The organism is Fervidicoccaceae archaeon (genome assembly GCA_038734945.1).
Taxonomy (GTDB): Archaea; Thermoproteota; Thermoprotei_A; order Sulfolobales; family Fervidicoccaceae; genus ARK-14.
The window spans coordinates 403700-461370 of the sequence record JAVYOA010000009.1 but is presented as its reverse complement, the minus strand read 5'-3'; the positions used below and the strand labels follow the sequence as shown (position 1 = coordinate 461370).

General features: G+C 41.0%; 57 protein-coding genes (1 of these 57 cut by a window edge). 29 read left to right on the top strand and 28 right to left on the bottom strand.

What is annotated here, in order from left to right:
• The 5 genes from QXR92_06790 to QXR92_06770 form a co-directional block, all read right to left on the bottom strand.
• Window positions 1–476, bottom strand: the 5' end (the start) of a protein-coding gene (locus QXR92_06790; protein MEM0319705.1) for an ABC transporter ATP-binding protein. 676 nt of this gene lie to the left of the window's left edge; the window shows 476 of its 1152 coding nt (coding positions 1–476); it begins with the start codon at window positions 474–476; its stop codon lies beyond the left edge, outside the window.
• 2 nt (window positions 477–478) lie between these two features.
• Window positions 479–1462, bottom strand: a complete 984-nt coding sequence (locus tag QXR92_06785) for an ABC transporter ATP-binding protein (protein MEM0319704.1) — start codon at window positions 1460–1462, stop codon at window positions 479–481.
• Between the two features lie 5 nt (window positions 1463–1467).
• A complete protein-coding gene (locus QXR92_06780) occupies window positions 1468–2940 on the bottom strand; it encodes an ABC transporter permease (protein MEM0319703.1) in 1473 nt (490 codons plus the stop codon).
• A 19-nt stretch (window positions 2941–2959) separates the two neighbouring features.
• Window positions 2960–4069: an ABC transporter permease gene (locus QXR92_06775; protein MEM0319702.1), complete on the bottom strand. Its 1110-nt coding sequence runs from the start codon at window positions 4067–4069 to the stop codon at window positions 2960–2962.
• Between the two features lie 142 nt (window positions 4070–4211).
• Window positions 4212–6908, bottom strand: a complete 2697-nt coding sequence (locus QXR92_06770; GenBank protein MEM0319701.1) for an ABC transporter substrate-binding protein — start codon at window positions 6906–6908, stop codon at window positions 4212–4214.
• Window positions 6909–7087: 179 nt separating this feature from the next.
• On the opposite strand from QXR92_06770, the gene QXR92_06765 reads away from it, so the two are divergent.
• The 5 genes from QXR92_06765 to QXR92_06745 all read left to right on the top strand — a co-directional run bounded on the left by QXR92_06765 (window position 7088) and on the right by QXR92_06745 (window position 11529).
• The gene (locus QXR92_06765; GenBank protein ID MEM0319700.1) at window positions 7088–7558 is read left to right on the top strand and encodes a methyltransferase domain-containing protein; all 471 of its coding nucleotides are present in this window, start codon (window positions 7088–7090) and stop codon (window positions 7556–7558) included.
• Window positions 7539–8579, top strand: a complete 1041-nt coding sequence (locus tag QXR92_06760) for a radical SAM protein (protein ID MEM0319699.1) — start codon at window positions 7539–7541, stop codon at window positions 8577–8579. Before QXR92_06765 ends, QXR92_06760 begins: the two co-directional genes overlap by 20 nt.
• 431 nt (window positions 8580–9010) lie before the next feature.
• A complete protein-coding gene (locus tag QXR92_06755) occupies window positions 9011–9772 on the top strand; it encodes a metallophosphoesterase (protein ID MEM0319698.1) in 762 nt (253 codons plus the stop codon).
• Window positions 9759–10910 (top strand): glycosyltransferase family 2 protein, encoded by a 1152-nt coding sequence (locus tag QXR92_06750; GenBank protein MEM0319697.1) that lies wholly within the window; start codon window positions 9759–9761, stop codon window positions 10908–10910. Before QXR92_06755 ends, QXR92_06750 begins: the two co-directional genes overlap by 14 nt.
• Before the next feature lie 16 nt (window positions 10911–10926).
• The gene (locus QXR92_06745; protein MEM0319696.1) at window positions 10927–11529 is read left to right on the top strand and encodes a uracil-DNA glycosylase; all 603 of its coding nucleotides are present in this window, start codon (window positions 10927–10929) and stop codon (window positions 11527–11529) included.
• Here the strand turns inward: QXR92_06745 and QXR92_06740 are convergent.
• Window positions 11500–13293 (bottom strand): S16 family serine protease, encoded by a 1794-nt coding sequence (locus QXR92_06740; protein ID MEM0319695.1) that lies wholly within the window; start codon window positions 13291–13293, stop codon window positions 11500–11502. The genes QXR92_06745 and QXR92_06740 overlap by 30 nt on opposite strands.
• 162 nt (window positions 13294–13455) lie before the next feature.
• Between QXR92_06740 and QXR92_06735 the strand changes: the two genes are divergently transcribed.
• Window positions 13456–13917 (top strand): hypothetical protein, encoded by a 462-nt coding sequence (locus QXR92_06735; protein MEM0319694.1) that lies wholly within the window; start codon window positions 13456–13458, stop codon window positions 13915–13917.
• A 30-nt stretch (window positions 13918–13947) separates the two neighbouring features.
• On the opposite strand, the gene QXR92_06730 is transcribed toward QXR92_06735, so the two are convergent.
• Window positions 13948–15762: an ATP-dependent DNA ligase gene (locus QXR92_06730; GenBank protein ID MEM0319693.1), complete on the bottom strand. Its 1815-nt coding sequence runs from the start codon at window positions 15760–15762 to the stop codon at window positions 13948–13950.
• A gap of 137 nt (window positions 15763–15899) precedes the next feature.
• Here QXR92_06730 and QXR92_06725 point away from each other — a divergent pair, with 137 nt between their 5' ends.
• Both QXR92_06725 and amrA read left to right on the top strand, forming a co-directional pair.
• Complete coding sequence (locus QXR92_06725) at window positions 15900–16373, top strand: Mut7-C RNAse domain-containing protein (protein ID MEM0319692.1); 474 nt, start codon at window positions 15900–15902, stop codon at window positions 16371–16373.
• Entirely contained in the window at window positions 16360–16983 is a 624-nt protein-coding gene (gene amrA, locus QXR92_06720; protein ID MEM0319691.1) for an AmmeMemoRadiSam system protein A, read from the top strand. Before QXR92_06725 ends, amrA begins: the two co-directional genes overlap by 14 nt.
• A gap of 100 nt (window positions 16984–17083) precedes the next feature.
• Here amrA and QXR92_06715 read toward each other — a convergent pair whose 3' ends face one another.
• The 7 genes from QXR92_06715 to QXR92_06685 form a co-directional block, all read right to left on the bottom strand.
• Window positions 17084–17902: a CBS domain-containing protein gene (locus QXR92_06715; GenBank protein MEM0319690.1), complete on the bottom strand. Its 819-nt coding sequence runs from the start codon at window positions 17900–17902 to the stop codon at window positions 17084–17086.
• Between the two features lie 11 nt (window positions 17903–17913).
• Complete coding sequence (locus QXR92_06710) at window positions 17914–18756, bottom strand: CBS domain-containing protein (GenBank protein ID MEM0319689.1); 843 nt, start codon at window positions 18754–18756, stop codon at window positions 17914–17916.
• 29 nt (window positions 18757–18785) lie between these two features.
• On the bottom strand, window positions 18786–19706 hold the full coding sequence (locus QXR92_06705; GenBank protein ID MEM0319688.1) for a CBS domain-containing protein: 921 nt from the start codon (window positions 19704–19706) through the stop codon (window positions 18786–18788).
• Window positions 19707–19716: 10 nt separating this feature from the next.
• Entirely contained in the window at window positions 19717–20520 is an 804-nt protein-coding gene (locus tag QXR92_06700) for a CBS domain-containing protein (protein ID MEM0319687.1), read from the bottom strand.
• A 127-nt stretch (window positions 20521–20647) separates the two neighbouring features.
• Window positions 20648–21088: a CBS domain-containing protein gene (locus QXR92_06695; protein MEM0319686.1), complete on the bottom strand. Its 441-nt coding sequence runs from the start codon at window positions 21086–21088 to the stop codon at window positions 20648–20650.
• 49 nt (window positions 21089–21137) lie between these two features.
• A complete protein-coding gene (gene rqcH / locus QXR92_06690; protein MEM0319685.1) occupies window positions 21138–23039 on the bottom strand; it encodes a ribosome rescue protein RqcH in 1902 nt (633 codons plus the stop codon).
• Complete coding sequence (locus QXR92_06685) at window positions 23002–23592, bottom strand: class I SAM-dependent methyltransferase (GenBank protein MEM0319684.1); 591 nt, start codon at window positions 23590–23592, stop codon at window positions 23002–23004. The genes rqcH and QXR92_06685 overlap by 38 nt, the downstream gene beginning before the upstream one ends.
• Before the next feature lie 127 nt (window positions 23593–23719).
• On the opposite strand from QXR92_06685, the gene QXR92_06680 reads away from it, so the two are divergent.
• The 3 genes from QXR92_06680 (at window position 23720) to QXR92_06670 (ending at window position 26589) form a co-directional block, all read left to right on the top strand.
• Complete coding sequence (locus QXR92_06680; GenBank protein MEM0319683.1) at window positions 23720–24595, top strand: hypothetical protein; 876 nt, start codon at window positions 23720–23722, stop codon at window positions 24593–24595.
• Window positions 24596–24971: 376 nt separating this feature from the next.
• Window positions 24972–25220, top strand: coding sequence for a U6 snRNA-associated Sm-like protein LSm6 (locus QXR92_06675; protein ID MEM0319682.1), 249 nt, complete (start codon window positions 24972–24974; stop codon window positions 25218–25220).
• A gap of 154 nt (window positions 25221–25374) precedes the next feature.
• Window positions 25375–26589 carry a methionine adenosyltransferase gene (locus QXR92_06670; protein ID MEM0319681.1) on the top strand — a complete coding sequence of 405 codons (1215 nt, stop codon included), beginning with the start codon at window positions 25375–25377 and terminating at the stop codon, window positions 26587–26589.
• 2 nt (window positions 26590–26591) lie between these two features.
• Here QXR92_06670 and QXR92_06665 read toward each other — a convergent pair whose 3' ends face one another.
• Both QXR92_06665 and QXR92_06660 read right to left on the bottom strand, forming a co-directional pair.
• Window positions 26592–28622: a DUF460 domain-containing protein gene (locus tag QXR92_06665; GenBank protein MEM0319680.1), complete on the bottom strand. Its 2031-nt coding sequence runs from the start codon at window positions 28620–28622 to the stop codon at window positions 26592–26594.
• Window positions 28623–28642: 20 nt separating this feature from the next.
• A complete protein-coding gene (locus tag QXR92_06660; GenBank protein MEM0319679.1) occupies window positions 28643–29554 on the bottom strand; it encodes an RIO1 family regulatory kinase/ATPase in 912 nt (303 codons plus the stop codon).
• A gap of 389 nt (window positions 29555–29943) precedes the next feature.
• Between QXR92_06660 and QXR92_06655 the strand changes: the two genes are divergently transcribed.
• The gene (locus tag QXR92_06655; protein MEM0319678.1) at window positions 29944–30282 is read left to right on the top strand and encodes an ArsR family transcriptional regulator; all 339 of its coding nucleotides are present in this window, start codon (window positions 29944–29946) and stop codon (window positions 30280–30282) included.
• A gap of 27 nt (window positions 30283–30309) precedes the next feature.
• On the opposite strand, the gene QXR92_06650 is transcribed toward QXR92_06655, so the two are convergent.
• Complete coding sequence (locus QXR92_06650) at window positions 30310–30807, bottom strand: AAA-associated domain-containing protein (protein MEM0319677.1); 498 nt, start codon at window positions 30805–30807, stop codon at window positions 30310–30312.
• Between the two features lie 75 nt (window positions 30808–30882).
• Here QXR92_06650 and QXR92_06645 point away from each other — a divergent pair, with 75 nt between their 5' ends.
• Both QXR92_06645 and QXR92_06640 read left to right on the top strand, forming a co-directional pair.
• Complete coding sequence (locus tag QXR92_06645) at window positions 30883–32430, top strand: ABC transporter permease subunit (protein MEM0319676.1); 1548 nt, start codon at window positions 30883–30885, stop codon at window positions 32428–32430.
• Between the two features lie 12 nt (window positions 32431–32442).
• Window positions 32443–33183 (top strand): ABC transporter ATP-binding protein, encoded by a 741-nt coding sequence (locus tag QXR92_06640; GenBank protein ID MEM0319675.1) that lies wholly within the window; start codon window positions 32443–32445, stop codon window positions 33181–33183.
• 331 nt (window positions 33184–33514) lie between these two features.
• On the opposite strand, the gene QXR92_06635 is transcribed toward QXR92_06640, so the two are convergent.
• The 3 genes from QXR92_06635 to QXR92_06625 form a co-directional block, all read right to left on the bottom strand.
• Complete coding sequence (locus QXR92_06635) at window positions 33515–34117, bottom strand: TATA-box-binding protein (protein ID MEM0319674.1); 603 nt, start codon at window positions 34115–34117, stop codon at window positions 33515–33517.
• A gap of 126 nt (window positions 34118–34243) precedes the next feature.
• Window positions 34244–35848 carry a CTP synthase gene (locus tag QXR92_06630; GenBank protein MEM0319673.1) on the bottom strand — a complete coding sequence of 535 codons (1605 nt, stop codon included), beginning with the start codon at window positions 35846–35848 and terminating at the stop codon, window positions 34244–34246.
• A 78-nt stretch (window positions 35849–35926) separates the two neighbouring features.
• A complete protein-coding gene (locus QXR92_06625; GenBank protein ID MEM0319672.1) occupies window positions 35927–36373 on the bottom strand; it encodes a signal peptidase I in 447 nt (148 codons plus the stop codon).
• Between the two features lie 104 nt (window positions 36374–36477).
• On the opposite strand from QXR92_06625, the gene gcvPA reads away from it, so the two are divergent.
• From gcvPA to QXR92_06595, 6 genes are read left to right on the top strand one after another with little or no spacing between them, the layout of a single operon-like run.
• Window positions 36478–37854 carry an aminomethyl-transferring glycine dehydrogenase subunit GcvPA gene (gene gcvPA / locus QXR92_06620; protein ID MEM0319671.1) on the top strand — a complete coding sequence of 459 codons (1377 nt, stop codon included), beginning with the start codon at window positions 36478–36480 and terminating at the stop codon, window positions 37852–37854.
• Window positions 37844–39322, top strand: a complete 1479-nt coding sequence (gene gcvPB / locus QXR92_06615; GenBank protein MEM0319670.1) for an aminomethyl-transferring glycine dehydrogenase subunit GcvPB — start codon at window positions 37844–37846, stop codon at window positions 39320–39322. The genes gcvPA and gcvPB overlap by 11 nt, the downstream gene beginning before the upstream one ends.
• Window positions 39300–40052, top strand: a complete 753-nt coding sequence (locus QXR92_06610; GenBank protein ID MEM0319669.1) for a hypothetical protein — start codon at window positions 39300–39302, stop codon at window positions 40050–40052. Before gcvPB ends, QXR92_06610 begins: the two co-directional genes overlap by 23 nt.
• The gene (locus QXR92_06605) at window positions 40036–40449 is read left to right on the top strand and encodes a 6-carboxytetrahydropterin synthase (GenBank protein ID MEM0319668.1); all 414 of its coding nucleotides are present in this window, start codon (window positions 40036–40038) and stop codon (window positions 40447–40449) included. The genes QXR92_06610 and QXR92_06605 overlap by 17 nt, the downstream gene beginning before the upstream one ends.
• On the top strand, window positions 40439–41293 hold the full coding sequence (locus QXR92_06600) for a GTP cyclohydrolase, FolE2/MptA family (GenBank protein ID MEM0319667.1): 855 nt from the start codon (window positions 40439–40441) through the stop codon (window positions 41291–41293). Before QXR92_06605 ends, QXR92_06600 begins: the two co-directional genes overlap by 11 nt.
• Window positions 41250–42422: a DUF1464 family protein gene (locus QXR92_06595; protein ID MEM0319666.1), complete on the top strand. Its 1173-nt coding sequence runs from the start codon at window positions 41250–41252 to the stop codon at window positions 42420–42422. Before QXR92_06600 ends, QXR92_06595 begins: the two co-directional genes overlap by 44 nt.
• A 254-nt stretch (window positions 42423–42676) precedes the next feature.
• Here the strand turns inward: QXR92_06595 and QXR92_06590 are convergent, their stop codons facing one another.
• The 4 genes from QXR92_06590 to gcvT all read right to left on the bottom strand — a co-directional run bounded on the left by QXR92_06590 (window position 42677) and on the right by gcvT (window position 46754).
• Entirely contained in the window at window positions 42677–43813 is a 1137-nt protein-coding gene (locus QXR92_06590; GenBank protein MEM0319665.1) for an AAA family ATPase, read from the bottom strand.
• Window positions 43814–43825: 12 nt separating this feature from the next.
• The gene (locus QXR92_06585) at window positions 43826–44737 is read right to left on the bottom strand and encodes a hypothetical protein (GenBank protein MEM0319664.1); all 912 of its coding nucleotides are present in this window, start codon (window positions 44735–44737) and stop codon (window positions 43826–43828) included.
• A 73-nt stretch (window positions 44738–44810) separates the two neighbouring features.
• On the bottom strand, window positions 44811–45545 hold the full coding sequence (locus tag QXR92_06580) for a CdvA-like protein (protein MEM0319663.1): 735 nt from the start codon (window positions 45543–45545) through the stop codon (window positions 44811–44813).
• A 93-nt stretch (window positions 45546–45638) separates the two neighbouring features.
• Entirely contained in the window at window positions 45639–46754 is a 1116-nt protein-coding gene (gcvT, locus tag QXR92_06575) for a glycine cleavage system aminomethyltransferase GcvT (GenBank protein ID MEM0319662.1), read from the bottom strand.
• A 130-nt stretch (window positions 46755–46884) separates the two neighbouring features.
• Here gcvT and gcvH point away from each other — a divergent pair, with 130 nt between their 5' ends.
• From gcvH to QXR92_06535, 8 genes are all read left to right on the top strand, one after another.
• Entirely contained in the window at window positions 46885–47304 is a 420-nt protein-coding gene (gene gcvH, locus QXR92_06570; GenBank protein MEM0319661.1) for a glycine cleavage system protein GcvH, read from the top strand.
• Window positions 47305–47323: 19 nt separating this feature from the next.
• A complete protein-coding gene (locus QXR92_06565) occupies window positions 47324–48103 on the top strand; it encodes a PAC2 family protein (protein ID MEM0319660.1) in 780 nt (259 codons plus the stop codon).
• Window positions 48104–48114: 11 nt separating this feature from the next.
• Window positions 48115–48540: an Hsp20/alpha crystallin family protein gene (locus QXR92_06560; protein MEM0319659.1), complete on the top strand. Its 426-nt coding sequence runs from the start codon at window positions 48115–48117 to the stop codon at window positions 48538–48540.
• Window positions 48541–48574: 34 nt separating this feature from the next.
• Window positions 48575–49015: a hypothetical protein gene (locus QXR92_06555; GenBank protein ID MEM0319658.1), complete on the top strand. Its 441-nt coding sequence runs from the start codon at window positions 48575–48577 to the stop codon at window positions 49013–49015.
• A gap of 86 nt (window positions 49016–49101) precedes the next feature.
• The gene (locus QXR92_06550) at window positions 49102–50133 is read left to right on the top strand and encodes a DUF354 domain-containing protein (protein MEM0319657.1); all 1032 of its coding nucleotides are present in this window, start codon (window positions 49102–49104) and stop codon (window positions 50131–50133) included.
• Complete coding sequence (locus QXR92_06545; protein MEM0319656.1) at window positions 50130–50975, top strand: sugar phosphate isomerase/epimerase; 846 nt, start codon at window positions 50130–50132, stop codon at window positions 50973–50975. The genes QXR92_06550 and QXR92_06545 overlap by 4 nt, the downstream gene beginning before the upstream one ends.
• A 155-nt stretch (window positions 50976–51130) precedes the next feature.
• Window positions 51131–51748 (top strand): ribonuclease HII, encoded by a 618-nt coding sequence (gene rnhB / locus QXR92_06540; GenBank protein MEM0319655.1) that lies wholly within the window; start codon window positions 51131–51133, stop codon window positions 51746–51748.
• Window positions 51706–52926 (top strand): TGS domain-containing protein, encoded by a 1221-nt coding sequence (locus tag QXR92_06535; protein ID MEM0319654.1) that lies wholly within the window; start codon window positions 51706–51708, stop codon window positions 52924–52926. Before rnhB ends, QXR92_06535 begins: the two co-directional genes overlap by 43 nt.
• Before the next feature lie 29 nt (window positions 52927–52955).
• Here QXR92_06535 and QXR92_06530 read toward each other — a convergent pair whose 3' ends face one another.
• Window positions 52956–53351, bottom strand: coding sequence for a Trm112 family protein (locus tag QXR92_06530; GenBank protein ID MEM0319653.1), 396 nt, complete (start codon window positions 53349–53351; stop codon window positions 52956–52958).
• A gap of 2 nt (window positions 53352–53353) precedes the next feature.
• Window positions 53354–54718: a phosphoglucosamine mutase gene (gene glmM / locus QXR92_06525; protein MEM0319652.1), complete on the bottom strand. Its 1365-nt coding sequence runs from the start codon at window positions 54716–54718 to the stop codon at window positions 53354–53356.
• A 97-nt stretch (window positions 54719–54815) separates the two neighbouring features.
• Here glmM and QXR92_06520 point away from each other — a divergent pair, with 97 nt between their 5' ends.
• Window positions 54816–55481, top strand: coding sequence for an orotidine 5'-phosphate decarboxylase / HUMPS family protein (locus tag QXR92_06520; protein ID MEM0319651.1), 666 nt, complete (start codon window positions 54816–54818; stop codon window positions 55479–55481).
• A gap of 104 nt (window positions 55482–55585) precedes the next feature.
• Here the strand turns inward: QXR92_06520 and QXR92_06515 are convergent, their stop codons facing one another.
• Both QXR92_06515 and QXR92_06510 read right to left on the bottom strand, forming a co-directional pair.
• A complete protein-coding gene (locus tag QXR92_06515) occupies window positions 55586–56638 on the bottom strand; it encodes a branched-chain amino acid ABC transporter permease (protein ID MEM0319650.1) in 1053 nt (350 codons plus the stop codon).
• A gap of 5 nt (window positions 56639–56643) precedes the next feature.
• A complete protein-coding gene (locus QXR92_06510; protein MEM0319649.1) occupies window positions 56644–57564 on the bottom strand; it encodes a branched-chain amino acid ABC transporter permease in 921 nt (306 codons plus the stop codon).
• Window positions 57565–57671: the final 107 nt, after the last annotated feature.

Sequence of the window (57671 nt, the reverse complement as noted above, 5' to 3'; positions counted from 1 at the left end):
ATATTAAGAGGCTCAGAGAGTATGTCAATAATTTTATATCTTGGGTTAAGGCTACCATACGGATCTTGATATACAATTTGTATATCTTTTCTAACTGGCTTCATCTTCTTCGCTGGTATGGAGTATATGTCAACATAATCCTTACCATCTACGTCTACTCCCATTTTTCTCAGGGATTCAATTGTTTCGCTTCTAGCTCTAAATAGAGCCATCCCTGCAGTGATGGGAACTAGGCGCAGCAGTGACTTCCCAGTTGTGGTTTTCCCGCATCCACTCTCTCCAGCCAAGCAGAAAGTTTCCCTCTCCTTTATGAAGAAAGAAACAGAATCCACTGCTCTTACATATCTTTGAGGCATCCTCCTTATTATGTCTGTAATTCCTCTTCTTATTGGGAACCATACTTTCAGATCTTCAACCATCAGAAGATAGTCCTTCTTGTTCTCAAATACTTCTTCTATCATCTTTCTCTCGGCCATCGTTAATTACCCCCCATCTTTCTTCCTTTCTCATATAACCAGCATCTAACGAAGTGATTCTTTTCAACTTCTATATAGTCAGGCTCCTCTTTTCTGCATATATCCATTACATATTGACATCTTGGATTGAACTTGCATCCAGGGGGAACATTTATCAGATTGGGAGGCTCTCCTGGAATATATTGAAGTTTTTCGATGGGTCCTCTAAGTCTTGGAATACTCCTTATGAGAGCCATCGTGTACGGGTGATAGGGTCTATTGAAGACTATATCTGATGGCCCATACTCAACAATTCTTCCAGCATACATTATGGCTACTTTGTCCGCCATTTCAGCAATTACACTCATATCATGAGTTATTAATATAAAGCTCAACTTTTTCTCCTGCTTAAGTTTTTTCATCAAATTCAGAATCTGAGATTGAATTACAACGTCCAGAGCTGTTGTTGGCTCATCAGCTATAACTACAGTAGGCTCAAGTGCTAAGGCCATAGCAATCACTGCTCTTTGCTTCATCCCACCACTTAGCTCATGCGGGTAGCGCTTTGCAATTTCCGGATTGAGGCCAACCATTTTCAGAAGATCTGTGACCTTTTCCATTGCCTCTTTCTTACTGTAGTTTCTATGATAAATGAAGGGCTCAGCCAATTGATAGCCAACTGTGTAGACTGGATTGAGAGAGTTTATTGCCCCCTGGAATACCATGCTGATTTTTTCCCAAAGAATTTTCCTTCTTCTCTCTGCTTCTGAAAGGCTGAGAACATCGATTCCCTCGATTTTGACAGATCCCTCAACTACTTTTCCAGGAGGGGGAACGAGACCCATGATGCTCCATGCGAGAGTGGATTTTCCGCAACCGCTTTCCCCAGCTATGCCCAAAATCTCCTCCTTCTCCAATTTCAAGTTTGCCTTTTCAACAGCTTTCACAGTCCCTCTGAAGGTTAAATAGCTCGTGCTGAGATTATTGACTTCTAGAACAGTCGGCACATTCTTCACCTCCTCAACTTTGGATTAAGTATTAGATCCAGTGCCTGCCCAATGAATATGAATGTCATGCCCACAACTGTTATCATGAGACCAGGCGGCAGAACCCACCACCAATATCCATTTATAGTAGCTCCAGCAATTTCAGCTTCATTCAAAATCCTCCCCCAAGTAACAATGCTTGGGTCACCTAGGCCGAGAAAGCTGAGGCTTGCTTCAGTTAGTATAGCTCCTGGCACGCTTAGAGCAATGCTGGCAAATAAATATGGTAGAACCTGGGGAAATATGTATCTGAGCAGAATTCTGGAAGATGTAGCACCAAGAGCCTTTGCGGCCTCTACATAGGTCTCCTCCTTAATCTGGAGGGCCATGCTTCTTGTTACTATAGCTGTAGAAGGCCATCCAAAGATAATCAGCATGCTTATCACATTCCATATAGATGGCCTAAATATTATCGCTAATAAAATTAGGATTGGAAGTATAGGTATAGAGTAAAATATCTGAGCAGTTCTGAGCATTACTTCATCGGTTTTTCCTCCGAAATATCCTCCTATTACGCCATAGATTCCTCCTAAAAGAACTGATACAACGCTCACACTGAATCCTATTATTAATGCCCATCTAATTCCATAGAGGAGACCCATCCATAGGTCTCTGCCAGCATTGTCAGTGCCAAAAATTCCGTAGCAACCACCTAGGGCAGTAAAGGACTTTAGACTTGCAGTCATGTTTGGATCCTTGCTGTATAACATTACTGTTAAGTTATAGGTACCGCTGAGATAAGTGAAGTTTGTGCTTTTCAGCAAATTTGGAGAGAGAACAGCATGTATTACATTAAAAGCCACACTGGGTAGCCTAAAGAGGTCTTGAGGCTGAACAGTTATATTGTTAGCCTGCAGCCATGGACCTATATATTGATTTACTGTAAGCATATTGTTAGTATATGTCGATAGAGGAATCCTCAATGTTCCTGTGTACTTGTTAGGATCAACCCCGAAAATGTTCATGACTGAAGTATATTCTCCTTCAGCAGGGTTTCCTGTGAGAAAGAGGGTTGTGTTATCGGGTCTATGCAACTCTATTAAAATGTAAGTTGGCTTCGAATACGAGGCATTAAAATTCAGTATTATCTCCTTTGGAGGAACATTTTCCAATGTGTATAGAAAAGAGTATGAAATGAACGTGAAATTGTCGAACTCTCCTCTCTCTATTCCCAAATCGCTGGAAGGCTCGTTGCCATGTATAGATACAGTTTTAAAGACGTTGCTCACTGCCCAGCAGGGAGGAACTGCTTTGGGATTGTCCTGCCAGTACTGCAGGTTGTTCCAATTTTTGATATCCTCCATGTTTCCTATATAAGGGAAGAAAACAGCAAGCAAAATGAACAATGTCATGAGAGAAAGTCCCACAATACCTACTCTTGACCTTTTCATATCATTGAGAAATCTTCTGAAACCAGAAGCTGTTGTTCTTCTACTCATGCCCTTCTTCCCCCACCAATCAGAATATCTGTTGTCCACCAGACGTCTTTATTCTTGGATCAAGGAACACGTATAGGATATTGAGAATGATGACTGCTATAATGAACAGGAGAACTGTTATGTAAACGTTTCCTGCTATTAGCATGGGCTCGCTGTTGGAAATAGCTATCCAAAATAACATTCCCATGCCAGGCCAACCGAATACTGTTTCGGTAATTATTGCTCCTCCTAAGCTCACTATTATGTTGAGCACTGCTGTTGTTACTATTGGAGGACTCGCTGCTCTCAAGACATGCCCAAATAGCACTTTTCTCTCTGAGAGTCCCTTTGCTCTTGCAGTCATCACGAAGTCTTCTGCCATTTTTCCTATGACAACGTTTCTCACTATATAGGCCCATCCTCCGATGCTGACCAATACTACCGTTATGAGAGGAAGAGCCATATAGTAGAGCCAGGTCTTCAGATATTCGAGTACATAAGTAATCGTTGTTATTGAACCCGCTTTATAAGCATTAGATAACTGCTGTATAGCAAAGTAGACTGGAAGGCTCTGAGTTGGGAACCAGTGATGCCAGAAAGCGAAAATAAGAAGCAACATCATTCCTACCCACCACATGGGAAGGCTCGATGAGAGGATTGCGAAGAATGAAACGAGGCTGTCAACTATCCCATGGGGCCTTTGAGCAGCATAGAGACCAAGCGCCAGCCCTATTAATGTTGATATTAATGTAGCAGTTAGGAACAAAATGATAGTGTTTTTGAGGGCAAATAGAACCTGGGACTGTATTGAAAAGGATCCCCCCATGTAGATTTGCCTTGAATTCCCCAGATTGAGTGTTAGCACATTCAGCATCATGTGGTATACTCTGGATACTGGATTACCAACCAATCCAAAGCGAACCATCAAAGATTCTTGGTACATGTCAAGCAGTTGCTGTCTCTGCTCCGGAGAAATTGTTGGATTCCTTGCAAGCTGCCGAGCATAGTCTTGAACCATCTCTATTACAACTCCCTGAAGCACAGTTTGGCTATAGAAGACAAGTAGTGCTGAAATTATGGCAACTATTATAATTAGAGCTGCTACATTGCTTGCAATTTGGACAGCAATTGTTCTTCCGAGGCCAGGCATTTCCTTCAACCGCCTTTATTTTTTCTTAAGAGAAAATCATACTAGTTATATATAAAGCTTTTTTCTAAAATCTAATTTACATATTAACTTTAAGAAAAATTTGATTAAAAAAAGATATTTTTATGTTTTGTTAAACATTAAGTTATTTCTTTCTCATGAATGAATACGCTAAAGCAGCTATTATTATTATGATGACTATGACCAGACCTGCCAATTCAGCTGTTGACATTCCACTAGGTGCGGCAGTTGTTGTAGTAGTTGTTGTAGTAGTTGGGGTTGTTGTTGGTGGTGTTGTTGTTGGAGTTGTTGTGGTTGGTATCGGTGTGGTAGTCGTTGTTGTTGGAGGTGGTGGTGTTGTAGTAGTTGTAGTAGCACCTATTACATAGGCGGTATTGAGAGCCCATATGCTTCCAAGTCCTGTCTGCACACCATACATGGGAATAGCTACTTTAGCACCGTTTACCATGTAGTACTGTAGACCCTGAGTCAAGAATACTCTTAGGGACTGCTGCATCCCCATCATGTCCAATGTTATAATATCATTGATCAGCTTGTCAACTTGCTGCGGCGGATATATGCCGAAAGCTAGGCTCTGCCCAAGCCCATATATTGTCTGATTCCAAAGATACCACTGTTTTGGATTTGCTGGAGTTGGCTGGAAGCCGTATGTGAATGGCGCATACATCTGGGCGACATCATATCTTGAAAAGTATATTGGCTCATCATAGTTAGCTACCCATCCTTCCGTGTAGATTGTCCACGGATGAGATCCAAAGCTGAATGATGCCAAGTCGGTACCATAGACATTTGTATTGGCGGTCTTTCTCTGTATGTATTCTTCGTTCACTTTTATGTGGAAGTATTGCTGTATCCATGTAGTGACCTGGTCACCAATGGCTTTTCTGAATGGATCGTCTCCTCTCACTTCAAAGTATATCGTTACAGTTTTCTGTGTTCCATCAGGAAGAATCAAAGTTAGCCAAGGTGTATTAGTGGAGTCAGGTATGTATTTCAGAGAGAAGCCATATTTATTCAGTGTTTGGTTTGCTGAAGCTATTGATTGATTATATAGCGCAACAGCTGCATTTATGTCTCCACTTGGATATAGGCCTACCATTTGCTCATATTTACTTATGTTGAAAGCCTTGTAAGCAGGGGAGCCTGGAACAATGGCACTGAGCATTGGAACAGCGCTTCCCTGGTAGATGTTCTGTACTAGGGAGTTCCTGTTAATTAGCAGGTTCAATGCAAATCTAACTCCTTCTATTCCCATTGGATTGAACTGGAAGTGCGGATCTTTCATTACTGTGAGGTTGAGCAGATTGAATGGAACCCAATCAGGATGTCCGTACTTGGAGAGGTCAATTCCCAGGACAGTGCTAGGATCATATAGCACAAGTCCAGGAAGCACTGTGCCGTTTAGGGAGAAGCCCTTCAATGGAATTGTACCAGGAGCTGTTGGATCATATACGTTGCTAACTGGATTAATTCCCAAATCGTTGTATGTTGTTGTTGTTGGTATTAATGTTACTGTGGGAGGAACTGTACCTATCTTATTGATAGGCTCGCTATAGAAGAATATATCAGCCGTTCCACTCTTCACTGCCTGAATTGCAGCATCCTCAGTTGTCATTGATTCTACAAATATTTGGTCTAACTGGGGAACAACTAAATTCTTGTAATGGTACTTTATTTTAGAGAGTCCAAGGAATGTTCTGCTCTTAAGAACCATTGTATTTGATTGAGCATTGTACTGATCAACATAGAACGGACCATTGCTAACCACTGCATTTCCATGAGCGTTTATCCAAGCAACAAGAGCACTTGTTCTCTTTTGCAGATCATTTCCATAGTTGTAACCATATTTTGAGAGGCCATTGAAGTAGTAAACGAGAGATGGAGTTAGTGCCTGGGCAGCAGCCTTTATCTCTGGAGCATTAACCAACATATCGATTCCAGTCATTGTTCCTCTGGAGGTTGTAGTGCTCTGCCACCATAGGTTTGTGCTGTTCATAACAGCATACTCCATTGCTGCAAGCAAATCGTAGGGAACTCCTGGATATGGAATTACGCTGTAAGCTATTAGAGATGGATCAACATCAACATAGTTTGTGTACACCGCTATAGCAGTATCATTAATAATTTGAACTCCTTCATACATTCCTATTACGGGACCATACTGAGATGAGAATGTCTCATCGTAATATTGATCTGTTTGGTTTGTCAAGATACTTGTATCAGTGGACCATCTCCACATGAAAGCCAACCATGCTAGCACGTCAGCGACGCTGAAGTTTATACCATCATGCCATGGAACCTGATCGAAGTTGAAGATAATTTCTACAGGTGCTTTGCCATTGTTGTCGATGTAGTTGGATACTGTTTGGAGGAATCCTGGAGGAGCTCCACCGCTAGATTTGATGAGAGACACATATGTTTGGTTTGCAGCAGCCTGGCTTATTGGAACCCACTGGAGTGTAAATGGATCGAAGACAAGTGCTGTGCTTGGAACAGGCAAGTATGGAACTACGGCGCCTGTTTGCGGATTTACTGTGTAGTTACCAATGTACTGATATGTAGCAGTTGTTTCCACAGGCATCCCAGTGTCAGGTGCTGGATAGAGGCCCCACTCTCTCACATGTATCCATAGCTGATAGCTGTAGATATCCGTGAATCCCAGAACAGGGTTCCATGGACTCATAAAGAGTCCTCCGGTGGAGCTGAACTCAACTAGTGTTATTGAATTCTGTGTCTGTGCATTAGATGTTATCACTGGAGCAATTATTCCAGCCAGTAGAAGTATTACAGTGACCATAGGTAAAATTTTCAATTTTTTCATTCATCACACCCTATTACTGTTCGAATTTATTTATTTCGTTTTATATTACCCCTCGCATATATATATAAATTTAACTTAGGGGTGAGGGAAGTATTGATAAGCCAATAACAATTTGGCCAACACAGAGAAAAGTAGATGCACCGTGGATACCTTCTCCTGTAAAAATTATATATAATGCTTTGCTTTTAGCTAGAGCGAGTGAGGGGAGCAAATTCGCAGATATAGGATGTGGGGATGGAAGAGCATCCATAATAGCATCAAAGCACTTTGGAAGCAAGTCTGCTTGCATAGAGGTTCGGGAGGAGCTATGTATGCTCTCATATGCCAATGCTGTTTATAACGGTGTGGCAGACAAGCTAACGATTGCTTGTCAAGATGCGCGAGAAATTGAGTATAATGATTATGATATTTTGTACATATATATGTTTCCTTCTTTTCTCGAAGAGATCTCAAAGAAGCTAGATGAGGAGCTAAGAGAAGGGGCAAGAGTTCTCACGCTGGACTTTCCCATAAAGGGATGGCATCCCATCCTAATGAGAAGAGTTGTTGATGACAGTGGAATCGAGAGATCGATATTTCTATATGTAGTAGGAATTTCTAATCCAGCTTCATGGAGGATGAGAGCTTTCAATGGTTATCCAGAAATCTAGTTTTGGAATTGAAAAAGTTGGAAAAGTTATTAAGATAAATAGGCCTTTTCCATTGATTGGCACTATTGCGTTTGGCCTCATTGACAGAGGATATAATAACTTACAGATAAGAGTTACATCGCTTTGTTCCCTTTCATGTATCTTCTGCAGCGTTGGATCAGGTCCATATTCTCAGAGAAGAGCTGAGTACATGCTCACTGATCCCGAGTGGCTTTCAGAGTGGGTCAAATATGCTATTTCTTTCAAGGGAAATGTTCATGTTTTGTTTGACGGAATAGGGGATCCCATTGTACATAAAGATCTCCCTAAATTCGTTCAAGAAGTTAGTTTAGTAAGGGGAGTCATAGACATAGCAGTTGAGACTAGGCTTTTTCCTGCTAGCAAGAAGCTAGTGGAAGAGCTCTGGAGCTCTGGCGCAAGAAGATTGAATGTTAGCCTAGATACGCTGAATGAAGAAAGGGGGAAGTTTCTGGCAGGAAATACAGGCTATTCTGTTAACAAAGTTGTTGAGTTGATATTATATGCAAGGAAGAATCTTGGAATGGATGTCCACATTGCTCCTGTTTGGATCCCCGGGCTAAATGATAGAGATATTGAGGAGATAGTAGAATTTGCTATTAAAAACGATCTAAGCAGTAAGGTACCTCCATTGGGAATACAAAAATATGTAGCACATAAGCATGGGAGAAAGCCCTTTGGAGTGATGGAGATGGGATGGGATGAGTTCGAGGAAAAGCTGAAATTACTGGAAGAAAAATATAAAATAAAGCTTCTTCTTTCTCCGGACGATTACGGTCTAAAAGTATCTCAGAGAATCCCACCTGTATATAAAAAAGGAGATATATTGAAGCTCTCAGTTGTTGCCGAGGGATTGCTCAGCAATGAGTTTCTGGCGGTATCTCAGAATAGAGATAGAGCCTTCACCTTGATCAGCAGGAGAGCTTCTCTCTCTGTTGGAGATGTGGTAGTTTCAAGAATAATACATGATAAAGATGGCATATTGATTGCTGTGCCTGTCTAGCTTTCACAAGAAATTCCTCAGCTTGTAGCATTCATGGTTACTTGAAAGTTCTAATCAACTCAGAGTGAGACTAGGGGCATCATCCCAGATGGTCAAGGGCTGCCCACCTCATCATCGTCAATTCTTTTATATTCTAATGAGTCTTTTATATCATTCCAAAGAAGAAAAGGATATTTCTAATTTTTCTATTGTTTTAGAAAAAATAAAGCTTTCTTGCTTTTAACGTGAAGCAGAGATTTTAATTACCAGAATGAAGAAAGGAGCGTAGATCTCCAGGAAGTTAAAGGATAGCATTTCTAGCAAAGAAGAAAAGACTCCTTTCGATTAATTTATTCAGAATCAAGATAATTATCTTAATTTTCATATAGTATTTAGTGGAAAAGTTGATCTACTCCATAAAGGAGAGTAAGCGATTGGGAGATAGATGATTGATGATTGAGATCGGAGAGTTGATATTGATCCCAGGGTTGCCAGCAGCAATTCATAGGGAGAGCAGGACGGCTATCATTGCTGATCTCCATCTAGGATTTGAAGGTGAAGTAGCTCAATCGGGAGTCTTTCTCCCTAGGCTACAATTGAAAAAAAGCATAGCTCTGATTGAAGAGCTAAAAGAGAGGAAAGTGAGTAGGCTCGTAATTGATGGGGATATAAAAAATAGCTTCAGTAAGCTAACTATACAGGAAAGAGAAGAAATCATTAAGTTCCTCGGGAGAGCAAGGGAGCTGTTTGAAGATGTAGTTCTAGTGAGAGGAAATCATGACAACTACCTCTCAATAATAACTGAGAAGATGGATGTGATGCTAGTACCGCATATGAAAATTTCGGATGGTGTTTTTGTTGTTCATGGTCACAGAGAATCCCTTGAAGCTTTAAAGTTTCGACAAATAGTCATAGGACATGAGCATCCTTCTCTCAGCATAAAAGATGAGATAGGCTCTGTTATCAAGCTACCTTGTTTTCTGAGGATCCCTCTAAAGAGAAGGAGGGGGAAAGAAATACTGGTTCTGCCTGCTTCGGGATACTATCAGGCAGGAAATCCTGTTACCCTGGATCAAAATTCTTACCTTTCTCCATTGATTAGAAAATATGGTGACATAAAAAGAGCAATTCCAGTAGTGCTGGATATTGAGGGGAATGGGCTTCTAGAATTTCCTCCTCTCGGGGCTATGGAAAAGCTGATTGGAGAAGGATGAAGGCGTGATTGAAATGAATGGGAGTTCAGCAAAAATCAGCATTGTTATTCCAACCTACAATGAAGCGGGAAACATGTTGCCCCTTCTTTCCCGAATAAAGCAGGCTCTAGGAGAAGAAAACTATGAGGTCATAATTGTTGATGACAACAGCCCAGATGGAACCGCAAATAGAGCCATTGAGGCTAGCAGTGAGCTCAATATGAGTGACAGAGTAAAAGTAATTGTTAGAGAAAAGGAAAGGGGGCTATCGACTGCTGTGATAAGGGGGATTGAGAGCTCTTCTGGTGACATTGTAGTGGTGATGGATGCAGATCTCCAGCATCCCCCGGAGGATATTAAGAGAATAATACATCCAATAGTGAGCGGGAAAGCCGAGGTTTCTATTGGAGTAAGGAAGGGGAAAGGCTATAGAGGACTATCGTTTTTCAGAAAAATTATTTCTAGAGGAGCTTCCCTAGTTTCAAAGCTGCTACTCCCTCAAACTAGGAATATAACCGACCCCATGTCTGGTTTTTTTGCTTTTAGAAGAGATGTGTTTCTGAGAACAAAAGGATCTCTCAATCCTAGGGGATTCAAGATTATGCTTGAGCTCATAGTGAAAGGAAAGGTGCCAGCCAACAAAATTGCTGAGGTTGAATATACTTTTGAAAAAAGACAATGGGGGAAAAGCAAGCTAAACAGCAGAGAGATGCTGAATTTTGTCTGGCATCTTCTAGTGCTGAATGAGTTCAGAATTTTGAAATTCATGCTAGTTGGAGTCTCAGGGATCTTTGTAAATGAGGGGGTTCTATGGCTCGCTTACTACAGGGAGAAGATCCTTCTGGAGATTTCGGCGGCACTTGGAATTGAAAGCAGCATAATAAGCAACTTCATTTTGAACTCCTTACTTACTTTCGGCAAGAGAAAGGGGGGGTCTATTGCTGAAAAGCTAGCAAAGTATCATATTTCCACTGCTTTAGGAGTTTCCATAAATTACTTCACCCTTCTTCTCCTGACGAGGCTGTTTGGAATAGAGCCGCTGCTATCGAATCTAATTGGAATAATATTTGGATTTCTAGCAAACTATGCGCTAAGTGAGCACTTTGTATGGAAGGAGACATTCTCTCCTGATAGAGCTATCAATTCAAAGGAAAACTAGAAGGGGATGAAATGTTGTGGATAGTCTAGAGTCAATCAGAAGAGAGGTTATTGAATGTAAAAAGTGTCCTCTCAGTCAATACAGAAAGAGGGCGGTTCCTGGATTTGGAAACGAGAAGAGCAGAATAATGCTTGTAGGTGAAGCTCCTGGAAGAGAGGAGGATGAAAGAGGTCTGCCCTTTGTTGGGAGGGCAGGAAAGCTTCTGGACGAAATTCTAGGAAATTTTGGAATTGATAGAAACATGGTCTATATAACAAATGTTGTTAAATGCAGACCTCCTAATAACAGGAGACCTAAGAGGGAGGAGGTGCTGGCATGTGTGAACTATCTAGTGAGAGAGATCCAGCTCATAAACCCGAAAGTCATTGTAGCACTAGGAGCCACATCATCTAACTACTTGTTCAATGAGTCTTTCCCAAGCTCTTGGAAAGGAAAGAGCAAGAAGGTTTCCAGTATAAGAGGAAATATAGGAAGCCTCAATATTGGGGGAAAGAGCTTCAAGGTATTAGCAACCTTTCACCCGGCTTCCGTTCTGAGAAATCCTAAGCTGAGGGAGAAACTGGAGGAGGATCTCAGGAAGGCTACAGAGCTATGGGCTTCTCCTGATGGCTCTGTATGAAACTATTGCTAGTAGCGAAGAAAGTATTCCAGCAAGAGCCCATGCTATTAATACTGAGGCGATTGTTCCCTCGAGGGGAAAAACAGTTCTTATGATTGGTTGGGATGCAGGTACATGTTCATGCAGCGAGATAAAGAGGAGAGGTATAGTCCACGAGATCGCCGAATCAATTAACATTAGCCTGCTATCATCATTCAAATTGCCATAGGCTGAGTATTCCATATAAGCGGGTGTTACTGCTGTTATCAATCCATTTCTCAAGATATTTGAAAAAAGAATGCTATAAACTAGGTTAGCTTCATTGATATAGTATTGGAGGGATTTCTCGCTTTGAATATTTGTTGATAATATAAAGGACGATATTTCGGCTGTGAGTTCCGAATAGAGAGCATATTTTAAAAATAACTTTGATGGTTGATTTATTGAAGAAGCCTGGGCAAACATTGAGTTCAGATCTTGAAAGTATGATGCATAGTATTGAAATCCCATATCGCTTGCTAGAGAGCTGGCATATGAGAGTGCTGCCTTTGCTATCTTTTCATAGTCATTGAGACCACCAATAAGCTGAGCAGGACTTAGGCTTGGATAGTTGCTCCAATCGATCTTTGAAAGCTCTATCCAAGTTCTTGCTGCTTCAATCCTCCCGTTTGAATTTGCTGCTGCATCTATAGCATCTGAAAGATTTGAAGCCGCTAATCCTTGGGAAACATATGATTCTGCGAGCCAGAGTCTGGATTCTGCTGTGGCCAGCGTTTCAAGCAGAGGAATAGGTATGCTGCCCTTCTCAATAGCCGTTTGCTCTATGCTTCCGAGCTCAGCTTTCAGAGCTTGTATAGTTGTATTCAAATTACTCAAATACTGCCTGGCAGACTCAAGCGAGGTTGTATTGGATTGAAGAGCAGCCCGCAGAGAAGAGACGTAAAGAGAAACAGCGAGACTAGCAGCTGTATAGTTTTTCCCAGTGGATATTGAGGCAATAATGCTATTGGCATCGCTTGAATTCCTAACAAGGGGGTTTAAAAGCTCTGATTTCTCTAAATATTTCATAGCAACCTCTCCCATGACATCCGAGATTTGGGGGGGATAGGTAAAAATTCCCTGAAAGGATGTTGTATTGATTATGCCATATCCCATGAGCTGGGAATAGAGTGAGATTATTCCTGAAGCTGGAAGAATCTTTATGTTACTGCAATTGCTATTTATTTGATCAATAGAGCTGAGATAGTTTGACGTTGGGAGGATGAATTCCCTGGCACCTGATGAGCAGGCAGCAGCGAGCTTCTCGGCAACACCCCCAATAATTATTGACATCCCATCGAGACTGACTGCTCCTGTAACGACGGCTGATCCCAGCATCGGGGGGGATGGCCTCCCGCTCGAGAGAACATAGAATGCCTCAGCTATAGCTAGGCTGGCACTGGGTCCTTCTATGCCAGAGAGATCCGATTCAAAAACCAATTCGCCATCATAGCTCAGGGGATCCCTGTTGGAAAGTAGAAGGGCGGAGTAAAAAGCTACTATTGAGGAATACAGCGTGTCGTTACCAACACTTGGAACTCCTCTTAAAAATAAGCTCCCGCTTCCATTAGAGTTCATGGAAATGCCAATTTTTATTATAGCTCCTCCTGAATTTGTAACAGCAGGAACATAAACATTTATGCTCTCTTTTTCTCCAGCAGCATTCAGAGCAGGTGATAGAGAGAGCACAAGCAATATGATTATAGATATAGCCTTAGTATATCCTTTCAGCGAAGTTCTAAGCAATACCTAATCTTCCCCTCCATTTACTTTAATCTAAATCATTCATGCATCGAATGTCATTCAAATTTAACAGGAACGAAGGTTTATAGTCTTTCTTGAATTCATGATATAACAATTGCTATTTTTACATGCACTCTTCAAGAAAAATGTGGAGGTTATGAGGAATTGAACAGAGAAAAATTGATTGAGCTGAAGAAGTTCCTCGAGGAAGAAATAAAGAAAAGGAAGAGTGAGATTGAGCACCTGGAGCTTCTATTGGCATTTGTTGAGGGGAGCCTCGGAAATCTGAAAAACGAGGAGAAAGGAGGAAAGGATGAAAATGTGTTAGAGGTTAAATCAGGAAAGGAGACAATTGCTCTCATAGTTAGAGCACCAACTAATATAAGAGCCAAGCTTCTCTTTGAAGTGAGGAGGGATCCTGAGCTTCTAAGCAGCATAAGGAGAGAAATAGGAATTATAGATGAGGGGGCAAAGGTTTCAATAATGGAGGACAAAGATTATGTTAAAGAGATATCAGTGGAGTCAAAGTCCATGTCCTCAGTTGTGATGAGCGGCATAACTGAGGCACTTAGGCTGCTAATAACAGATATATATAGAGAAAATATGAAGAAAAGAGGAGAGCAATAAATTGAGCAGTACGCAATATTCATTTTCAAGTCATTGTTGAGTTTCTTGCACTTCAGCTGGTTCTTCGATTTTCTTAAGCTGCATGTTGTACATTTCAATGAGCTCCTTGCATGTTGTAGCATCTTCAGGACCCTTATCTGTGCGCCATGAGATGAATCGGGGAAACCTTATGCTGATACCAGTCCCTGGAGAGAGAATATCTCTTGCGCATGAATGGAGAGGGCTAAGGGTCAGCTCTGCTCCAATAACTTCAACTACCTTCACAGGCTTAACCCAGACATCAGGTTCAATATCGCTTATTACTCTTGGATCCCTGTGATCTATCTGAAGGCTCTTCAGCTCAGAAGTCATCCTGTCTAGCTCTTCATCTGTGAAGCCTGTGCCAACCTTGCATACAGTTCTGAATACGTCCTCCTCTTCATCGTACCCTGCCAGAAGGAGAGTGCTCAGCTTTCCGGCCCTCTTACCTTTCCCATAAAATGCTCCTACAACTACAAGATCAACGGAATCAGTCATTTCACTTTTATAGTCTCTCTTGTATTTTATCCAAAGCCATCCTCTGTTTCCTGCTTGATAGATGCTTTTCTCGCTTATTGATTTCACCATTACACCTTCAGCCCCATTGCTTATAGCTTCGAGGAAGAATCTCTCGAGTTCATCGGAATTGCTCGCGACGATGTACTTGGCTATCTCTACCCCCTCATTCGGCTTGATGATTTTCTCCAGTGCCTCTCTCCGTTTTGGAAGTATCTCATTGGTGAGATCCCTTCCATCCAGGTAGAGGACATCGAAGAGAAATACCTTCACTGGGACCTCCTTCATTGCCCTATGTATGTCGTGCTTTCTCTTTCTTGTCATCAATATCTGAAAGGGTCTCATTTCTCCAGTCTCTGGATCAAATGGTACAATTTCTCCCTCGACTATAGCTTCTTCAGCACTGATAGCATCGCGAATAGAATCTATTACATCGGGATACTGATGGGTAATATTTTCCAGCCTTCTAGAAAATATCAGAACGTTGCTCCTGCTGTAATGTATTTGAGCTCTCTCACCATCATATTTATATTCCACATAGGCTTTTCCACCTACTTTTTCAATCATTTCTTTCGGATCTCTGTGACGCTCAGCAAGCATTGGTCTTATTGGTATTCCAAATGTAGGTGTAATTTTTGTGAGAAAGTCGAGTCCTTTCATAGCTAGCTGCTCTGCTATATCCCCTAGATCAGCTCTCAGGTTGTAGGCCCTCTCTATGAGCTGCCTCGAAGCTTTAGTGCCCCCATAAGCAATAGCGAGGGCATCCATTATTGTAGCATCTCCTATGTTTATTCTCAATCTTCCTTCAACAAATCTGACTATGAATTTCGCTTCAATGGGCTCTGCCTCTTTTATGAGAGCCGAAAGTATTCTTAGCTTGAGATCCCTGCTTCCTTCCCCTTCAGCAGTAGCAATTTTCGAGAGTGATTCATAAACCCTGCTTACGCTCAGCTTACTTTTCTCGGATCCTCCAATGAACTGAATGAGCCCCCTTGGCTGCTGAGCCTTAGTTTTCTTCAGCTGCTCTGCTACTTTTCCAAGATCTCCTGCTTCTTTGAAGAGCTTCTCCACCTCTTCCTCTCTCGTGTTGGTGGCCATGCTGAGAGCTTTTATCAGAAGCTTTTCGGCAACTCCCAGCTCAGGAAGTCCCTTCCAATCTGGCCAGAGTCTTCCTTGGATCAAGTATACAACTTTTCTTATTTCCTCCTTCGGAGTTTGCTTGAATAAATCCACAAGAGCATTGGTTAGCGCTATTCTCGAAGATATTCTCTCCAGCTCATCAAAAGTTCTTGCTAGAATTTCAAATTCCATGAAGTTTCCCCAATGAAATTTATTATTTCCTTCACCTATTTATTCAATACTGATGATGATAACCGGCAAGCTTGAGACCTCTGGTTGATGATATATCAGAGTTAAGCTGAACTAACTTTCAGAATGGTTTGAGATCAATGCAAGAAAGCAAAGGCGTGAAGTTTGGAGTAGATGCGATGCTAGGAAAGCTGGCGAGATTTCTCAGGCTTCTTGGCTATGATACTCTCTACTGGAGAGATTCCGACGATGAGAAAATATTAGAATCTTCATTGAAGGAGAGAAGAATTATCATATCAAGGGATAAAAATCTTTGCAAGAAAGCAATTGATTTGGGGATCTCAGTTGTTTGCTTTTCCTCTTCTCTATCATTAGAGAAGTATCTGTCCTGCCTAAAGGAAGCGGGCCTAATAGACTTGGAGTTCACTCCAGAAAAATCGAGGTGTCCTCTCTGTAATGGAGAGCTCTATCCTACTGCTCAACCTTTTTTGTCATATAAGGGAAGGAGAAAAACATATTATGTATGCAAGGAATGCGGAATGATTTATTGGGTAGGAAGGCACTTCCATTCAATAATGAAAACGTTGGGTGATGCGAAAAATGAAACCTGTTGAGCCTGAAGAGCTAACTCTTGAAGATGGAATATATCTTGTGAAAAAGGCTAGAGAAAGCGTGGAGAAGAGCTTTAGAGGGGAGAAGGCAGATATTTCAGACAGCCCAGAAAAGCTCAAAAGGCCCGGGATTCCATTCGTTACAATTTACTTAATGAAGAGAGGGAGGAAGGAGCTCAGGGGATGCATAGGCTACGTATCTCCTATAATGCCCCTCATAGAAGCAACAGTTGAGGTAGCCAGAGAGGCAGCTTTCAATGATCCAAGATTTCCTCCTCTTTCCCTAAGAGAATATCCAATTACTATATTCGAAGTTTCTGTTCTCTCGGAATTAAAACCAATGCCTAAAAAAGCTGATGAAAGATTAAGGTGGATAAAGATCGGAAAGATGGGATTGATGGCAAAGAAAGGCTATCTCTCAGGACTCCTGCTCCCTCAGGTGGCTGTTGAGGAAGGATGGGATGAGAGGACATTTCTCGAGGGAACTTGCTTAAAGGCAGGACTGAGTGAAGACTGTTGGAAAGATGAGGAGACTGATTTTTACTATTTCACGTCGAGGATATTCGAGGAAGAGGAGAGCTTTGGCAAAATTGTAGAGAAGGAGCTCACTTGAAAAGATATTTTCTGAATGCTTGAGCTGATGCATCTAGTGAGACAGATTTGGGGTTGGTGAAAAATATTTTTGAAAAGCACGCTACTTCTGAGACCTTCAACTACCTAGCTCTAGCATGAATGTAGGATATCAGAGAATCTGCTGTTATGATTCCCAGAATCGAATCCTTTTTAGCTACTATCACTCCAGGCTTTCTGTTCTCAAGCATGAGCTTAGCTGCTACGCTGACTGGCTCTTCTGGGGAAACAACTAATGGCTGTCTGTACATCACGTCTTCAACGAATATCTCTCTTCTTGCTTTCTTTCTACTGGATTCGCTAATTTTCTCGTGATAGAGGAAGAGAGCATCAGCTATTTCGCTCACTGTAACCATTCCAATCAGTCTGTTGTTAGAATCAAGAACTGGCGCTATAACAATCTTGTTATTCAGAAACTCCTCTCTGAGCTTCACCAGCCTATCTCCAGATCGTGAAATCTTTTGAGCTGGCTCAAGAACTTCTCTTGATGAAATGCTTGGCAGTGATAGAAATATTCTCGCCACATCAATCTTGTGAAGGAGGGCTTTGACTTCTTCTCCTGCCACTACTGGAAGAGAGCCAATTCCTCTTTCAGACATCGATTCTACTGCTTCGATCATGCTTGCATTTATTTGAATGGAGAAAACTGGATGCGCCATAAAGCTGGAAACGTGGAGCTTTGAAGCTGTTGACAGTCTTGTCCTTTCTACCATGAGCTTTCCAAGCACATCTCTCTTTGTCATTATCCCTACGAGAGTCTTTTCATCCGTAACTAGTACCCTGTCTGTTCTATATTTCTCCATTAGCTTAAAAGCATGAGAGAGTGTTCCGTCTTTATCTATAAGAGGGAAGTCCTTCTGCGCGAACTCTATAACCGATTTAGATAGCATTTCCCTAATCACGATGAGCACCTCTACATCTTGGAAAGAGCTGTTGTAATTTCATGTTTAGTAAGTATTCCCAAGACCTTTCCCTCTCCAGAAAGCACTGGCAGGCAACCTATCCCTTTTCTTATCATAACAGAAGCAGCCTCAGCTGAATCTTCTTCTGGTGATGCTGTTATTACATTAGTTTCCATTATGTCTGAGGCAAGCGGAATCAAGTAGTATCTTACCCCACCTGTTCTACCTTTCTCCAGAAATTTATCTCTCTTTATGTACTTCTCTGTTGATAGTAAAAAGGAAGCATCAATGAATATTAGGTCCCTCTTTGCTATGACACCAGCAAGCTTATCGCCATCCATAACGAGGACTTTGAAATATGGCTTCTCCTCAATTTTCTCCATCACTGTCGTAATGGGGGAGAATGGAGATACTGTGGGGGGAGAGGGGTCCATTAGATCAGAAACCTTCATTCTGGAAGAGTAGTTTTCAGCATATGCCCTTACCAAGTCGGTTCTCTTAATTATTCCTGCAAGCTTGCCGTTATTATCTAGAACAGGTAGCGTGCTGATCTGATTTTTCACCATTATTCTTGCTGCATCTATAATTGAATATGTCATTTTTACAGTAATGGGATTCTCAGTCATTATTTCCCTCACAATAATTTCGTTCCAGGGTCTTCTTGCTAGCTCCGGTTTACCCATTGTTCTCAAGAAGTCAGTTGTTGTGATAACTCCAACAGGAACTTCACCTTCCACTACAATCAAGCTGCTGATTCCCCTTTTTAGCATGAGGTTTCTTGCATATGAGAGGGTGTCTGAGGGAGAGATAACTATGACTGGTGAGGACATGTAGTCCATTATTTTTGGAGGCACCTTATATCACCCAGATTGAATTAGTTATTCTATTTGAGGGGTAAAGCCAATGCGTAAAAAACATCATGTTCTGTTATCATTCCAAAATCCTCTGAATCTTTTACCACTACTGCCGAGCTCACCTGATAATTCAGCATTTCTCTAGCAGCCTCGCCAACATCGAGAGAATGTGGGATGCGTGTTATAGAGTAGGAGGCAAGATCCTTCACTTGAGCCGAGTTTGCTTCAGTGAGATAGCCCTTCTTGACCCAATTGTAGACTTCGCTGGTGGCAAAAAAGTCTATGAGTCTTTTTATGCTTATGCTTCCAACAATCTGATCTGCTTCATTCCTCACGAATATTTGCCTGAGACCCAGAGAGACCATTTTTTTCATTGCTTCCAGTATTGGTTCATAGGTTCCAACCGATATTATTTGTGATGAGATTTCTTCGGCAGTGACTCCAGTTCTCTTCTCAACGAGCAGCTTCACAACATCGTGCTCTGAAATGATGCCATAGATTTTTCCATCTCTATTTAAAATAGGAATTATTGATATGTTGTTCTCCATCATTTTTGTCACAACATCGCTTAGCCTTGAAGTAGTATAAGCGAATACAGCCTGCTTGCTCATTATGCTTTTTACTGGCTCATCAATTGCTCTGTAGAATATCCCTTCATATCTGTTTATGGCAAGATTGTAGAGATCGCCACCCCCTAAATAGTCAATTAAGTTTTCAGCGAGCAAAATACCCTCATATGCTTCACCCTTGCTTACTATGAGGCTTCTAACTCTGTTGAGATGCATTCTCTCAAGGGCCTCTTTAACAGGAGAGGACTGTGATATTGTTATTACTGGCCTTTTTGCCAGCCTTTCCATATCCCCCTCTACTCTGTATATTCTGCTGGAAAACCCAGGCTGGCCATCGCTTCTCAGCCATCTGTGCCAATCATATTTGCGTGAGTAGGACATTGGAGCTCACCTAGAGCTGGAAACTCAAAATTGCCTTCACGGCATCTTCTCTATCAATTACTCCTACTAGTTTCTTGCCTTCCGATACATATACTCTTCCAATATCCTTTTTCAGCATTAGGGAAACAGCCTCTGATAGCGGAGAATCTGGTGGTAATGCTATAGGAGGTGTGGTCATGGCCTCTCGAACGAGTACTTTCTTTGGAGGTGATGGAGACTCGAGCACGGGGCGGGTGTATCCCTTCCTCAATAGATCATGCTGTGTGATCGCCCCTACCAGCTCTCCTTTCCTGTTTAATACTGGAAAACCAGCATACTGATGCTTGAGCATCAAATACCAGACTCTCGATATTAACTCGTCCTCTTGAACATAGATAGGATTTGGAGTGTAAAATTCTCTCAAAGGAGCTGAAAGAGATCTACTTCCTTGGTCCATGAAAAATTTTAAACCATTCTCCAGACCAAAAACTCCCTTGAACTCTCCAGTTTTTTCCTCTACTATTGAGTACCACTCTCCCCGCTTCAGCATAGTTTTCAGTGCTTCTATAATATCATCGCTATCTCTGAAGGACAAGTAATCAGTGCTCATTATATCGAGAACTCTCAAATTCGACTTAGTTGAGGATATATTCAGAAGATCGATTCTCCGAACTATGCCTATGGTCTTTTTCCTGGAGACGTCATCAAAAATTGGAATAACCCTTAGACCGGTTTCTCTGATGATTTCTCTAGCTCTTAGTGCCTTATCCTCTTTCGTAAGAAAGGGGATGTTTTTCCTACAGTAGATCGATAATTGAGTGGTTGAGGAAGACATTCCATTTGAAAATTCCCCTATGAGAATCACCTATCCTAATAAATATTAGGATGCTGACGTATAAATTGTTTACTTATATTATTTTGAAGATTAATCTTCTTTTGTCTCTGACTGTTTTTCAAAGCAGTTAAAGTGGATAGCGCTTTCTTCTCTTCTTTATTTGAAGGAGCTGCAGAAACTCTGGAGCAAGGTAAATTATGTCTCCCTCAGCTATTATGCCAACTACTCTGCCTCCTTTAACGACAGGAAGATGACCGATTCTCTTTGATTGCATTATTTCGACTGCCTTCTCTATTGTAATTCCAGGTTCAACAAATATAACTGGTGATGACATTATATCTTTCGCCTTCAGCGTCGTTGGATTGAGCTTCTTTGCTATTACCTTTGTTATAAGATCCCTTTCAGTAATTATTCCCAAAAGGATCCCTTTTTCGTTGACAATAACTACGCTTCCGACCTCGTTTTCAAGCATTAAGCTAACTACTTTCTCCAGAGGATCGTCTGGAAGAGCTGTTATCACGTTGGAGCTCATTAATTCGTCCACGCTTATTCCTTTTCTTGACGTCAAAGCTGTTATCACCTTCACTCATTACTTGAATTATAGCTATTTATAAGAGTTATTTAATTGTCAAATCCTGATTTCCGAACGAAGCTCTAATTTTCGCTTTTCCTGGGATTAGGAGGCGAAGATCCTCTCTAAGAGGCAGCAAATTGAGATTCAGCCTTTTGCCTATTGATATCAGCTTCTCCAGAACAGTATCTGGGGAGAGATCCCCTGGAACTAGAGCCGCTATTGGTATTCCGTTTATCTTAACTGAGCTTTCGGACCCTACAATTGGCCTCATGTACCCATCTTCTGTTCTTTGTACACCAATGTACAACATGAGATAAACATTTTTTATGTAATTTTTCTGCCCGTAGATCATGAAGCTTCCCTTTCTAAGATACTCTCCAGATGGTGGTGATAGAGAGACTTGATTTCCCTTCACCCAAAAGACGTCTATCGAAGTCAAATTCTCCTTCCATGCCTTTGAATATGCTGCTGCTATTACCGCTGCGTCGAATATATCTTCCTCAGCAACACTTTTTCCATCTGTAATGAGAACTGTTGAAGGAGCTCCTTGAATATCGGCATGAAGATAAATATCCGCTTCCTTCAGATATTTTCTCACAATTGTTGTATTCTGCTGCATGTCTCTCCCTGCTATAACAAGAAAGCCGTTGCGCGTGATGCTCCATCTGAACTTTTCGTACCAGCTTTTCTTTCTCGATGCGAAAGCAAATTCTTCAGTTCTTTCTACCCTCATCTCTCTCTGCTCTTCAAGCTTTCTCTTGAGCTCCTCGAGATGCTGTTTGCCGCTCTCTGCCTTTCTCTTCAGCTTTCTTGCCTCTTCAAACATTCTTTGAATAAAGGAATATGGATCTAGGTTAACAGGAAGGTCAACTTTCATTTCACCTAGATTAGCTGTAAATGTCCCCTCCTTCGGATGGATCTCTTCTATCCCAAAGCATCTCTCCTTCACTTTTTCCCAGCCGAACTCCTCTCTCGCATCCATAACACATTTCTGAAGCTCCCTAAGCTTTTGTAAATTTTCCAGAATTTTTTGAGCAGATAGGTAAAGCTCAGAGGCTTCCTTTTCATATTTTTCAATTTCGGAAGCTATTTCTTGAACTTTCAGGGACAGCCTTCTCTCCTCATCGCTGATCGTCTTCAGAGATGAAAGCGACAATATTTTATAGAAAAATTCATCCACTGCATCGTTGAATTTATCGAAGAATTTCACTTTATCCTCTTTCTCAATAGCAGTTGGATTATATGGATGAAAGCTGATAGGAAGTTCATTTCTAAAAACAATGAATCCTCCAAGCTTTCCAGAATCCTCCAAGATTTTTTCAATTTCCTGGCACACAATCTGCGGAACGCCGCTTCCTCTCTTCAATGCTTCATTTAGGACCTCTGGAGGTATTCCAAGCACCCTGGAGATTCCCTGAATTTCCTTTTTTTCCAAAAGGGAAATGCATTCCTCAATTGAGGGGAGTCTTTCAACATGTGGGGGAAGAACGTACTGTATACCTCTTCTTATTTCCCTATCTTTCATCTTCTTGAATCCTGTTGAATGTAATATGTTATTGTGCTCATCTGTTAGGACTATCTCTCCTCTGGGAAGTATTTCAATATAAATTGAGGCTCCGTTCCTAAAAGTTACCTTAAGGATTCTGTCGAAGCCGATCTGAGCTATATCATCTACTTGCTGATCCCTCAGATGCTTCCTGAAAGACATAGCCAGTAAACCGGGAGATTCTGGAACATCAATTGAAAATTTTGTGAGATGAACTCTTTTGCCAGGCTCCATTACGAGATACCTGTAATCTCCGATCTTCATTTTAAAAAGGAGAATGCCCTCTGTGGAAAGATAATATATGTTTTGAACTCTTTCTCCTACTACTATATTTTTTATTTCCTCGACCAAGGCTTTCAAATCAACTGCTGTCATTGATTTTTTCATTTGAGTTGACATGCTTCAAGTCCTCATTTAAGTATGACTTTTCAATTTTGTATATAATGTCCTTATCGGTTTCTGCAATAACTTCATGTTCTCTTTTCCATTTCCACTGCTGTCTCTTCTTCAATAAAGAGTATATTCCGCCTTTTCTCAGGATTCTTTCCATTTCCAATATCCCAATATTCTCCGATGGTAAAAGTGTAAAAACAGTGAAGGAGGTACCGTAGTCGAATGATTCATCTCTAAAGGGAAGTCTGGAGGCATCTCCTCTGACTAGATCCGTTTTGTTTAGTAGCTCCAAAAACGAGGAGATCTTCGATAAACCTACCATAAGCATTTTTTCACTGATGTCTAAACCAACAATATAATTGAGTCTCCTAACAATACCATATGCGTGGAGAAATCTTTCTAGGAGGAGAGTACCACAACCGATATCTATGAAGTTGCCCTCGAAATTTTGGAGAAACTTCCATGAAGCCAAATACTTCAAGCTCTGTTCCTCTTGGTAGAGATCATCGTATCCAATAGCTGTTGAATCATATTTTTTCATTATTTCCCGGGGATTCAAGCTTCCATCCTTTCATTTTTCCTTCTTGTTCATACATTTTAATATGATAAGCTTGTGGCAAAAATAATAATCGGAGACAATAATTAGTATTATGTAAAATAAAATTGATATTCTTCTGGGAACGCTCATGGGCAGAACTAAGCTCCTCTTCCCAGCATCAGATAGTCTTGGAGTCAGATCTATGGCAAATTTTTTGTTGACTGAAAGCGGCACAAAAATAGCAATTGATCCAGGAGCAGCATTGGCTCCTAGAAGATATGGTCTTCCTCCACATCCAATTGAGCTCCATGCTCTCGAGCAGAGTCTCGAGTTAATAAAAAAGGAAATAAATGATTCGAGCGTAGTGGTTATAACTCACTATCACAGAGACCACTATCCGCAGAGAAAAGATATTCTGGATGCCTTAATTGGTAAAACAGTCATAATGAAGCACCCGAGCATAGAAATCAATAGAAGTCAAAAGCTGAGAGCATCTCTCTTCCAGAAGGAGCTGGAAAGCAGAGGAATAAAATATTTAGCAGTGAACAGTGGAAAGCTCTCTGTTGAGGATTTAAAAATTTCAATTGAGGGCCCATTCTGGCATGGAGAGATTGGAACCCCTCTTGGGAAAATTATTGCTGTGGTCATAGACGATGGTGATTTCAGATATTATTTTGCTTCAGATTCCCAAGGTCCTGTTGATCCAAATGCTCTGAACAGCATATGCAGTCTTAAGCCAAACCTTTTGTACATAAGCGGTCCTCCAAATTACTTTGAAAGCTCTTCTCTAAAGCAAGAAAATATTAGAGCAGGAATGATGAATCTGGAGAAAATGATCTCTTCTGCCTGCTTCAATTCAGCAATTATTGATCACCACTTTGCGCGCGAGAAAGGATATGAATCCAGACTGCGTGAGCTCATGATGATAGGAAAAGATGCTGGAGTGAGCATAAATGATGTTGCTGGCTTTGTTGGAGTGGAGAGAAAGCCTCTAGAGTCCATGAGGAGAGAGCTTTACAAATGAAAGCCTCGTTCTCTAGTATAAAGAGGAAATCAAATGTAAAACCTCACTTCTTGGAGTAATTTTTGCAGTTTTTTAAAAATGTAAAAAAGTTTATTCATAAAAGCACGAGTATTTTGAAAGAATTGCAGAATAATTATTAGAACGTCAAAATGATAAAAACAGCTGAGCATACAGTAGAAAATTAGCAAGCTTTCATTCTTTACATCTAGAAAATAAGAAATTGTAAATGTATAGGAGAAAAAGGACATTGTGACTGTATAAGTTTTTATATGTTTTTTTGAAGATGAACCCCCTTAAGTTAATAAATCTTAGAAATAATAAAACTTAATACTGTGTATGAATAAATAACGAAACGCTACAGAGGGTGCTTAAACTGATGTCTTCAAAATTGCAGTTACCTCTAAAATACTTACAAGAAGCAAGAGGAAATAACGTTCTTGTAAAGCTGAAAGACGGTGGAGAATTCATAGGAGAGCTAGATTTCAGCGATGCTACTATGAATGTTATATTGAAGAATTGTACTGAGGTCAAGGAGAGGAGCGAGGAGCCAAAAGCAAAATATGGGACCATTCTCATAAGAGGTAGCCAAATTCTCTTCATCAGTCTCGATTATAAGAAGTATTGAGCTTTCATTTGTGTCTGGCTGATGGCTTCATAGGTTTTTATTTGAAAGGGAAGTAGCTTCGCTTTTCTATTCTGAAGATGGGGGAGGGGGGAAATATTTAAATTATTTTCTTTTAAATCCGATAACTAAGTTTCAAGGATTTTGGTGAGCCATCATGATGAGAAACATATTCGTTGAGGAAGTAAACTGGCAAATTCCTGAAAGCATGGAGATAGAGCTTGTGGAGAGAAAAGGTGTTGGACATCCTGATTACATTGCAGATTCAGCTTCGGAAGAAGCGAGCCTTGCTCTCTCGGAATATTATATAAAAAATTATGGGAGAGTCCTACATCATAATCTTGACAAAGTTCTGTTGGTTGGCGGACAAGCTTCACCAAAATTTGGAGGAGGAAAAGTCAATCAGCCGATATACATAATTGTTTCTGGAAGAGCTACAACTTATGTAAATGTGGGGGGAGCGGTAGAAGAAATACCTGTAGGAACAATCATTGTGAAGGCTGTGAAGAACTGGATAGCCAAGAACATGAGATACCTGAATCCTGAGGAGCATGTTATAGTCGACTACAAGATAGGGAAGGGCTCAGAAGATTTAAGGGGAATTTTTGATTATGAGGAAAAAATACTGTCCAATGATACTAGCTTCGGCGTTGGATTCTATCCTCTCACTACATTGGAAAATTTGGTTCTAAATACTGAAAGGTATCTGAACAGTAAAGAAGCAAAGAGAAAAATCCCTGAACTTGGTGAAGATATAAAAGTAATGGGTCTCAGAAGAAAGAACGAGATAGATTTAACGATTGCTGGAGCTATTATAAGCAGTCTGGTTAAGTCTCCAGATGAATACCTAGAAGTTAAGAGGAAAGTTAAAGAGGAAGTAGAGGCTCTCTCCTCTGAATTGGCACCAGCATTCAATGTGAGAATACACTTCAATACAGGGGATCTTCCAGAGAAGGGAAAGTTTTATCTGACTGTTACAGGTACCAGCGCGGAGCACGGAGATGATGGCGCCACTGGAAGGGGAAACAGGGCCAATGGCCTCATAACACCAATGAGGCCCATGAGCCTTGAAGCAACGGCAGGGAAGAACCCGATCAACCATGTTGGAAAGATTTATAATGTGCTCGCATTTGTGGCAAGCAGGAGAATCTATGAAGAACTAGAATCGGAAATTCATGTGAGCATACAAATATTATCTCAGATAGGAAGGCCCATCGATGAACCGCTGGCAGCATCAATAAAACTCACCCCTATAAGGGGCAACATAACAAGTGATATGAGGGAAACAGCTAAATCTATTGTCGATGAAGAGCTCTCGAACATCAGGAGATACACGGAATTGATCCTCAATAGAAAAATTACCCTCTTCTAAGGTTATTTTTTGAGGGAAGAGGTTTTAGCTCTCTCTTCTTTGTACTTCTCAATAAGCGATATTATTTTCTCTTTTTCTTCACTCCTGATAGCTTTTCTCAGCTCTTCCTTCCTTTTTATAGCCTCTTTCTCTGCCTCTGAGCTCATGAAGATGATGTTATTGAATCTTGAAGATTCGAAATCGGACAAACTTAGAACGGGAATCCCGAAGCTCTCGAGAATAGATATCAATCCTCTATCAGATAGTGGTCCGGGTATTGCCACAGCTAGAGGATCTTCCTTAACGAGGTCAATTATTGCATCTCTCTGATAGGAATCCGGATTTTCTACGTAGATTATTTTTTTCCTTATGCTTTTCAGAGCTCCTAAATTAGCTTTGGTTAGACTGGAAATTGTTGGAACGATGACCATCTCTCCATTTATTACTCTATTCAGCATGGAGCTTATCCTATTAATCTCTTCAAGCTTTGATTCCAGTTCAGATTCTCTTTTTTTCAGAGCCTTTTCCATCTCTGCTATGGATTCTCTGAGCCTATGTATCTCTCTAGCATAGTAATCCTCCTTGCTCAGCTGAAGGACGCCTTTTTTGTATAGAGACAGCTCTTTTTCTCTTCTTTCAAGCTCATTCTCCAACTCCTCGATCTTTTTTCTCAGGAGAAAGTTTTCCTTTCGTATGACTTCCATTGATTCAATTTCCTTTCTCTCCTTTTGTTCTCCTCTTTTAGTTTCTGGATACGAAATCAATCTTATGGTCTTGTTTACTGAGCTCAAATACGTTCTTAGTTCCGCCTCGACAGCATCTGCTAAAGAAGCACCCTCAATAATTCTTCTCTTTATTCTATCAGCGGGTAGGTTCAACCCTGTTTTTTGAAGATATGTATTTACTTCAGCTAGTTTTCTCGATAGAGCCTTATAGGCAGCATAAGCTGCGGCCAGAGCATCCCTTGTGTGTGCATCGACGTTCTCTATTTCTCCAATTTTTCTAGCTTCTTCCACCATGGTTCTTTTTTCTTCTACGCTGAGAATTTTTTCTGGAACAAATATTTCTGATCCAAACTGTGATGCTATCTTCTTAACACTGTTGGGAACAGGAAATACATCGGTTGCAACAACTATTGGTTTTCCATATTTCTCTATGAATTCTACTGCGTCAAGTCTGCTCATTTTGTGCCATGATCCTGCATAGATTATCTTTCCATCAATGTCAAGAATTGCGATGCCATATGTCATTCCAGGATCTATTCCAACAATTAAAGGCTTGCTTTCCATCGGGCTTTCTTCAAAAGAGAGCTTGATCTTGTACTCTGGCCTTATCTCTATGCTAACGCTTGTTCCTGTTTTAGGCTTGATTAGACTCTCGAGGGACTCTCTTGAGGCAAAAACTGTAAAAGTTGCTCCATCCAATCCGCCGCCAGACTTTCTATAAAGCAGATCGTAATCGAAGCCTCCACTATCTAGCAGATCTTTTATTGAATTGACTATTTGAAGTATTGCTGTTCTGACTTTTCTTCTGTATCTGTTGCTACTCATTCCACCTGGACCAAGGTTTCTGTTCTTTCTGACAATTATTTTTGTCGTGACTTCCTTCTTTACAGCCTCCTTCCCAAATCCATATGAAGCCAGAAGGGCTAGATAATATGCTGTTTTCGATGGGGTGAGCTGTCCAGTAGAGAACCCTTGGCTGCGGAGCATTTCCCTTAGATCCCTTTCCTGATTGTCTGATAAATTTATCTGAAAGATCTCTGTCTTTTCAGGAAGAAGAGAAACAAACCTTCCAATTTCTGTCTTTCCTTCGCCTAATTCTGTAATACTATCTATCGCAATTTTTGAAACGTTCCATTCCCAGCTTAGTCTCACAACCTTTTCCAGTCCTACATCATCGTACTTTGCAACTACTTTCCCATTGCAAAGCAATACAATCGAGAAGGTCCTTCTTCCTTCCTCATATTTGAACAAATCTAATCCTAAATAGCACTTGTTGACGTTTTCTTCGGATAGCTTGGGGGACTCTTTCTCGTTTTCTAGAAGTTTCATGATTTCCATTTCCCTTTATTTTAGTGAGAGATCTCTCTGCAAATATTTTCTGAACTTGCGTTTAAAATTCTTTCATATAGCATGCTACAATCTTCTGTTAGTCCAAATTTCTTCTTAAAATATCTAGATATGTAGCACACATCCCTCCTGAGCAATTCAGAGGCACTATGATGGTTTTTCTCAATATATTGAGGCCAATCAATTATGATAGGTTTCTCATCAGGCATCCTGACGAGAACATTATATTCGCTCAGATCACCATGAACTATTCCTGCACAAGAGTAAGATAACTCTATGATTCTAATTATCTCCTCAAATGCTCTTCGAGGATCTGATAATGACGGGGCTTTATAGAGCTCTATTCCTTCAACAAATTCTGTTACAACTGCATTCTTATTAAACCCAAAAGGTCGCAAAACTCCATCAGTATACTGCGAGAGTCTCGTAATCGCTCTATATTCCCTCATAGCATTGAGTTTCGATTTTAGGAGCCAGTTGGAAAACCCTGTTCCAGCAGCAAATCCTCTGACCCTCACAAATTGCTTGAAGCTATCCCTTCCAACCATATGAAATTTTATGGAAAGCCTTGTCTGAGCAGGAGAAAGAGCCTCATATATTTCGCTCTCTTTTCCAACTCCTATCTTGTCACCAATTGCTCCAATTATCCCTCTATTCACTAGCCCCCTTAAAGAGAGGATATTAAGTCCAAGATATGTGAGTCTATATCCAACGCTTTTACCAATCCTTCTCTGGAGTAGGGAGAGGGAGACAAGAAGTTCGAGCAGTCTCTCGAGCTCACTTGGATTAAGCCTAATCCTAGACGAGATCAATTCCTGTGGAACATATTCATATTTTGGAAGAAGAGATTCAACCAGAGAGAGTATACCAAATGCCCTCTGCGGAACCTTTCTGTAGATCTCGCCAAGTTTCAAATGCAGCACCACTCCCTTCTCCACAAGATTGAGTCGTTTGTTCCCTCAATGATTTGGTGAGAATAACATATTAAAAATAACTTGTAGTAAGTAAGTTGATATTTGAAATATATTTGAAATAATTCGTGGTAATTTTCTTTTCTGCAAAGAATATTGTTTTCAGAAATGAAAGTGCATTGCTCAATTGATTTATTCTGCTTCACAACTTACGATACTTATTATATTTATTTATAATTATATTATATTTTTAAAGTTTCTCAATGGCATTTTACTTTCATACTATAAGCGAATAATCCCATGATATTGAGTATTATCCAATATATTTACAAATAAAAAGATAAGATTAATAAACAACATTTTAGAATATTAATTTAAATAAGGTGATTAATGTGGAAGTTAAAAAAACTAAAGAAGAAGAGGAGATTGTTGGAAAGACTGGTATAATTGAAATGGATGGCACTCTATATGTCAACGGAGATGAATATATTGTTAGAGTTGCTTCTGCACTGGCAAATTCTACAAGACTGTATATATTGAAGTACATAAAGGAACATGAGTCTGATGTGGGAGAGATTGCCGAGCTCATTAAGCAAAGCAAAGCTAATGCAAGTGCCCAGATAAAGAAGCTGGAAGAGGCTGGTCTACTCAAAACAGCTTACAAGCCGGGGCAAAGAGGAGTAAAGAAGATAACGGTGAGCAACATAAAGAAGATAGTAATTTATCTGTAAAGGAAACTCTACTGTTTTTTGAGGAGATTATTCTTTTAATATCAGGCTTCCCTCCTCATAATCCCATGTACCAAGCTCGAGATAGTAGATCCATTGTAGAACACATCTTATTGCCTTGGACAGCTCGTTCTCACTGTAATATTTTTCTAGTATCGCATATATCTCTTCCTCATTTATTGACCTATCTTCACTTTCTCTCGCCTTCTGCATTATATCTACGATGGGATGAATTCCGACAGACTTCTCTCTCAATATTTTCTTCAGCTCTCTCAGGTGAGTTCTTGAGGCTTTCAAACCTAGATCGGTTAGTACAATATCTCCATCTTTGTATTTTATTAAGCCAAATATTTCTGAGAGATCTATAGCGTGGGTTAGAACGTCTATATCAGCATCAGTTACATCATTTATGAAGGAAGCATCAGCCTTTCCTCCAAGGCTATATATGGTTTCTATAAGACCTACTACATGGTCAAGGCTGATGCATTTCGGTGATACTGGGAGAACATATTCCCTGTGCTCGCTCAATTTATATTTTCATCCTCCCTTGAATAAAAAATATAATCATCTCTATTAAGTTTTTCTAAACAAAGTGGTGATAATTTGGAACTTGTTGCTGCTCTGGCTGCTAGCATGCTGAGGATGTTTCTTGCTTATCTTCTATCTGTTCTAGTTGCATTAGCTGCTGGAATAGCTATGGGAAGAAATGAAAAGGTAGAAAAAATTTTATATCCAGTGATAGATGTTTTGCAATCGGTTCCTATTCTTGGCTTCTTTCCGATAGTTATAGACATTATGGTGAGAGCGCTACCAGAGCAGTATGGGATACAACTGGCCTCTATATTTCTGATATTTACTAGTCAAGCCTGGAACCTGATACTTGGGGTCTATGCAAACGTAAAATTCATACCATCATATGTGCTTGAGGTAGCAAAAATCTACAAATTAAGCTTTCTCGCCAGACTGCTGAAGATATATATTCCCGCATCAGTCCCTGCGATAGCGAAGAATTCAATAATCTCGTGGGCTGGGGGACTTTTCTTCCTTGTATCCTCTGAAATAATAACTATGGGTTCAACTAACTATATGCTTGAGGGAATTGGCACATATATCCAGCTTGGGTTGGAGGCAGGTAATGCTGAGCAAATAGCCCTTGGCATTCTCTCAATAGTGATTCTCTCAATAGGAGTATATGTATTTATATGGAATCCTTTTTATTCAATAGTAACTCAAACTTCTTCAGAAGAAAATGTAATGCCTATGATAGGAGCTCCATTCAGAATTTTTTGGAGGAGCTCTACGAAATTCTGGAGCTCAGTAAGCGATGCTTTGATAATAAGATTGGCTGCGATCTCAAGAAAAGAATATGCATTATCAAGAAAAGTCAGAAACTGGTTGAAAATATCTCTCATCTCTATCCTTCTTATTGCCGCAGTTTTCTTCATGCAGAGAATATCCGGCAAAATTACATTTTCGATGAGCTCTGAGAAAATTAGCTTGGTTTTGATCAGCGCGCTTGAAGGGGTTTCCATCTCACTATTAAGGGTGGCTATTGTTCTTGGCATCGGAACTATATCTGTGATGTTTCTCTCATATCTTCTTTATGAGAGAAAAAAGCTGTTTCGAAAGCTCTTCATTCTCTCAGGTGAATTCCTCTCATCAGTTCCTGCTTCTCTCTGGTGGCCTATTTTTGTAGCTCTCATCCTAAGAGGTTTTCCTCCAGTGCTTGTTTCTCTGTTCATAATATTTCAGGGAGCAATTTGGTACATTTTCTTCAATATAGCACTTACTGGGATAGGGCCGATGGAAAAAAATATTATGGAAATGGCCAAAATTTATAGAATAAAAGGGCGCTATAAGTTCTTTAGAATCTTTGTTCCTATGCTAACTCCCTACGTTCTGTCTGGAATGTCTTCTGCCTGGGGGGGTGCATGGAATGCGACTATCGTTGCCGAATACGCTTATTTGGGAACACAAGTCATCTCTTTCTTTGGAATAGGCTACCTAATTTCTTCATCTACCGTATCCGGAGATACGACGTCTCTAGCGATCTATGTACTGACATTGACGTTTTTTATAGTTGTTTTCAACAGGACATTTTGGGCATGGCTGTATTCATATGGAAGAAAGAAGTACCATGTTGTTGACTGAGGTATGATAAACATGGAACAAATATTGATATCTCTGAGAAAAATTTCAAAAGAGTACGTTTCGGAGAACGGTAAAGTAAAGGTAATCGATGATATCACGATGGATATCAAGAAAGAATTTCTTGTAATTCTTGGTCCTTCCGGTTGTGGAAAGTCAACATTGCTCAGAATCATAGCAGGAGTGGAGAATTACAGTGGTGGAGAGATAATATATAATGAGGGGAGAATGCCAAAAATGGGTTTCGTCTTTCAGTTCCCCTCTCTTCTTCCTTGGATGAATGTTCTAGAAAATGTCGCACTTCCTCTCAAGAACTTGGGGCTGGATAGAGAAAGAGCTACTGAAACGGCCCGCAGGTATATTTCTCTAGTTGGACTATCTGGTTCTGAATATCTTTATCCCCACGAGCTAAGTGGGGGGATGAGACAGAGAGTAAACTTTGCTAGAGCACTTGCCATCCAGCCAGAAATTCTCCTAATGGATGAGCCCTTTTCAAACCTAGATCCCTTAACTGCTGAGACGCTGAGGGCTGAAATATTGGACATTTGGTTGTCCGGAATTACACCTCTAAAAGCGATAGTAATGGTAACTCACTCTGTAGACGAGGCCATATTTCTAGCAGATAGAATAGTTATACTAACTCCAAGGCCGAGCAGAATCTCAAAGGAGATCAAGGTGGATCTGCCTAGGCCTAGAAACAGGAGGTCTCAAGATTTTGAGGCTCTTGAAGATCTCATTTACTCATTGGTAAGCTGAAAACAGATTGGGGGATGATCCCCCAAGAGCCCTTCTCTCAATTTCTGTGGCGGGCCCGCCGGGATTTGAACCCGGGACCTACGGGTTAAGAGCCTCGGCGGACTTCGCCCGATACCCCGATGGATCTGGATAAGCTACCCAGATTATATAATTTTCGCTCATGACTTAGCCATTGAAGGGATTAAGCAATTTTTTAGTTCCCAAGGTGGCCATTGTGAAAAAGGGGAAAGGGGTATCGGGCTCCGGCCTCCGCCGCTCTACCAGGCTGAGCCACGGGCCCTCTAAGCTCTTTCTAAAGGATTTAAGTTAAAATAATTTGCGATTCAGATCTTTAAAAGAACTCCTCTGTTTTTTCCCCTTCTATATCTTCAACTAAACAATCCAAATCGGAGAGCGTTTTATAGATGTTCCTAACAGCCATCTCAACTTCTTCTTCCCTTTTGGCTCCAGTTATAACCATTTTTCCACTGCTGAAGATCAGGAGAACGACGTATGGATTGGTCATTCTATAGATGAGCCCAGGAAACTGCTCTGGTTCATACATTATGTTTTCGAGCTTGTAGGCTGCTTCTTCCAGGTTAACTCCAACCCCAAGATTACCTGAGGCTACAATATTCTGTATTTGAACTTGTGCTTGATGGGAGATGTTTATTCCATGGTTAGCAAAGGTCTTTATGATTCTCTTCACTGAATTTATAAGCTCTGCTGTGCTCTTGGAGCCTGTCACAACCATTTTTCCAGACTTGAATATCAGTGCTGTTATCTTTGGCCTCTCTAGTCTGAATACTAAACCAGGAAATTGGTCTGGATTGTACTCTACGCGAGGCACTCTACGCTCAATTTCGTGAAGATCAAGTTTTTGATCTATGCTTACAGTGGCTACAATGTTCTCGATTTTATATGTAGGAGAATTGTTTTTTCCTCTAGAAGGCATCCCATCACACCTGTCATTTCATTAATCTCTATGCTAGAACACCCTTTAAATGATGCGGTTTATAAATTAATGGAAATTGATAGGATACATGTTTAGATGAAACAAAGAGAGGAGTAGGATATATTTTCATGTAGAGGATGCTGCTGCTTTCAAGAACTCCACAAAAGGTGGCGATGGATGAAGCGGATTGCTTTTGAATTCTGGATGAAATTGAGTAGCAAAATAGAATTTGTTTTTCCTGTACTCTATTATTTCCGCTCTTTTTCCTTCCTTGCTCCATCCTGATATTTTTAGCCCAGCACTTTCCAATTTTTCTATATATCTAGGATTTACTTCATATCTGTGTCTGTGCCTCTCATAAATCGTTTCATTTTTATAAATTGAATAAGCCATTGTCCCCTTTTCCAACAATATTGGATAGCTTCCCAGTCTCATTGTTCCTCCAAGCATTTCCACCTTCTTCTGCTCTTCCAATAAGGAAACGACTGGATGGGGTGTGTTTGGTTCAAGTTCAGTACTGTTGGCCGATTGAAGGCCAAGAACATTCCTTGCAAACTCCACTACTGAGAGCTGCAGGCCAAAGCAGATTCCAAGCATGGGGATGTTATTCTCTCTAATGTATTTTATTGCTGCTATTTTTCCCTCGCTTCCTCTCTTTCCAAATCCTGGAAGGATCACAGCTCCCGATAGGTTGGAAAGAGCTTCTTCAACCTTCACCTTCCCTTCCTCAAGCTCTGTTGCTTCTATCCACTTGAGATTAACTCTCTTTCCGACAAGAACAGAAGAATGAATGATCGCTTCTTTTATGCTCAAATAGCTGTCATGCAAAGCAGTGTACTTGCCTACCATTCCAATTTTTACTTCCCCTTCTAGGCCCTTCAGCTTTTCCACGAAGTCCTTCCAATCATCAAGCACTGGTTCTCTATATGGAATCATTAATCTTTCAACCAAGTACTTGCTCGCTCCCTGCTCATTCATGATCAAAGGAACCTCATAAACCACATCGGCATCGTGGGCGCTTATTATACCCTTTTCTGGAACATTTGTGAAGAGAGAGATCTTCTTCTTTATATCAGTGGGTAGCTTAATGGTGCTCCTTCCTACTATCATATCAGGCTGTATTCCTATTCTCCTCAATTCATTTACACTGTGCTGAAGAGGCTTCGTCTTTATTTCATTAGTCGTTGGAAGCACTGGAAGGTAAGCAGTGTGAATATAAGCGACATTTTCTCTTCCATAGTCTATCATCATCTGCCTTGCCGCTTCCAAAAATGGCAGGCTCTCTATGTCTCCAACTGTTCCCCCAATTTCTATGAAGGTTACATCACTCCCTTCTTTTTCACTGACTTTCAGAATTTGGCCCTTTATTTCATCGGTAATGTGAGGAATTATCTGAACTGTCTGACCCAGATAATCCCCTCTCCTTTCTTTCTCTATTACGCTTCCATAAATCTTCCCAGTAGTTATGTTGTTCTCCTTGCTCAAATTCTTGCCAAGGAATCTCTCATAGTGACCTAGATCAAGGTCTGTTTCTCCACCATCCTCCGTGACAAAGACTTCTCCATGCATATAGGGATTCATAGTTCCCGCATCAACATTGAGATATGGATCTATCTTGATAACCGTAACGGAGTAGCCCATCCTCGAGACGAGCATTGCTAAGCTGGCTGTTGTTATTCCCTTTCCTATACCAGACATCACTCCTCCGGTTACAAATACAAATTTTCGCAAACCCATCACTCTTGACAGAATATAATGTGAAAAAGGATTTTAAACAGTGATTACATGTTCCTAGCTTGTTTCAATAATTCATATAACAATGGAAATTATCCCTATCAGAGGGATGACAAATGTTTTGTTGAATGGAGACCAGACTACCCCCACTATTCTATCATAAGGTATTCCCGGACCATCCACGAACTGCCCCAGTAAGCTGTCATCGGAGGGGTTGTTATCTCCCTTTGTGACATAAAATATGCCAGTTGGAGTCTGAATGATGCTGACGACCCTGTGTATGATGTATCCTCCATAAATACTTTGATAGACAACTACTTCGCCGACTGCTATATCTTGCGGCGGAACGTGATGCAGAAATACGATGTCTCCTTCCCGCAAGAGAGGCAGCATGCTGTTTCCCTTTACTACAGCTATAGGTGTAGTTGTTCCTGAAACAGCTGAGAGGGCTGGCTTGAGCAATAGAGCTATCGATACTATGAGTAATATTGCTAATACGTCCTTCCAGCTAATTCTTGACATCCTCACCATCTCTCGAATATCAAAAATTGTTTCTATGGTTTATTTATTATGGCTTGTCCTTGATTTTTTATCATGTGATATTTGCTCCGAATGGGGGGAAAAATTTGAGATCCGCTCATCCATGGATACCCAATGACGATGAAAAGATTATTGAAGAAATGCTCAAAACAATAGGAATAAATGATCCAATGGAGTTGTTTTCCGATATTCCAAGGGAATTTCTCCTCAACAGAAAGCTCAAAGTAGGGAGGGGGATCCCTCTATCTTCAATTAGCATTGAGAGGGAAATGGCTTCTTCTCTAATGGATGTTGAGGATATCCCACTATACAGGATTTTTGCTGGGGGACCTGTTGCTCCTCACTACACTCATCCAGTAGTTGATGCCATAATATCAAGAGGAGAGATTCTAACGGCTTATACTCCATATCAGCCAGAGGTTTCTCAAGGGCTTCTCAAGATGCTTTTTGAATATCAAAGCGCTATGGCAGTACTTTATGGTGTCGAGATAGTAAATGCGGGCATGTATGACGGGGCCACAGCTTTGGCAGAGGCATCGCTAATGTCTGTCAGGGTGAAGAAGAACAAAAAAATCTTGGTTCCCAGCACCCTTTTTGAAGAATACAAGAGCGTCCTGAAAACATATTTTCAAGGTCACGAAATTTCCTATGTAGAATACTCGTTTGATGAAGAGACAGGAGAGATAAACTCTGAGGAATTATCGAAAATAAGGAATGAAAAAGGTGCAGGAGTAATTGTTGATTATCCCTCAAATACTGGAGAAGTGAGAAAAACAACTGCTGAGATAATTCAGGAAGCGCATAATGCCAACTCAATTGCAATTGCATTCTCAGACCCTTCATCCCTAGGCATCCTCGCTCCTCCAGGAGACCTTGGAGTAGACATTGTTGTTGGAGAGGGGCAATCGCTGGGCCTTCCATTGTATGGGGGAGGCATGCTACTTGGAATATTGGGAATTAGGAACGATAGAGAGCTGCTGAGAAATCTACCAGGAAGACTGATTGGCGAGACCGTTGATGCTGATGGAAATATAGGCTATGCTATGATTCTCCAGAGCAGGGAGCAACATATAAGAAGAGAGAAGGCAACTTCGAATATAACAACTGGTGCTTCATTGAATGCAATAGCTGCACTGGTAAGCCTTGCTCTAAAAGGATCAAGGGGATTGAGAAAGGAGGGCTCAAAGATACTGGAATTAACAGAAGAACTGAAGAAAAAGCTGAGCGAGAACGGTTTAGAAATCATTCATCCGAGGGCACTGCACTACAAAAATATAGCATTTCGTTTTCCTTCTGGAAAAGATAGCAAGAAAATCTTCATGAGAATGGTAAAAGAAAGATCAATAATTCCCTTCTCAATGACTGTTCAAGGAGGAATATCATGTGCTACAGAAGTTCATGAGAGAGAGGATATAGAAATTTTTGGAGCATCTCTGAGGGAGGTGCTATCAAATGGTATTTAGGCAGGCTAAATGGGATGAAAAGCTCTTATTTGAATATAGAATTGAGAGAGAGAAGGAAGAAATAGAGCTATTACCTGAATCTCTTAGGAGAAAAGAGCTAGCGCTTCCCAACTTGAGCGAGTTGGAGGTTGTCAGGCACTTTACTAGGCTGAGTCAGATATCCTACGGAATTGATGTTGGACCGGTTCCTCTAGGTTCATGTACAATGAAATATAATCCAAAAATAGCTGCCAGGATCCTTCAGTCCAGCAAGCTGAGAAACATGCATCCCTCTCTTCTCTTAGCGGGGGGAGCGAGAGGTTTGCTGAGGATTATCTATGAGCTTCAGGAGTGGTTCAAGGAAATAACAGGAATGGATGCATGCAGCCTTCAGCCACCTGCTGGAGCTTCTGGAGAGCTCAGCGGAGTTCTCATGATAAAAGCATATCATCGAGATAGAAAAGATGAGCTTAGAGATGAGATGATAGTGCCTGATAGTGCGCATGGAAGCAATCCTGCCAGCTCGGCAATGGGTGGGTTCAAAGTTGTGAGAATACAGACAAATGAGAGGGGAAATGTGGATGTCAATGCTCTTAGGAATGCAGCAGGAAGGAAAACTGCTGGTCTCATGCTGACTAATCCCAACACCCTTGGCTTGTTTGAGGAGGAAATAAAGGAAATATCAAGCATAGTTCACAGCTCAGGAGGTCTTCTTTATTACGATGGTGCTAACTTGAATGGGATAATTGGAATAGCTAGACCAGGAGATATGGGTTTTGACATTGTCCATTTGAATCTTCATAAGACTTTTGGTTCACCCCATGGTGGCGGTGGACCTGGAGCTGGGGCTGTTTGTGCTAAAGGTGAGCTGGCAAAATATCTTCCAGGCTATTTAATTGAAGAGGAGAATGGAGAATTTGTGTGGAGGACTCCAGAGAAAAGCATTGGGAATGTATTGAGCACCTTGGGAAATATACCGGGCATGATCTATGCATATGCTTTCATTCTAGCTTATGGAGAGGATATATGGAAAGTTGCTGTGCATTCTTCATTGAACACTAATTATTTCCTCTCTCTCCTCAAAGAACTGAACATCATTGAGCTACCCTATGATCCCAATAGATTTAGGAAGCATGAAGCAGTTATATCCTTGAAGCGCCTGGCAGAGGAGATAGGAGCGACAGCAGATGATGCTGCAAAGTTCCTTCTTGACAGGGGACTTCATGCCCCAACTATATACTTTCCATTAATTGTGGATGAAGCGATGATGTTCGAGTTCACAGAAACAGAATCTGCTGAAACCGTTAAAATGTATGTGGAAGCACTTAGGGATTTCGTTACAATTGCCCAAAGAAATAGGGAAAAAATCAAGGAGCTTCCACTCAATACTTCTTCGAGGAAGCTAGATCTTGTTAGAGCAAATCATCCCCAAACACTGAAGCCCTCTATAGTCTACGGTGTAGATAATGCTAAGCAGAGATCTGTTTGAAAGCTCGGAATATGGCAAAATTTTTAATTGGATTGTTAATCAGCTCCCTCTCAATTTTTCAGAAGATAGCATTGCCGCAAAAATGCTTGCTAATAAGATAGAGTATGATCTAGATGCACTGAATCGCGGCTTTCAATTAATAGAGGGAAAGGAAGTAGCGATAGTTGGCAATGGTCCTGAGCTGGAGATAATTGAGAGAATTGAGGGGGAGGTCTTAGTAGTAGCAGATTCAGCTTTATGGAAAGCAGTGAAAAAACTTAGGAGAACCCCAGATATGCTAGTTACAGACTTCGATGGAATTTCAGGAATTGATGAAGGATTAATGAGTAAAATTTCATTGATTGTTGGACACATTCATGGAGACAATTTTCAAGCTGCATCCAATTTCATTGAGAAGCTCAGAGGGCTGAAGGGCAAAGTTCTCTTTACAACTCAGAGGGATCCCCAACCTCCTTTTTTTAATTTTGGTGGATTCACAGATGGTGATAGATCCGTGTTCGCTGCTCTCTTCTTTGGAGCCAGAAATGTACGCGTTTATTCCATTGGAGAAACTGTTTTACCCTCAAGGAATAGCTTTCCGAAAAGCACTAGGATGAGGAAGTTCTGGATAGGGAAGCTTCTAGTTGAATGGTTGAAATGCAAGGGAGAAAATGTGGAAATACCTCTCTCCGGTTTAATTGAATGTTCTCCATTTCCATGGGAGGCTGAGATGCATGAAAGTAGGCATTAAGGGACTTACCTTTGATTCATCTCACTATACATTGTCAGAGAATGGAAAGTGCGAGTCTCTCCATGGTCACACATTCGAACTGGAGCTGGAAGTTGAGGGAGAAATTAATGCTGAAACTGGAATGATTATGGATTTCAGCACTCTGAAAAAGGCAGCTAGAGAAGTTCTTTCCGAATATGACCACAAATTGATCCTTCCTGCTTCCCACATCTCAAAAACTCAACTTAGTGGCCTATTTAGGACAGATATTAAGCTAATTGACTATCCACATGCTACTACAGAATACATTGCCCTTTCTATATTGAAGGATTTGCGGAAGAAAATCGATGGAAAAATTACGGTTAGGCTATATGAGGGAAAGAACAATTTTGTGGAAGTGAAGAGCGATGAGCTTTAAACAGGCATCGCCAGATATTCATGAAGACCCTCCTGCTTATCCTTTGGATATTAACAGAGCTGGAATTAGGAGTTTGTATATACCAATTAGCTTGGAATGGGATAGCTCGTGCTTGGATGTATCTGGAAGACTCTCGGTCCTGATCTCCCTCCCTGGTAGCAAAAAGGGCGTTCACATTGCAAGGCTTGTTTCTAATGTGCTGGAGACATTCGATGAAAAATGCATGAGGATAGAAAATGCCCTTTCCCGCATTGCTGCGAGAGCTCTATCGTCTCATCCTGATTCAAACTCAGCTGAGATCAAAATAATTTTTTCAGTTCCAAAAGATGGACAGGAGATCCCCATACGTTTGGGAGTAACTAGAAAGAGGACAGGGGAAGAGAGGTGGCATCTCGCTGTTTCTATGAAGGGAACCATATCATGTCCATGTGCAAAGGAGGTATTCAAATTCTATGAAAAAACTGACTGGAATGTAACGCCTACTCATATGCAGAGGGCACTTGCAGAGGTTAAAGTAGAGAGTCACAAAAACAGCATGTCTCTAGAAAATGCTATGGAGCTAATTGACCTGATTAGCCAGTCTTTTTCAGGAAAGCTGCAAGTATATCTATCCCGAGATGAGGAGGAAAGGCTTATAAAAAAGATAATAAATACTCCTCTCTTCGCCGAGGACCTTGCCAGGAAAATTGGATGGCAGCTTGCTAAAAGTTCAATATCTTTGAAGGCTGACTGGATATCTGTTAGAGTAACGAGCTTCGAGTCAATTCATCCATTCAATGTATATGGGGAGGTAATGATAGATGGTGAAGAGCTTAGGAATAGATCCTGGTACAAAGAGCTTTGACATAGTTCTCCTCAGTGATGGAAGGGTTGTTTGGGAAAAAAGCATGGAAACGGAGCAAATAGCTTCAAATCCTGAAATTCTCCTTCAGGAGCTGAAGAGAGAGGAGGGGGAAGCTGATATAATTATTGGCCCTTCTGGCTACGGAGTCCCCTATGTATGCAACGATGATATTGTGGATCCAAAGATATTCTTCTCTGAAATTCTTCTCCTCACTCCGCTATACCTCTTGATGAAGAAGCAGAATGATCTTGGCTTTAATGTCTACAGAGCTCTGTATAAGTTGGGTACTCAGTTGTGGAGAAAGGGAGCCCCAGCTTGCTATATCCCTTCAGTTAAACAGCTTTCCACCGTGGAAATTTCCTTCAAGGTGAATAAAATAGATTTGGGAACAGCTGATAAATTAGCTTCGACATTTATCGCTTCCCATTACTTAAGGGGGGTCCTTGGGGAGAATGGCATTAATGATTTCTTCCTCCTCGAGCTCGGGTTTGGTTACAATGCTCTAATCAGAGTGAAGAACGGATATATATATGGAGGTCTTGGCGGAACATCCTTGGGTCCTGGATTCCTGACAGCTGGTCCCCTAGACCTAGAGATTGTGGTGGCTGGGAAGAGATGGAAAAGGAATTCTGTGTGGAAGGGGGGACTTTTTGAGACGTGTGGTAATATTCCAATGTATGAGGTTTTTCAGTCTAGAGGAGAGATCTGCAGAGCATATGCAAAAAATATGCTTCAAACAATTAAGGCTGGAATTCACTATTTGGGAGGGAGTGGAACAGAGCCTGTAGTTTTAAGCGGAAGGTGGAGCAACCCAGAGCTCTCACTTTTTCTGAAGAAAGAGCTTGGTTTGAATATAGTTTTCACCAGGCCTAGACTGGAGGGAAGCTTTGCTTCGAAGGAGGCAGCACAAGGTATGGCAATGATGGGGGATGCACTGCTCGGAGGAAGGTTTACATCTATCTTCAGACAAATGAAGCTCGATAGAGCAGGTGGAACAGTAATGGATTTCATATATATACCAGATCTTAGAAAGGTTGCTGAAAGGCACTTTGAGGCATATAGGAAAAGCTTAAAGAAGGAAAAGTTTGAAATGATATTCAGAAACGATGATGAGAGTCATGCCGAGTGAGTTCGGCGATGAGCCTCTCTGGGGTATCTGAGTATTGCTATGAACAATGCCTAAGTCCTTTTGAACCATAACTGAGCACAATTTCCTTCTGCTTATAGGGTAAGGACTTGGGATAAGCAGAGACAAGTAGAACAAAAGAGAGCCCAGCTTAGCACTTAGCTCCAATAAAAGGAAATAGGTATAATAGTTGAAAAATCCGCATGGAAATTTTTTCAACGGGATTTGCTGAAATATTTGGGGGGATCTCCTCCGTGTTATAATGCCTTGAATTTCTCAAACCAAGCTTCATACCTCTTAACATAGAGGGGATCAACGCTGGGCTTCCTTATGCGCAATATTTCCAAGAAGTCCTCCATGTTTATAGCTCTCGGTTCTCCGTTTCCTAGATTCTTCTCGAAGAACTCTCTTATTACTCTCATATGAGCTGCTTGGATTACATCTCTAATATCGCTTGCAGTATACCCTTCTGTCTGCTCAACCAGCTTGTCGAAGTCAATATCGTTTGAAATAGGAAGATTCTTTGTATAGAGCTTGAATAGCTGCATTCTAGCTTCCTTGTCTGGAAGTGGTATGAATATTCTCTTGTTGAATCTCCTTATGAAGGCTTCATCAAGTTGCCATGGCTTATTCGTCGCTCCTATTACATAGATATGGAATTTCTTATCTTTATCTTGAATTCCATCCATTTCCTTCAAGAATTGATTTCTCACTCTAACTTCGCCGCCTATTTCTCCAGAGAATGTTCCCAGCAATGCGTCAATCTCATCGATGAATATTATTACCGGAGATCCTTCCTCGTTTTTTTCTCTTGCAAACTTGAAAATCTTGCTGACGTTTTTCTCAGCTTCTCCAAGCCACTTGGACATTATGTTGGCAGCATCTACATAGAGAAAATAGCCATTTACTTCATTGGCAACTGCTGCCGCTAGCATGGTTTTTCCGCATCCTGGAGGTCCAAAGAGGAGGATCCCCCTTGGCCATCCAAGTGGGAAGAGGTCTGGCCTCTTTATTGGATATATAATTGCCTCTGTTATGGCTTGCTTGGCATCCCTGAGATCTGCTATGTCATCAAACTTCACGTTTGGTTTTTGCGCTAGAACTATATCCTCTAAGAGATCCTTCTTTTCCGATCCCTTTGTTCTGGATTCTCCAACTGCTTCAGCATCATTCTGCAGCTGCTGTATTCTTTTCTCATAGCTTTTTATCATTTCAAGATAAGTGGAAACGAGAGGACTGTCTGGATACATTCTCACTATTTTTGTAAGTATTTCTATGGCTTTCCTGTAATTCTGAATGGCAGCATCATAGTCTCCATCCTTATCAGCTGCTACTGCTGCTCTGGCATACCTAGTTGCCATTTCCTGTAAATATGGGAAAGCCAAAAAAATCACCTCGAAAAATTATTATTGTGTTCTTCCCGGAGAGGCTATCTTGATTTTGCCCTTCTTACTCAGATTGTAAAGAACTTCATAGACTTTCTCCTTATCAATCCCAAGCTTCGCTGATATTTCTGTGACGAAAATTTTTCCCCCGCTTCTCTTTATTTCCTCAAGCACCAACTGCTCAAGTTCTTCATTGGAATTTGATGGAACTGTCTGTATTGGAACTTGTACAGCTTTTTTCTCTACTTGTTTCTGCTGAGCCCGCTGGGAAGCATTTTGAGGTCTGAGCTTCTCTGGCTCAGGAAGTTCGGCCTCAACGCTGTTCTCAGCCTGCTTCCAGGCTTCTTTTATCACGCTCTCAACATCTTCATTCTGAAGGAAGTTGTGGCTTGCATTGTACTGGTTTCCCGAAGTTGTTGTTACAATTATGTCGGTTATTAGCCTATTTATCTCATCTAGGGTTTCACCTGCTTTCGGGAATATTGAAGATATTTCTGTTTTCACTCCATTTAGCATGTTTGCTACAGGACCCAGGACTGCGTGAAAGTCGTGAATGTCTTTTACAGTTTGAAGCCTCTGAATTACTCTTTCCAAGCTTATCTTTGTGAAGCGGATTGCCTTCAGAAAGCTTCTCAGCTCATATACTTCCTCCGCATAGACCTTGCCTAGGTTCTGATAGGTGCCTCTCTCATCTTCCTTTGTAGCAGAGTTCATCAGCTTGAAATTATCAACAGCCCTAGCAAAGAGCTCATCTATCCTCTTCTTTGTTCTATATTCCAGTTCTTCAAACTTGTCCTGCTCGTTCTTCAACCTAACCATTATGTCCTGAAGCATTTCCTCCCAGTCAGCTCTCCTATCTGACTCCGCACCTAGCAGTCCTCTGAACCAGGACAGTATTCCCTTTTTCCCTCCTCTATCAATGACTGAAGACATATTCTAACACCTAGACCCCTCCCCACTTTTTGGGAGAGCTGTTGCTACGGTGATTTTGTGTTTTCTCCTCATGTTATGCTGTTCCACTCTGAGCAGTAGGCTGTTCGTGAAGCTCCACCACTATTGGCTGCTCTGCTCCTTTTTGAACTCCTTCGGTGGTTGAGGGAGATATTTCCTTCAGAACCGCATCAATATCAAGGTTCTGTGTTTCCAGTTTTGCTATTAAATCGAGTATTCTCTTTGCCTCGTTTTTCTCTTCAAGGTTTCTATCCTTGTTCTGCCTCAATATATCAGCAGCTGGCTTGTATCCTCTCTCTCCTATTTCTCCTGCAATGTAGCTCATTTTCAGAGCTGTTATGGCCTTCTCTATCTCCACTATTTGGTCCTCGAGCTCACCAATCCTCTTCTTTATCATTTCCTTCGCTTCATTTGCCTCCTTCTTCAACGAATCTAGATCTCTTGAGACCTGCCCTTTGAATTCCTCATAAGCGCTTCTTGCTATCTCTCCTTTAGCATAGAGATCATCAAGGGCCTTGGCTCTTCTTCTTGCTCTTTCTAGTCTTTCAATGACTCTAAGTGCTGAGTACTTCCAATCTGGAAGAAGCACTATTTCGTCTTTCTGAATTAGGATTCTATCAGCTTGGACTGTCTTGAAGTAAGAGTCGCCAAATAGAACTTCCACAGCCTTTACATTCCCGTCTATGTCGCTGTATAGGCTTGCCAGTGATCCAATTACCCTCTGGTAGGGATCTTTTACCTTTTGACCTACATATTTGTCAAGGTTATCAACTGTGTAATTTGTGACCATTGCCACTCACACCGATTGTTCTCTATTATAAATTCATTGTAGGAAAAGTTTAAAAGGGACGGGACATGGTTTCCCAAAAAAGCTTGAAAAAGTCTATTTTCTATTTATCAGCGGGAAGTCCTCTATTTTCGCTGTTCCTTTCCTTCCTCTCTCATCCACTATTTCAACATGCTCTCCCACAATCGCATATCTGCTGTCAATGTATCCCTGAGCAATTCCCCTTTCCAAAACAGGGCTGAAACTTCCGCTTGTAATCCATCCTATTTCAATGTCTTCCACAAGTATTTTGCTCCCTTTTCTTGGAATGTACCTACTATGCTCTTTTCTCATGATGAAGCCAAATCTCAGCCACCTAGCTCCCTCTCTTCTGCAGGCTCTAAGGGTTTCTTCCCCAATGAATCCGACTTTATCCCAATCAATGGCTCCCATTCCATATCTCAGAGATGTAGCACACGGATAGTGCCTAGGATCTTCCCCATATTCATTTCCACCAAGTACAAATCCCATTTCCATCCTCAGAGAATCCCTAGCAGCAATTCCTACTGGGACAGCACCTGCTTCTAGTAATTTTCTATAGAATTCCTCTCCTTTTTCTACCCTGATCCACAGCTCGAATCCGTCCTCACCAGTCCAACCACTTCTGCTTATCAAGTAAACCCCGTTTTGCATGTCAGCATTCTGTATCATGAACTGAAGGGGTTTAAGTTCTAGAGCGTCCTTCAACCCTATCTTTTCCATTGCTTCGGGGCTTTTGGGGCCCTGAACAGCAAACATTACATATTTGTCTGTGAGATCGTCTATTGTTACTCTCAGCTTCTCATTTTTCGCGATTTCATTCAAATGCCCAATCATTCTGTCTTTATATGCAGCATTGGGAACACTCAGAAATTCCGTATTGCTAACCCTATAGAGCATTTCGTCATCTATAACTCTGGCAAAATAATTGAGAGCCAGCGTGGGACCACTCATGAATCCCTCTTTGGTTTTCTGGATTTTTTTCGTGAATGTTTTTTCCAGCAAATAAATTGAATCCTCTCCTCTGATTGCTATTCTACCCATATGGCTGATGTCAAATATGCCAACTGATTTTCTTACAGACTGATGTTCTTGAATTACTGAGCCATAGTCCATTGGGACCAGCCAGCCAGCAAACTCTCCAAAATTTGCTCCCAATTGTTCGTGAAGCTTCTTCAAGGGAATTTCCTTCATTTTTTCACTCACCGATCTTTGGTATTGAAGACAAACTATAAATTTGCTTACTCAGAGAAAAATCCGATAGTACTCTATACTGGAAAATAATAAGGCCATGTAAATGGCACTTATGAAAGTGGTGATAAAATTGGGTATTTTACAGATAAAGAACTATATACTTAGGGATGACTTGCTTTACACAAAAACGGATGAGTGGGTCAAGCTCGATGGAGAAATAGCTATTTTGGGGATAACAGACTTCGCTCAGAAACAGCTGAGAGATATAGTTGGAGTCGATCTTCCCCAAAAAGGGAAAAGAGTGGAGAGAGGGGATGCTATTGCTACTTTGGACTCGGTTAAAGCTGTCTCAGATGTATATTCCCCTCTAACGGGTGAAATCGTGGATGTAAATGAAACGCTGCTAGAAGCACCACAGCTGATAAACAATGATCCCTATGAGAGCGGATGGATAGTTAAGATAAAAATTCAAAACAAGGAAGAAATTGCCGAGCTGCTTTCACCAACTAAGTATGCAGAACTAATAAAGGAGAGAATAGCAAAAAAATAACATAGTAGGGGAATAATTTATGCCTCAAATAAAGAACGAGGAGGAAATTGAGGGTGTGATTTTTCAAGAATATGAAGATATAGAGCTGCCGTCTCCTTCATATCTCATCGTGGGCTTCCCAGATGCTGGGCTTGTAGGTGGGATATCAATAAGCCATCTAATTAGAGAGCTGAATCCGACCGAAGTTGGCGGAATAGATATTCCTAGGTTGAATCCTCCTGTAGTTTTTGTCAGAGATGGCGAAGCAAAGCCTCCAATAAAAATTTTCAGGAAAGATGGGGTGCTAATAGTGGCATCTGAAATTCCAATAGTTCCTGCAGCTATACAGATGTTCAGCTACGCTCTATTGGAATACGCTATGAGGAGGAGGATAGATTTTATTGTGGGGATTACTGGTCTTGGAACGCCAGATAGAATTAACAAGGAGAAACCCCAAGTGTATGCCGCTTTTTCAGGGGACAAAATGAAAAAAATGATAGGCGATAAAAACATTCAGTTATTTACTGAGGGAGCTATACTTGGCCCATTCGCTATATTCCTGAAGGAATCCAGAAGGTTTAGGCTCAATAGCGTTGTTCTCCTGGCTGAAACCTTTCCAGAGCTTCCGGACCCTGAAGCAGCATCAGTTGCTGTTGAAGCGCTATCAAAGCTAATAGGAACAAAAATAAACATAGAAAAGTTGCTGGAAGAAGCAGAATTCATAAGGCTTAGAAACAAGGAGCTGATGAAGCAGACTGCGAGAATGATGAGTCAAACTGGAAAGAGCGTTGAAGCTCAACCGAGCATGCTATATACGTGAGGGAGGGTCTCATGTCATGGGATGATGAATTTGAAATCCTAAGATCCTATGTAAGGAGAAGGATGAAAGAGCTTGAAAAGGAGCTGGAAAGCGCTTTCTCTTTAACAAGCGCTCCACTATTCGGGGAATTTTTCCCACAAATAAAGTTCGATGAGCCTCTTCACCAAGTATATCTACTAGAAAATGAGTGCGTTGTCATTATAGATGCTCCATTGCTGGACAATTCAAGCATAAGTGTGGAGGCAGAGAAGGGAAGAATGAGAATTGAGGGTAAAATGAGAAAGACTGTGAGAACCGAGGAGCTTGGATATAGCACAATTAGGAAGGAGATTTCCAGCTACTACAAGGAGATTTCGATTCCAACCGAATGCGATGTATCGAGAATGTCATATTCTTTTAAAAAAGGCAGAATAATTGTGAGGATGCCCAGGTCATAATGATTGCTGAAGTTGGGGTTAATTGTGTGAAGCTATGAGCGGGAAAAGAGAAAAGATAAAATGGTATTTGATTACAAGTGCCCTTCTATATGCTGTGATATTTGTGGCAACAATTGCTCTTTTTTGTCTATGGCTCTTGTCTGAATGGCTCCATGAATGGTTCCCTGTAGTGCCATACCTATTCTATTTCTTCATCATGTTATTAGCTTATGTAAAAATTCTGAAAGTTATTGGCAAAAAAGTGGAAGAAAATGGGAAAATTGTGCTAGTTTTTTTCACTGCTATCTCTGTAATACTGTGGATCATGGCATCGATGCTGGGGATAGCTGGATGGAGCGATTTCACAGCTGCTTTTAAATTCTCATCTCTTTTTTCCCTCATTTTTACTATTGCTTTCATGGCATTATCCAAGATGCTCATGCGCAGGAGAAAAAGTGGAGATGATTACATTGTTGAACTATTTGAGAAAAAATAGCACATGCTTTTGATTTATGAACTAGTTAACGATTTTATCTTCTTTACAAAAGGAGAGTAGCAGAGCATATTGCCTTGGGATGGAAAATGCGTATATGGATGGATGCCTTGACGCCAAAGCAGCTTCTTCTCTTTTCCAAGCTTGCCTCTATCCTCGAATCGGATATGGGAGCAGAAGTAATGATAACGGCAAGGAAAACTGAGGAAATTTTTAGAATTAATTCTCTCCTTGGAAACAAGGCTATACTTGTAGGAACGCATGGTAGGACTAAGTTCGACAAGCTCTTGAGAGATATAGAGAGGATGAAGGATTTAGTTGGTCTAATTAGGGATTTTTCCCCTGATTACTTGGTTTCATATCCGAGCCCTTCTTCCGTCAGGATAGCTTTTGGACTAAGTTCAAAAATTGTATTGTATAGTGATACCCCACATGCTGCTCACGTCCATCTTCTGACAGTTCCTCTATCCAACTATCTAATTTTTTCATCCTTCATCGAAAAGGGGAAATTTCTTCCATATGTTCCAAGGGGAAGTAGAACTTTTCTCTTGAGGTACAAGGGAGTAGAAGAGCTTGCTTGGGTAAACGGATATTCTCCATCGGAAAGCAGCGTGAAGAGACTTGGCCTCGAACCATATAGTTACGTATTGGTTAGACCTCCAGAGATATTCGCGTCATATTATAGCTGGGGATTCGAAGATTTTAAGGAGCTTGTAAAGGAACTGGCAAAAAAGGTGAGGGTTGTTCTTGTTCCTAGATATGAAGATGATTCAGAGAGATATAAGGGAACCAATATTGAAGTGATAGGGGAACCAATGCTTGGCCTGGATCTCGAGTACTACAGCATCGCTACAATTAGCGGTGGAGGAACTATGTCCAGAGAGGCTTCTCTTTTAGGGGTGCCCTCCATCTCTCTTTTTCCCCTCAAGCTGGATGTTGATTCTGGACTTCGCGAGCTCGGATTTCCCCTGTACAGGGCGCTATCCTCAAAGGATGCCCTAAGATTCATATATGATGTTATGGAAGGAAATATAAAAAGGAAAAAAATAGAAGCCAGTAAGATATTGGAGCACCCAGTCATCCCACTGAAGAAAGTATTGCTTGGTGATGAAGCAATATGAAGTATTCATTCAGCATATGGCCAAAATCAAGAATAAATGAGAGAGATCTTAGCTATGCTTCGAGTATGGGATTTGAGAATATTGAGGTTAGCTTGGAGTATCCTTGGCCCTTCTGGGATTCTAATTCTTTCAATGAAATAATGAAGCTCTTAAGGGATCAGGGATTCAGCTTAGGTGCACATCTTCCGTGGAGAGACTTGGTCATTGCTTCCCCATATGAGGAAGTGAGAAGGGGGGCTATTGCTTATATAATGAGGTTGCTCGAAGTAATGACAAAATGGGATTTCAAATACGCAGTTGCTCATTTTTCGACGAGGGAGAAAGTGAGGTTCGGCAATAGAGATTATCTATCTCCAATAATACTAGAAATGAAAGATGCAGCAGAGAAGTTTAAAGATGCTGGTATAATTTTTGCTGTTGAGAACGCTCCATACGGTCCTCTTGCAGTGAAGGAAAGCTTCGTGCAGTTATTGAGAGAGCTAGATGGAAATGCCTGCCTCGATCTGGGACACGTAGTGGCAAGGCTCATCAGCAATGGGGAAAATCAGCTATCAATGGTGGAGAGCATGATTAACGATTGGGTAAGTTCGATAGCCGAAAAGACAAGTGTTGTTCATGTACATGGTGTGGCAAAGATCAATGGAAATGTCGTCGAGCATATGAGGATTTCTGGTTATGAAAAGTATTTCGCTAAGTCCTTGAATATCTTGGAAAAGTTAGGGAGAGATCCCTTTGTGACGCTCGAAGTTTTCTTCAAAGATGAAAGGCTCGTAGATGCCGATATTGAAACCGTTATTAGAGAATTGAGCCTGTTGAAAGAAGCTAGAATTTCAGCTTTCTAGAAAAAGCGGAAAGCAAAAAGCGAAAGGGGATTTAAAAACAATTTGAATAAAATATCAAGGAAAAATGCATCATTGCATAAAAATCCTTTCCCTCAGATTTATATATCGAATGAAAGGGCTTTGCGGCAACGAGTTCATAGGAGGAGGTGCCTTAATTGGAAAGAATTGTGGTTGGGATGGATGAAGCAGGCAGAGGTAGCCTCATAGGGCCAATGGTAGTGGCAGCAGTTGCTCTTACTGGTTCAGCTGAAACGCACTTGGCAAAAATGGGAGTCACGGATAGCAAAAAACTTAGAAAAAAGAAAAGAGAGGAGCTTTTCGACTTAATACTTACTTTGTCTCTCTGGCACGATGTTATAATTGTGAATCCTGAGGAAATAGATAGAGAGAACTTGAATAACTTGACAAAAAGGGCCTTTATTTCTCTAGCATGCCAAGCAATATCAGCTGGAGTGAGACCGAGCGAGATTATTGCGGATGTTGTTGGTAGCAAAGAAAGCACAATTGAAGCATGCGAAAATGTGCAGATTAGAATGGTTAAGAGGGGTGATTCAACTTTCACTGCTGTGGGAGCAGCAAGTATTGTTGCCAAAGTAATAAGAGATAGAAAAATAGATGAAATAAGAAAGCAATACGGCTTGGAGGGATCTGGCTATCCAGGAGATAAGTTAACCGTGAGGTGGCTGAAGGATAACCCGAGGACTCTTCCCTCATTTCTGATAAGACACAAGTGGAAGTCCAAGGCAAGTCCTTTTCTGAGAGGGGAGGGGTAGCTGGGCAGATGCCAACGAACCTTCCTCCTGAAGCGAGAGCAAAGTGGATAAAGTTCATGGAAGCGAGAACTGTAGAAGAAAAAATCGCTGCATTGGAAGCATTCATTTCGGCTGTTCCCAAGCATAAGGGTACAGAAAATCTCATGTATTGGGCCACTAGAAGACTGAGTCAGCTAAAGGAGGAATTGGAAGAACAGAGGAAGAAGAAAAGTGGAGGTTCAGGCCCAAAGTTCTACATAGAAAAATCGGGAGCAGCTCAGATCGTCATGCTAGGTCCTCCTCTATCTGGAAAATCGCTATTGTTTTCCAAGCTGACTGGCGTGAGCTATGAAGGTATTGGTATTCCGTATTCAACCAGGCTGCCAAAGCCTGGCATGATGAAGTTCGAGGACATATACTTCCAATTGATAGATACTCCAAGCATTCCATTTGGGAGCAATGAGAGAATTTCCTGGTATAACAGAACAATAGGACTGGCTAGAAATGCAGACATGATTCTACTAGTTCTCGATGCAGCAAATTATCCTGAAAAGGTTGCAAAAAGCGCCATAGAAGAACTTGAAGAAAACGGCATAATTCTAAAGAAGCCAAAAGGGAAAGTGGAGATTCAGAGAGTTAGCAAGGGAGGTATAAATCTCATAGTTAATGGCAAGATATTGGATGGTAGTTTTGATGATGTCAAAAGAATGCTCTCTGAGTATAAAATAGATCATGCTATTGTGAAAGTGTGGGGAGAAGTTTCATTGGATGATATTGAGGCTCAAATACTGGAGAACAAAATGCACAAGCCTGGAATAATTTTGGTAAACAAGATAGATTTGGTGGATTACAATAACATTAGAGAGAGGATGGCTGAAGTAGAGAATGAGTTTCCAGTGCTTTATATTTCAGCAAGCACAGGGATAGAGCTAGATCGCTTAGGAAGGAAAATGTTTGAATTGCTGGACATCATCAGAGTTTACACAAAGCAGCCGAATGGTGAGGTAGCAAAGAGACCTCTGATCTTGAAGAGAGGAGCAACCGTGAGAGATGTAGCTGAAGCTATTCACTCAAAAATTTTGAGAGGTTTTAGATTTGCTAAGATTTATGGAAAAAGTGTAAAATTTCATGGAGAGAGAGTTGGGTTGGATCACAGAGTTGAAGATGGGGACATTGTAGAAATATATGTGAGAGGATAGCTACCTCTCACAGCATTCTGCATCTTAATTTACTCTTGAGATAAGTTATGGGGAATGGCCTTTTTAGTTATCTTTTCTGGAAGAAATGCTTCATATTTTCTGAGAAACTCCAGCTCTCTCTTTTTTTCATCCTTTCTTATATAGTCCGGGAGCATGTGGGGAATCCCATTTATGACAGGATACCACCTTCCACACTTCCTACAGTACAAAACAGCTGTTTTTATTTCATAGTTAAAGCACTCCCCGCATGGGGGTTCCTCCTTCATTTCTCTGATATCTTTCTGTAAATAGGAGCAATACAGTTCGCAGAGCGGAGGCTTAGATGGCAGGTTCCTTTCTCTTTTCTCTTTCTCAATTTCAATTAGCTCCAGAGGAAATCCCTTGCACATGGGGCAAGCCAGTATATCGAGCAATCTGTATTTCATTTCTAATCAGCCTGAAGCAGTTCTTCAATTTCTCTCAAAATATTTTTTTCCGCTCCTTCTCTTTCACTCTCTATCATAACTCTTATCACTGGTTCAGTTCCGCTTAGTCTTACTAGGAACCAGTAATCTTCTCCTATTACCTTTATGCCATCTATGTCTATTATTTTCTCGTTTGAGTACTTCTCTTTTATTCTCTCATAGATGAGAGCTCCCTGCTCCTTGCTATGAATAGGATATTTAGTTTTTATTGAATATGTTCTGGGAAAAATCGAGTAAAGCTCTGAGAGCTTTCTCTTTTCTCTTGCCAGAATTTCCATCATCAATGCTGTAGCCATCCCAGCGTCTCTGACAAATTGATGCTGCGGATACATTATACCACCATTTTCCTCGAAACCAAGCAAACCTCCCTCGTGCTTCAGTCTTCTGGAAATGTCCACGCTTCCTACCTTCATCCAAACCACTTCTATGCCAGCACTTTTCAATACCTTCTCGATGAAGGAGCTGCTGCTCACTCCCGTGTAAACTCTTGCTGGCAAGTCTGGATGCTTTTCCTTCAAGTATAGGGAAAAAATTGCCGCCGTCCGATCTCCCCAGTACACATAACCCTTTTCATCAATGAAAATCGATCTATCAGCATCCCCGTCAACAGCTACTCCCATATCTGCTCCTACTTCCTTAGTAAGAGTAGAGGAAACAGCGAGCGTGCTTGGCGTTGGTTCAGGTTCTCTTCCTGGGAAGGAGGGATCCAAATGAGCATTTAGGCTGATCACTTTTCCACCGAGGCGTCCAACGATCTTGGGAAGTGCCAAGGAGCCAACGCTGTTAGCCGCATCTATAACGACTCTCAGCTCTCTCGACCTTATAAGCTCATCATCAACATGTGAAACAACTCCATTGACATATTTTTCAATTGTCCCAGGATAATCAGCTAAATGGTACTCATGGATGGGAGTCTTTCTGGTTCTCTGCAACATTGATGCAAAAATCTCCTCGATCTCATTTTCTTTCTTTCTTGGAACCTCAATGCCATCTGAGTCTATGACCTTTACTCCATTGTAGTTTGGAGGATTGTGGGAGGCAGTTATCATTATTCCTCCATCAAAGTACCCCTCTTCTTTTATCACATATTGAAGCGAGGGAGTTGTAACAAGACCAGCATTAAATGCTCTACATCCACTTAAAAATAAACCAGAAAGCATGCTGTGAAATATTATATCACCAGCATATCTAACATCTCTTCCAATAAGAAAGATGGACCCCTTTCCAAATGCCTCGCAGATTGACTGAGCTAAAGATGAGAAGAACGATGGATCTATTCCATCTCTCAGATCAATTCTCACTCCATCAGTGCCAAACAGCCTTCCCATAATTTTCATCCTTCCTATGCTCATTTTCCTGCCAATAATATTCAGAATCGCCAATTTTTTAATGTTGCTAGAACGTAGTTAACCTTGGTGAAGAGCCTTGAATCTGCTGAAAAATCCTCCTTATCTCCAAGTTGCTATTGATGTTATTGATCTCAGCAGGGCAGTTAGAATTGCTAATGCTGTAGCTGTGAATGAGAGGGTAATAATTGAGGTAGGAACTCCCCTCATAAAATCCAGTGGAATTACATCGGTGAGAGTGCTCTCTCAAATCTTCGAAAACAACATAGTTTTTGCAGATATGAAGACTATGGATGCTGGGGCACTGGAAGCGGAAATCGCAATAGGTTCCGGAGCAAAAATCATGTCAGTCCTTGGAGCAGCGGATGATAATACAATTTTTGAGGCTCTCACAAGAGCAAGAGAGCTGGGTGGGGATGTTCAAGTTGATTTGATATCTGTTCCCAATATATTGGAGAGAGCACGAGGAGTCAATAGAATAGGTATTAGAATCATCGGACTTCATGCAGGAATAGATCAACAGCTTGGGAAAAAGATGAGAGGAATAGATTTCCTTCATATAATTAAAGAGCTGAAGGAGAGTATGAGCGACATAATAATTTCAGTAGCAGGCGGGATAAGGCCTGAGGAAGCTCAGAAGCTTGTTTCGGCAGGTGCTGACATCATTGTTGCTGGATCCTCCATTGTAAAGAGCAGCGATCCAAAAGAGGAGGCAAGAAAATTCCTGAAAGAAATGGGGATTTGATTTCCTAATATGAAAACCAAATAAATTAGCTTTTATGCTTGAGATTTTTTATAAGTAACCTTCCTGCTATGCAGTGAAGAAACGCTATTTATAAGATTGGATATTCAGTTTTCTTTCCTTCTATTCCGCAGCCCCTCAGGCATTTTTTCGAAAACAATTGGCTTCTCTGGTAGTATTCCCTTAGGCCTCAGAAAGAAGAAAATAAGTAGGATTGCTCCCATAAGGCCTATAGATAGATAGTTTACATCGAATGGAACGCTTATGAAAAACTTTGCCTGTCTTATTAATCTGTCTATGAACACATATATGATGCTACCAACGAGAGGGCCATTTATGTTGGCCATTCCACCTATGACTATAATTAGGGACAGCATGAACGTTTTGTCAGGAATGAAGTCTCCTGCATTTACATTTCCTGAATATATTGCATATAGACTTCCAGCAATACCGGCGAGTGCTGAAGATAGGAAAAGTGTGCTCCTTCTAACATAGGAAGGATCCTTGCCAAGAGAACTTAGGGCACTCTCATTTTCCCTGTGAGCTCTCATTATTCTGCCAAAGGGAGATATAGCAAAAAATCTGCTAACTAGATAGGCTAGAACCGTGAATGCTCCCATGAACATGAAAATTGCTATATCATGGGCCCTTCCTACCCCTAACCATGAGAAGAAGTCTGGAACATGTGTCCCCACAGTGCCTCCAATTAGCGGTGGATAGTAGCTGGCAATAACCCTTAGAATCTCACCTGTCACTAGAAGAGTAATAGCAAGATATGTCTCCTTCAATCTGATTGCCGGAAGAGAAGCCAGAATGCCAAGAATCCCTGAAGCTAATGCTGACAGTCCGATGAGCAGTAGACATATCAGTATTGACTCTATGGGCCTCTCGCCGAGCCACTCAGATGCTTGAATTGCATATTCGATGTTCTGAGTGACAAAATCTGTCAGGGGAAGGTTGGAAATCGCCGATATAAGCCTAAGAGAGATCGAACCTGTTACAATCGCCCCCATAGCGAAGAACATGACCTTCCCCAAATTCGGAATTCCAGCGAATCCATAGTCCAGGTTCATGCTTATGCTAAGTATAGAATAAATTAGAAAGAAGCTTCCTATATCGATCAGAAACCTGAAAGGATCTGAAATGCCAAGAAATGCCATTGTACTCACCTCAAAAATTTGGGAATTCTAAGCTTTGAAACGATTCCTCTTGGCATCAGTAGGAGAGTTATTATCATCATGGTGAAAGGGATGAGAACTCTGTAAACTGATTGTATTCCAATAGGAGGCTGACTCAATATATATATGCCTAGCACCTCACTCATGCCAACGAAGTAACCTCCTATAACAGCACCAAGAAGACTATCGATTCCTCCAACTATGCTCGCTGCAAATATCCTAATAAGAAACGTCCAGCCAATGTTGGGATCTGTTGGAAAGAAAGTGATTATAACTGGCCCAGTCATTCCTGTAATTCCTCCAGCGAGGAACCAGGAAATAGCGTATGCTTTTTCAACATTTATTCCATAAGCTCTTGCCAGCTCGGGATTCGATATCACAGCTCTGAGTGATACTCCCAATTTAGTGAACTTGAGAATTAAGGAGAAAGTAATCAATATAGTCAATGTGAGAATAATGGACATGAGCAGTGGATAGGAAACGCTAATCGAACCTATCATTATTTGCTGCATTGGTACGAGTACATTTGAAAAATACTTGGCAGTAGTCGATTGCATGTAATCTGTATAGATGAGCAGACCGCTTCTTATTATCATTTCAGCAGCGAAGTAAGCTATTATTAGATCTGTTAATTTGAAGTCTCTTTTCGATAGCGGACTGAATATAAATAAAAAGAGGAGAAGGGAAATGACCCCTGAAAGGAGAAATGCCAAAGGAATTGTCAAATAGGGATTTACATTCCAAAAAATATATGAAGTATATGCTACGTATGCTCCAATGGCTATGAAATCACCCTGGGCAAAGTTGGGAACTTTAAGCGTAATGTACGAGAAAGTTAGACCGAGAGACATCAGGACAAGCATGTTGCTATATGTCAGAGCATTTGTAAGAAGATCGATTGGTATCATGCCCTACTACCCTTTTTTTCCTTGATAGGTAACGACATAATCACTGGATCAGCTTGTGGGTTTTATAAATTTAACCAATTAGATAAATTTTTAAACCGTTAAGTTAA

Coding starts and splice junctions, on each gene's coding strand:
- QXR92_06780 (MEM0319703.1), bottom strand. CDS start 2,940: ATGAGTAGAAGAACAACAGCTTCTGGTTTCAGAAGATTTCTCAATGAT.
- QXR92_06775 (MEM0319702.1), bottom strand. CDS start 4,069: ATGCCTGGCCTCGGAAGAACAATTGCTGTCCAAATTGCAAGCAATGTA.
- QXR92_06770 (MEM0319701.1), bottom strand. CDS start 6,908: ATGAAAAAATTGAAAATTTTACCTATGGTCACTGTAATACTTCTACTG.
- QXR92_06760 (MEM0319699.1), top strand. CDS start 7,539: ATGGTTATCCAGAAATCTAGTTTTGGAATTGAAAAAGTTGGAAAAGTT.
- QXR92_06755 (MEM0319698.1), top strand. CDS start 9,011: ATGATTGAGATCGGAGAGTTGATATTGATCCCAGGGTTGCCAGCAGCA.
- QXR92_06730 (MEM0319693.1), bottom strand. CDS start 15,762: ATGGAATTTGAAATTCTAGCAAGAACTTTTGATGAGCTGGAGAGAATA.
- QXR92_06725 (MEM0319692.1), top strand. CDS start 15,900: ATGCAAGAAAGCAAAGGCGTGAAGTTTGGAGTAGATGCGATGCTAGGA.
- amrA (MEM0319691.1), top strand. CDS start 16,360: ATGAAACCTGTTGAGCCTGAAGAGCTAACTCTTGAAGATGGAATATAT.
- QXR92_06705 (MEM0319688.1), bottom strand. CDS start 19,706: ATGTCCTACTCACGCAAATATGATTGGCACAGATGGCTGAGAAGCGAT.
- QXR92_06700 (MEM0319687.1), bottom strand. CDS start 20,520: ATGTCTTCCTCAACCACTCAATTATCGATCTACTGTAGGAAAAACATC.
- rqcH (MEM0319685.1), bottom strand. CDS start 23,039: ATGTCAACTCAAATGAAAAAATCAATGACAGCAGTTGATTTGAAAGCC.
- QXR92_06680 (MEM0319683.1), top strand. CDS start 23,720: ATGGGCAGAACTAAGCTCCTCTTCCCAGCATCAGATAGTCTTGGAGTC.
- QXR92_06675 (MEM0319682.1), top strand. CDS start 24,972: ATGTCTTCAAAATTGCAGTTACCTCTAAAATACTTACAAGAAGCAAGA.
- QXR92_06670 (MEM0319681.1), top strand. CDS start 25,375: ATGATGAGAAACATATTCGTTGAGGAAGTAAACTGGCAAATTCCTGAA.
- QXR92_06665 (MEM0319680.1), bottom strand. CDS start 28,622: ATGAAACTTCTAGAAAACGAGAAAGAGTCCCCCAAGCTATCCGAAGAA.
- QXR92_06640 (MEM0319675.1), top strand. CDS start 32,443: ATGGAACAAATATTGATATCTCTGAGAAAAATTTCAAAAGAGTACGTT.
- QXR92_06635 (MEM0319674.1), bottom strand. CDS start 34,117: ATGCCTTCTAGAGGAAAAAACAATTCTCCTACATATAAAATCGAGAAC.
- QXR92_06625 (MEM0319672.1), bottom strand. CDS start 36,373: ATGTCAAGAATTAGCTGGAAGGACGTATTAGCAATATTACTCATAGTA.
- gcvPB (MEM0319670.1), top strand. CDS start 37,844: ATGGTATTTAGGCAGGCTAAATGGGATGAAAAGCTCTTATTTGAATAT.
- QXR92_06610 (MEM0319669.1), top strand. CDS start 39,300: ATGCTAAGCAGAGATCTGTTTGAAAGCTCGGAATATGGCAAAATTTTT.
- QXR92_06605 (MEM0319668.1), top strand. CDS start 40,036: ATGAAAGTAGGCATTAAGGGACTTACCTTTGATTCATCTCACTATACA.
- QXR92_06600 (MEM0319667.1), top strand. CDS start 40,439: ATGAGCTTTAAACAGGCATCGCCAGATATTCATGAAGACCCTCCTGCT.
- QXR92_06595 (MEM0319666.1), top strand. CDS start 41,250: ATGGTGAAGAGCTTAGGAATAGATCCTGGTACAAAGAGCTTTGACATA.
- QXR92_06585 (MEM0319664.1), bottom strand. CDS start 44,737: ATGTCTTCAGTCATTGATAGAGGAGGGAAAAAGGGAATACTGTCCTGG.
- QXR92_06580 (MEM0319663.1), bottom strand. CDS start 45,545: ATGGTCACAAATTACACAGTTGATAACCTTGACAAATATGTAGGTCAA.
- gcvT (MEM0319662.1), bottom strand. CDS start 46,754: ATGAAGGAAATTCCCTTGAAGAAGCTTCACGAACAATTGGGAGCAAAT.
- QXR92_06565 (MEM0319660.1), top strand. CDS start 47,324: ATGCCTCAAATAAAGAACGAGGAGGAAATTGAGGGTGTGATTTTTCAA.
- QXR92_06560 (MEM0319659.1), top strand. CDS start 48,115: ATGTCATGGGATGATGAATTTGAAATCCTAAGATCCTATGTAAGGAGA.
- QXR92_06555 (MEM0319658.1), top strand. CDS start 48,575: ATGAGCGGGAAAAGAGAAAAGATAAAATGGTATTTGATTACAAGTGCC.
- QXR92_06550 (MEM0319657.1), top strand. CDS start 49,102: ATGCGTATATGGATGGATGCCTTGACGCCAAAGCAGCTTCTTCTCTTT.
- QXR92_06545 (MEM0319656.1), top strand. CDS start 50,130: ATGAAGTATTCATTCAGCATATGGCCAAAATCAAGAATAAATGAGAGA.
- QXR92_06530 (MEM0319653.1), bottom strand. CDS start 53,351: ATGAAATACAGATTGCTCGATATACTGGCTTGCCCCATGTGCAAGGGA.
- glmM (MEM0319652.1), bottom strand. CDS start 54,718: ATGGGAAGGCTGTTTGGCACTGATGGAGTGAGAATTGATCTGAGAGAT.
- QXR92_06515 (MEM0319650.1), bottom strand. CDS start 56,638: ATGGCATTTCTTGGCATTTCAGATCCTTTCAGGTTTCTGATCGATATA.
- QXR92_06510 (MEM0319649.1), bottom strand. CDS start 57,564: ATGATACCAATCGATCTTCTTACAAATGCTCTGACATATAGCAACATG.